Here is a 56404-nt window from a genome sequence, read left to right as displayed (position 1 = left end):
ATCCGGCATGCGACCTGGACTACTGCGCGAACACCGCGCGGGACATGAAGATCGACGTCGCGCTGAAGAACTCGTTCGGGTTCGGCGGCACGAACGGCACGCTCGTCTTCAAGCGTCACGCTTGATCCCGCACGACGAGACAGCGGCCGTGCCGAATGCTTCGGCCGGCCGCGTCCCTCCTGCTTTCCCCTCGCGGCGCGCGGGCGCGCCGCTTCTTTCCCTGCGTCCATCGCTTGCGCTGCAATTGCTCGTTGCCGCGGGTCTGGGCGTGGCCGCGGCCGCCGTCTACACGGCGCTCGCACCCTGGCTCGGCGTCTGGCAAGCGTTGCCGGTCACGCTGGCGTTCCTCGCGACCGGCGGCCTCGCGGCTGCGGCGTGGCGCCGCAAGCAACCGGCCTTCCTCGAAATCGGGTCGGATTTTCTCGCGGCCTGGTCGTGCGATGGCGCCTGCCTCGCGGCCGGGCGGCTTGCCGGCGCGTCGCAATGGGGCGCGTGGCTGCTCGCGCTCGTCGTGGAGCAGGGCGCACGCCGCACGACGATTCTCGTCGCCGCCGACGCCGTTCCCGCAGAAACCTTCCGCACACTCGCCGTGCGCGCGCGCAGCGCGGCCGGTCGCTGAGCCTCCTTTCGCTGTAAAGCTTGTAACCGCTGTTACTCGCGTAACGTGAGACCGTGGCGAGGACGCTACAATGGTGCCCCCACGTCTACTTCATGTGCTAACGGATTTTTCAGGTGAGCGAAAAAGAAATTGATCAGGTTCTGGTCGAGCGCGTGCAAAAAGGCGACAAGGCCGCGTTCGAGCTCCTGGTCTCGAAATACCACCGCAAGATCATCCGGCTGATCTCGCGCCTCGTGCGGGACCCCGCCGAGGTCGAGGACGTGGCCCAGGACGCCTTTATCAAGGCTTACCGCGCACTACCGCAATTTCGTGGCGAATCGGCTTTCTATACGTGGTTGTACCGAATTGCTGTCAATACGGCAAAGAACTACCTTGCGACGCAGGGAAGACGCGCGCCGACTTCTACCGAGGCAGATGCTGAAGAAGCGGAAACTTTCTCGGACGCCGATCAACTAAGGGATATCAATACGCCCGAGTCGATGTTGATGAGCAAGCAGATCGCACAGACGGTCAATGCTGCGATGGCGGTTTTACCGGAAGAGCTGCGCACCGCCATTACGCTTCGGGAAATAGAAGGCCTAAGCTACGAAGAAATCGCCGAGATGATGGGGTGCCCGATCGGCACCGTCAGATCGAGAATTTTCCGCGCTCGGGAAGCCATTGCGGCAAAATTGCGTCCGCTGCTGGACACTCCGGAAGGTAAGCGCTGGTAAGAAGAACCAGCTTCGCCCCGGGCGGCGACGCGATTCACCAGAATGAGTTGGTGTCACAGGGACGTCTGTTAGGGAATGGGGAGCATCATGGGTTCGGTCTCGATGCAATCGGTATCAAGCTCGCGCAGCGAGCGTCTGTCCGCCTTCGTCGACGGTGAAGCGTCGGCGCAGGAGCATCTGAACGGAAATTTTCTGGAACTCGACGGCGAAGGGCGCGCAGCCTGGTCGGAGTACCATCTGATCGGCGACGTACTGCGTTCCGACGATCTGGCCCTCAGCCAGGCGGCAAGCCGCGCCTTCATGACGGGTTTCGCGGCGCGCTTCGAAGCACAGCCGCATCTGCTCGCACCGGCTGCGCTGCCGCAGGTGCAGGCCGGCCGCAATGAGCGCGTTGGCCGCATTCTGGCGCTGCGCCGCCGCGTGATGCCGTCGTTGGCCGTGGCGGCTGCGGCCGCCACGCTCACGTGGATCGTCATGCCGCAGATGCGCGGCGTGGGCATGGCTGGCGCGCCGCAAATCGCTGCTGTGCAGTCGCAGGGCGACGGCGTGCAGCGCGTGGCGATGAACACCACGCCGGCGCCGGTTGCAGGCGGTCAGGACGGCAATATCATCCGCGACGCTCGCCTCGACGAATATCTCCAGGCGCACCAGCAGTTCGCGCAGCAGCCGGTCATTTCGGATTCCATGCCGTACATCCGTTCAGCCGCTCTTACTACGCAAGGCCAATAAGTTTGATGCAGACATTGCGGTTGAATAAAAAGACAATCTGGGGGCGGTTGCCGGCATTCCTTTGCTGCGCAGCCGCGATGTTCACCGCTCTGTCTGTCGCCCCGCGTGCCCACGCGCAAGGCGCGTCCGCGGCCGATGCCGCCACGCGCCAGAGCGCGGCACAGCTGCTCGACCGCATCCAGCAGGCCGCTCAGCAGCAAAGTTACGAAGGCACCTTCGTCTATCAGCGCGGCGAGTTCGTGCAATCTTCGCGCATCACGCACTACGCCTCGAAGCAGGACGGCGAGTTCGAAAAGCTCGAAAGCCTCGACGGCAAGCCGCGCACAATGCTGCGCCACAACGACGATCTCTATACCTTCGTGCCCGAGCGCAAGCTGCTCGTCGTCGAAAAGCGCCAGAACAAGGACGCTTTCCCGGCGCTGCTTTCCACGAGCGGGGACCAGGTGCTGGGCGTCTACGAGCCGAAGATGCTCGCCAACGACCGCGTGGCCGGCCTCGACAGCCAGGTGATCCAGCTCGACCCGAAGGACAATTTCCGCTTCGCCTACAAGCTGTGGGCGGACGCGAAAACCGGTCTCCTGCTGCGCTCGCAGATGCTCGACCCGTCGAACGGCCAGGTGCTCCAGCAGCTCGCGTTCACGCAGGTGCGCATCGGCGGACCCGTCGACAAGACGCCTATCGTCAATGGCATGCGCAATATCGAGGGTTGGAACGTGGTGCGCCCGCCGCTCCAGCCGGTCGACATCGAAGCGCAGGGCTGGTCGTTCGGCCAGGCTGCGCCGGGATTTCAGAAGATTCGCGAAGTGCGCCGGCCGATGGCGGCGCGCGATGCGAGCGATCCGCCCATCCCGGTCGATCAGGCTGTATTCTCTGACGGACTGTCCACGCTTTCCGTCTTTATCGAGCCGGTGAAGAACAACAGTCGCAAGGAAGGCTCGGGCAGCAGTGGCGCGACCCACGTGCTCGTGAAGCGCAACGGCGATTACTTCATCACGTTGCTTGGCGAAGTGCCCCAGACCACGTTGCAGCAGTTCGCGTCTGCCATAGAATACAAGGCTCCCAGGTAACTCCTTCCTTCGGCTGACTTCGATATGACGATTCTCCCGCTGCGCAAATTCTTCGCGGCCGCGGTCGTGGCGGCGTGCCTGCCGTTGGCACCGCACGTGGCAGCGGCGGCGCCGGCTGCCAACCTGCCCGACTTCGCCGACCTCGTGGACAAAGTGGGGCCGTCGGTCGTCAATATCCGCACCACCACACGCGTCTCCTCAGCTCAGCGCGGCCTGCCGCCGGGCATGGATCAGGGCGACATGTCGGAATTCTTCCGCCGCTTCTTTGGCATCCCGCTCCCGCAAGGGCCGCAGGGTGGGCAGGGCGGCGGCCAGGGGGGCAGTCAGGGCGGAAGCCCGGGCGGCGGTTCGGACTCCGGCCCGGACAGCGGCAACGACACCGAACAGAACAGCGGCGTCGGCTCCGGTTTCATCCTCTCGGGCGACGGCTACGTGATGACCAACGCGCACGTGGTCGACGACGCGGACAGCATCTACGTGACGCTCACCGACAAGCGCGAATTCAAGGCGAAGCTGATCGGCGTGGACGACCGCACGGACGTCGCCGTGGTGAAGATCCAAGCCGCGAATCTGCCGGCCGTGACGATGGGCGATTCGAACAAGGTGCGCGTGGGCGAGTGGGTCGTGGCGATCGGTTCGCCGTTCGGCCTCGAGAATACCGTGACGGCGGGCATCGTGAGCGCGAAGGGTCGCGACACGGGCGATTATTTGCCGTTCATCCAGACCGACGTGGCCGTGAATCCCGGCAACTCGGGCGGTCCGCTCATCAACATGCAGGGCGAGGTGATCGGCATCAACTCGCAGATCTATAGCCGCACCGGCGGCTTCATGGGCATCTCGTTCGCGATTCCGATCGACGAGGCGATGCGCGTGGCGGACCAGCTCAAGTCCACGGGCAAGGTCACGCGCGGCCGCATTGCCGTCGCAATCGGCGAGGTGACGAAGGACGTCGCCGACTCGCTCGGTCTGCCCAAGGCGCAAGGCGCGCTGGTCTCCAGCGTCGAGCCGGGCGGCCCGGCCGACAAGGCGGGCATCCAGCCGGGCGACATCATCCTGAAGTTCAACGGCACGACCGTCGACGCCGCGACCGACCTGCCGCGCATGGTCGGCGACACGAAGCCGGGCACCAAGGCGACCGTGACGATCTGGCGCAAGGGCGCAACGCGCGATCTACCGATCACGATCGCCGAGATGCAGACCGACAAGAGCGCGAAGGCCGACCAGAAAAAGGCGCCCGAGCCCAAGCCGCGCGCGATGAACGCGCTCGGTATCGCGGTGGTCGATATTCCCGCCGACCAGCTCGCCCAGCTCAAGATCAAGGGCGGCGCGATGGTGGACTCGGTCGATGGCCCCGCACAGCGCGCCGGCCTGCAGAAGGGCGACATCATCCTGCGCGTGGGCGACACGGATATCACCAGCGCGAAGCAGTTCCAGGAGGTGACGGCGCATCTCGACTCGCAGAAGACGGTCGCGGTGCTCGTGCGTCGCGGCGACAACACGCAATTCGTGCCGCTGCGCCCGCGCGCGCCGGGGCAGAAGTAACGCCGATGCGCACGCCCATGCGGTCTTCGTCGGCGGCGCCGGGCGCGCTCGAACGCACGAGCGCGCACCTCGTGCTGTATGGGCGCGCGTGGTGTCATCTGTGCGAAGAGATGCGCGTGGCGCTCGCGCCGCTCGCCGCCGCGGCGGGTGCGCGTCTCGACGTCGTCGATGTCGATTCCGACCCCGCGATCCAGGCGCGTTACGACGAGCTCGTGCCGGTGCTCCTTTGCGACGGCATCGAGCTGTGTCACTACCGTCTCGACGAAGCACGCGTGCGCGCTACGCTGGGCCTGAGCGCCGACGCGCCGAACATACCGCCGGCGCCGCCGGGCGGTGTGTGAAACGCGGGCGCGGGGGCGGCGCAAGACATGCCCCCGCGCCATCACACATCCGTTACATCAGCGGACGGTTAGCCTGTGGGACCCCTTTTCGGCTAAAATAGTCCGGTTTTTCATCTGTTTACGAGGCGTGTCCAGCTATCGTTGGGGCGCGCCTTTTTCGCTTGATCGGCACTGAATGGATCATATTCGTAACTTCTCGATCATTGCGCACATCGACCATGGCAAGTCGACGCTCGCCGATCGCATCATCCAGCTGTGCGGCGGCTTGTCCGACCGCGAAATGGAATCGCAGGTGCTCGACTCGATGGATCTCGAGCGCGAGCGCGGCATCACCATCAAGGCGCAGACCGCTGCGCTCTCGTACAAGGCGCGTGACGGGAAGGTCTACAACCTGAACCTGATCGACACGCCGGGGCACGTCGACTTCTCCTACGAGGTGAGCCGCTCGCTCTCCGCGTGCGAGGGCGCGCTGCTCGTGGTGGACGCGAGCCAGGGCGTCGAGGCGCAGACGGTGGCGAACTGCTACACCGCGATCGAACTCGGCGTGGAAGTCGTGCCGGTGCTCAACAAGATCGACCTGCCCGCCGCCAACCCCGAAAACGCCATCGAAGAGATCGAGGACGTGATCGGCATCGACGCCACCGACGCCACGCGCTGCAGCGCGAAGACCGGCCTCGGCGTGGAAGACGTGCTCGAAGCGCTCATCGCCAAGGTGCCGCCGCCCAAGGGCGATCCGCAAGCGCCGCTGCAGGCGCTCATCATCGACTCGTGGTTCGACAACTACGTCGGCGTGGTGATGCTCGTGCGTATCGTCAACGGTACGCTGCGTCCGAAGGACAAGATCAAGCTGATGGCTACCGGCGCGCAGTATCCGGTCGAGCACGTCGGCGTGTTCTCGCCGAAGTCGCGCAACCTCGAGCAGCTTTCGGCGGGGCAGGTGGGCTTCATCATCGCCGGCATCAAGGAACTCGCCGCGACCAAGGTGGGCGACACCGTCACGCTCGCGACGAAGCCGGCGGCCGAGCCGCTGCCGGGCTTCAAGGAAGTGAAGCCGCAGGTGTTCGCGGGCCTCTATCCGGTCGAGGCGAACCAGTACGACGCGCTGCGCGAATCGCTCGAAAAGCTCAAGCTCAACGACGCCTCGCTGCAATACGAGCCGGAAGTTTCGCAGGCGCTGGGCTTCGGCTTCCGCTGCGGCTTCCTGGGTCTTCTGCACATGGAAATCGTGCAGGAGCGTCTCGAGCGCGAGTTCGACATGGACCTCATCACCACGGCGCCGACCGTGGTGTACGAAGTCGTGCAGGCGGACGGCAGCACGATCAAGGTCGAGAACCCGGCGAAGATGCCGGAGCCCTCGAAGATTGCCGAGGTCCGCGAGCCGATCGTGACGGTGAACCTGTACATGCCGCAAGAGTACGTGGGTTCGGTCATCACGCTCTGTACGCAAAAGCGCGGCAACCAGATCAACATGCAGTACCACGGCCGCCAGGTGCAGCTCACGTACGAAATTCCGATGGCGGAAATCGTGCTCGACTTCTTCGACCGTCTGAAGTCGGTGTCGCGCGGTTATGCGTCGATGGACTACGAGTTCAAGGAATACCGCACCTCCGACGTCGTGAAGGTCGACATGCTGATCAACGGCGACAAGGTCGATGCGCTGTCCATCATCGTCCACCGCTCGCAGTCGCAGTACCGCGGCCGCGAAGTGGCGGCGAAGATGCGCGAGATCATCCCGCGCCAGATGTACGACGTGGCCATTCAGGCCGCGATCGGCGCGCACATCATCGCGCGCGAGAACATCAAGGCGCTGCGCAAGAACGTGCTGGCCAAGTGCTACGGCGGCGACATCACGCGTAAGAAGAAGCTGCTCGAAAAGCAGAAGGAAGGCAAGAAGCGGATGAAGCAGGTCGGCTCGGTCGAGATTCCGCAAGAGGCCTTCCTCGCCATCCTTCGTGTCGAAGATAAATAAGTAACGCAAATAAGCCGGACAACGGATCTCTACATGAATTTCGCGCTGATACTCTTTGTGCTCGTCATCTTGACGGGCGTCGCGTGGGTTGCAGACAAACTGGTGTTCATGCCGCGCCGGCGCCTCGCCGCCGATGCGGCGGTCGCGGAGTTCGACCGTCAGCAGGAGCGTGTGGGCGAGCGCTTCGCCGATGAAAACGCGCCTGTCACGCGTCAGAACCTGCGCAACGACAAGCTGCGCCAGCCGTGGTGGCTCGAGTACACGGCGAGCTTCTTCCCCGTCATCCTGATCGTGTTCCTCGTACGGTCGTTCGTCGTCGAGCCGTTCAAGATTCCGTCGGGTTCGATGGTGCCCACGCTGCTCGTGGGCGACTTCATCCTCGTGAACAAGTTCGACTACGGCATCCGCCTGCCGATCACGAACACGAAGATCACGCAGGGCCGGCCGCTCGAGCGCGGCGACGTGGTCGTGTTCCGCTATCCGAAGGATGAGTCGGTCGACTACATCAAGCGCGTGATCGGCCTGCCGGGCGACGTGGTCTCGTATCAGGACAAGCAGCTCACGATCAACGGCAAGCCGGTGCCGGAAGTGCCGCAGGGCGACTTCTTCGATGAAGAGCGCATCGGCTATGCGAAGCAGTTCACCGAGGACCTCGGCAGCGGCCGCAAGAACAACATCCTCAACAACCCCGCGGTGCCGCCGTTCATCGTAGGCGCAGAGGATTATCCGTATCGCGACAACTGCCAGTACAACGCGCGCGGCGTGATCTGCAAGGTGCCGGCGGGCCATTACTTCATGATGGGCGACAATCGCGACAACAGCGCGGACAGCCGCTACTGGGGCTTCGTGCCCGACGCGAACATCGTGGGCCGCGCGTTCTTCATCTGGATGAACTTCAGCAACCTGCGTCGCATCGGTTCGTTCGAGTAATTCGTGTTGCCTCGACGTGCAATGCATGTAGAGCATGCGCGCGAAGGAGCCATCGAAGCAGCAACAAAAAGCGTATGCGCGAGCACGAGTCTCACTCGCAACGCATCTTCGCGCGCTACTTGAAGAATCCCCGGTAACGTCGCTTCGTCACGGTTTTTCGCCCGCCGCCCCCTGTTTTCGCCGGGGGCGGCGGGCGCGTTATACTCTCCCCATGCCCCAATCTCCGTTGGAAAGCCGTCTGCGCTACGAATTTCGCAATGCGGAATTGCTGCGCCAGGCTTTAACCCACCGCAGTCACAGTGCCACGCATAACGAACGCCTCGAATTCCTCGGTGATTCGGTTCTGAATTGCGCGGTGGCTGCCCTATTGTTCCAACGTTTTGGCAAGCTGGACGAGGGCGACCTCTCGCGCGTGCGCGCGAACCTGGTCAAGCAACAGTCGCTCTACGAGATTGCTCAGGCCCTCAATATCGCCGACGGCCTGCGCCTCGGCGAAGGCGAGTTGCGCAGCGGCGGTTTCCGCCGCCCGTCGATCCTCGCCGACGCGCTGGAAGCGATCTTCGGGGCGATTTTCCTCGACGGCGGCTTCGATGCCGCCCAGACGGTCATCAAGCGCCTCTACGTGCCGATCCTCGATCACATCGATCCGCGCACGCTTGGCAAGGATTCCAAAACGCTGCTGCAGGAGTACCTGCAGGGTCATAAGATCGCGCTGCCGACCTACACGGTCGTCGCGACGCATGGTGCGGCGCACAATCAGCAGTTCGAAGTCGAATGCACGGTGCCGAAGCTCGACGTGAAGGTGTCGGGTTCGGGCGCGAGCCGTCGCGCGGCGGAGCAGGCCGCAGCGAAGAAGGCACTCGACGAGGTCATGGCTGCGGCGCCCGCGCTGGTTGCGAAGCCGCGCCGCTCAAAGGGCGCGCGTGCGCCCAAAGCGGAACCCGAGGTCGTCCCCGGCGTGACCGGCGTGCAGGGCGCGCTCGATCTGCGCTCGCCGGAACGCCGCGAGCGTGCCTCGGCGCGCGCCGAGCGTCCGTCGCAAACCGCGGCAGCCGAAGGCGCGCCGCTCGCGGTGATCCGCGCGGCGCACGTCCAGGAGCGTCCGGCGGAGAAGGACAAACCGGCTGAAAAGCCCGCAGAGAAGGCCGAACGCGGTGCAGAGAAGGCCAGCGACAAGCCCGTCGACAAGGTCACTGGCTTCGACGCCGTGCCGAGCGCCGGCGCCATCGGCCACCGTTCGGCCGCGGTGAAGGCCGAAGCGGCGTTGCGCACTGTCGAGCGCGCGCAAACCGCAACGGCCGGCGGCACCAGCGCCGACGCCCAGACCCATGCCGAAGCCACGACGGCCATTCCCGTGCGCGCGGCCGATGCCGGCCACTGATTCCACCGAGGCGCGCCGCGAGCGCGCCTCCCGTTTTTCTATTCCGGTCCGATCATGAACGCTCCCACTTCCACTCCTGCCGGTTTCCGTTGCGGCATGGTCGCGATCGTCGGCCGTCCGAACGTTGGCAAATCGACGCTGATGAACGCGCTGGTCGGCCAGAAGATCAGCATCACGTCGCGCAAGGCGCAGACTACGCGCCATCGCATCACCGGCATCAACACGATCGACGACGCGCAGTACATCTTCGTCGACACGCCCGGTTTCCAGACGCGCCACAGCACGGCGCTCAACCGCTCGCTGAACCGCGCGGTGACCTCCACGCTCAGCTCGGTCGATGCCGTGCTGTTCGTGATCGAGGCCGGCAAGTTCGGTCCCGACGACCAGAAAGTGCTCGACCTGATTCCCCCGAGTGCGCCCACGATCCTGATCGCCAACAAGATCGACCGCGTGACCGACAAGGGCACGCTGTATCCGTTCATCCAGCAGGTGCAGGGTCTGCGCGAATTCCGCGAGATCGTGCCGCTTTCGGCAAATAATCCGGACGACATCAAGCGCCTGCTCGCGACGCTCAAGCCGTATCTGCCCGAAGGCGAGCCGATCTACGGCGAAGACGACCTCACCGATCGCAGCGAGCGCTTCCTCGCAGCCGAAATCCTGCGCGAGAAAGTGTTCCGCTGGACCGGCGACGAACTGCCGTACACGAGCACGGTGCTGATCGACAAGTTCGAGCAGGAAGGGCGGCTGCGCCGCGTCTTCGCGACGATTCTCGTCGAGCGAGACACGCAGAAGGCGATGGTGATCGGCCAGAAGGGCGCGAAGCTCAAGCAGATCAGCACCGAGGCGCGACTCGATATGGAGAAGCTGTTCGACGGTCCCGTCTACCTCGAAACCTTCGTGAAGGTGAAGAGCGGCTGGGCCGATAACGAAGCCGGGCTGCGCGCCTACGGTTACGAGTAAGCACGACGGGCACCGCGTATGAGTGACGGCGCAGCCGGAACCCTGCACGACGACTGGCCCGCGCACGATGACGCGCAGGCCGACGAGGCAATCGCTGCGGACGAACCGACCGGTTCCCGCAGCGCGCGTCGCTCGCCCGCGAAAGGCACCCAAAGTGCGACGAGCACGCGCAGCACGAAGGCGACGAAAGGCGCCGCCACGCGCAACGCGATGACCGAAGGCGCCGACGCCACGCTCGAAGGCCGCGCCGAACCGCGCAACGGCCGCAAGACCACCGCGCGCTCGCAATTGCCGCGCGCTTCACGCAGCACGACCCCCGATTACCGCATCGCCGAGCAGCCGGCTTTCGTGCTGCACAGCTATCCGTACCGCGAGACGAGCCTCATCATCGATGTGCTCTCGCGCGATCACGGCCGCGTGGCGCTCGTCGCGAAGGGCGCGAAGCGTCCGCATTCGGCGTTGCGCGGCGTGCTGCAAACCTTCCAGCCGCTCGCGCTTTCGTGGACCGGCAAGGGCGAGGTGCGCACACTCACGGGCGCCGAGTGGGTCGGCGGCATGTTGCCGCTGACCGGCGACGCGCTCCTGTGCGGCTTCTACGTGAACGAGCTGCTCGTGAAGTTCATCGCGCGCGAAGACCCGCACCCCGAACTCTTTCGCCACTACGTCGTGACGCTCACGCGCCTCGCGCACGACGAGCCGCCCGTGCAGGTGCTGCGCTCGTTCGAGCGCGTGCTGCTGCGCGAGGCCGGCTACGCGCTCGCGCTCAGCCGCACCGTGAACCGCAAGACCGTCGCGGCCGAAGGGCGCTACGTGTTCGATCCGGAACGCGGCGTGCGCGAAGCATCGGATGAATGGCCTTCTCAATGGCCCCGGCTTTCGGGTCAGACGTTGCTCGACATGGAAGAGGACGATTACCATCGACCCCAGACGGTTGCGCAGAGCAAGGCGCTCATGCGCTTCCTGCTGAACACGTACCTTGGCGGCACGCCGCTCGCGACGCGCCAGATTCTGATCGACTTGCAGAACCTATGAGCTTCTTTCTCACTTCGCCCAACGTGATCGACCTCGGTGTGAACATCGATCACGTCGCCACGCTGCGCAACGCGCGCGGCACCGCTTATCCCGATCCGATCCGCGCGGCGCTTCTCGCCGAAGAGGCGGGCGCCGACGCGATCACGCTGCATCTGCGCGAGGATCGCCGCCATATCGTCGACGCCGACGTGCGCGCGCTGCGTCCGCAGCTGAAAACGCGCATGAATCTCGAATGCGCGGTGACGCCCGAGATGCTCGACATTGCGTGCGAGATCAAGCCGCATGACGTTTGCCTCGTGCCCGAAAAGCGCGCGGAACTGACGACCGAAGGCGGCCTCGACGTCGCGGGCCACTTCGACGCCGTTGCCGCCGCCTGCCGTCAACTTGCCGATGCGGGCTGCCGCGTCTCGCTTTTCATCGACCCGGACGAAACGCAGATTCGCGCGGCGCACGAAACGGGCGCGCCCGTGATCGAGTTGCATACGGGCCGCTACGCCGAGGCGCACGACGCCGGCGAGCAGGAGCGCGAATACGAGCGCGTGGTCACCGGCGTGAGCTGCGGCAACAGCCTCGGACTGAAGGTGAATGCCGGCCACGGTCTGCACTATACGAACGTGCAGCAGATCGCGGCCATCGACGGCATCGTCGAGCTGAACATCGGCCACGCGATCGTTGCGCACGCAATTTTTGCGGGCTGGGAGAACGCGGTGCGCGAAATGAAGGCGATCATGGTTGCGGCGCGCCTCGGCACGCGCGGCTGACTGCTACCCCGCGCCATCGCGTCAGGCGCAATCGACAGACATCGACGGGAGTCTCATGGCGATCTACGGTATCGGCACCGACATCATCCAGGTGAGCCGAGTGGCGGCGGTCATGGAGCGCACCAACGGGCGCTTCGCGCCGCGCGTGCTCGGCCCGGACGAACTCGCCGTCTACGAGGCGCGCAAGGCGCGCTCGGCGGCGCGGGGCCTCGCGTATCTATGCACGCGGTTCTCCGCGAAAGAGGCGTTCTCGAAAGCGATCGGCCTCGGCATGCGTATGCCGATGACCTGGCGCGCCATGCAGACCCTCAACGAGCCGGGCGGCCGTCCGGTGATCGTCGCTTCGGGCGAACTCGCGCGGTGGCTCGACGAACGCGGTATCACGGCGCGCGTGAGCATCACCGACGAGCATGACTACGCGGTGTCGTTCGTGGTTGCGGAAATCAACGGTTGATATCTTTCGCCGTGCGTTGCGCGGCATCTACGCAAAACTCATCGATGAAGAATAATCCCGGGCCAGTCATGCTCGACGTGGTCGGCACCACGCTGAACGACGACGACGTGCGTCGCCTCGCACACCCGATGACGGGCGGCGTGATCCTGTTCGCGCGTCACTACGAGAACCGCGCGCAGCTCGTTGCGCTGACCGACGCCATCCGCTCGGTGCGCGAGGACCTGCTGATCGCCGTCGACCACGAAGGCGGCCGCGTGCAGCGCTTTCGCACCGACGGCTTCACCGTGCTGCCCGCCATGGGGCGCCTCGGCGCCTTGTGGGACAAGGATGTGCTGCTCGCCACCAAGCTCGCGACGGCGGTGGGCTATATCCTCGCGAGCGAGTTGCGCGCGTGCGGCATCGATCTCTCGTTCACGCCGGTGCTCGATCTCGGCTACGGCCAGTCGAAGGTGGTCGGCGATCGCGCGTTCCATCGCGATCCGCGTGTCGTCACGCTGCTCGCCAAGAGTCTCAATCACGGGCTATCCCTTGCGGGCATGGCCAATTGCGGCAAGCATTTCCCGGGGCATGGCTTCGCGACGGCGGACTCGCACGTCGCGGTGCCCGTCGACGAGCGTCCGCTCGAAGCGATCCTCGGCGAAGACGCACAGCCTTACGACTGGCTCGGTCTCTCGCTCACGGCGGTGATGCCGGGGCACGTGATTTATCCGAAGGTCGATGCGAAGCCCGCGGGCTTCTCGCGCATCTGGGTCGAGGAAGTGCTGCGCAAGCGCTTGCGCTTCACGGGCGCGATCTTCAGCGACGACCTCTCGATGGAGGCCGCGCGCCAGGGCGGTACGCTCACCGAGGGCGCGCGCGCCGCGCTCGAAGCGGGTTGCGACATGGTGCTGATCTGCAACCAACCGCACGAAGCCGGGAAGGTGCTCGACGCGTTGCGTACGATGGAGCCGCGCCGCGCGCCCAAGGCTTCGGGGCTGCGCATCAAGCGCATGCGCGCGCGCGGCAAGGCGCAGCGCTGGGACAGGATGGTAGCGGACCCGGGGTACATCGAGGCGCAGGCGTTACTGCGCAGCGTGCTGCCTTGATGTGCTGATTGCTGCATCGGTGGAATGAAAAAGGCTGTCCTTCGGAAACGAAGGACAGCCTTTTTACAACATGCGTGGGTTTTGCCGATTCAGTTGAGCCGCATGCGCTGGAGCTTGTTATAGAGCGTCTTGGGGCTGATGCCGAGCAGCGACGCGGCGCGGTGCCGCGTGCCGCCCACGGCGTCGAGCGTCGCGCGGATCAGCATTTCCTCCACGTCGGCGAGCGGCGTGCCCACGGTGACCTGCACGCGGCCGCCGTTCATCTCGCGCGGGCCCGCGCCGCTGCTTTCCTCGGCCTGCAGCGTCTCGAGCACCTCGCCCGAGGCGTGCCACGCGCGCCTCACGCGTTCGTGCAGTTCGCGGACGTTGCCGGGCCAGTCGTACGCGAGGCACTCGCGGATAAACGAGGGCGCGACGAGCCGCGTCGCGCCGGCCAGACCGTGCGCCTGGGCCTCCTGATTGAGTTCGTCGATGCAGGCGAGCGCGAGCAGGGCGGCGTCGTCGTCGCGCTCTCGCAGCGGCGGCAGCTGGATCGCCGCCGCATCGAGGCGCAGCCAGAGATCCTCGTGCAGTGCACCCTGCTGGACGGCTTCGCGCGGGTTCGCATGGGTGGCCGCGATCAGGCGGAAATCGGTGCCTACCTCGCTGTTGCCGCCCACGCGCATGAAGGTCTGAGAATCGAGCGCGCGCAGCAGTGTTTCCTGCTGCTCACGCGGCAGGTCGGTCAGCTCGTCGATGAAAAGCGTACCGCCGCTCGCCTGATCGACGAGACCCGGCTCGCGCTGTTCCGCGCCCGTGAACGCGCCGCGCTCGTGGCCGAACAGCACGCTCGCCAGCGGCCGGCCCGCGGCCGCTTCGGCCACGAGCGAGCGGGCGTCGCACACGATGAACGGCCCCTTGCGGCGGCGGCTCAGCTGGTGCAGCGTGCGCGCCGCGACTTCCTTGCCGGTGCCGGCTTCGCCGTGCACGAGCAGCGCCGCTTCGGTGGGCGCGAGCTGTTCGAGCGTGTCGTAGACATGCTGGATCGCGCTGCTGCGGCCGAGCATCGGCCCGAAGTGGCCCATCTTGCGCAGTGTCGCGCGCAGCGCGCTGACCTCCTCGGTTAGCTCGTAGGGACGCGGAATGCGTGCGAGCAGGCTGCGCAGGCGCGGAATGTTGACGGGCTTGAGCAGATAGTCCCAGATGCCGTGGCGCAGGCCTTCGATCGCGCTTTCGACCGTGGCGTTGCCGGTCATCACGATCACCGGCAGGGCGCCGCCTGGCGGCTGCGCCGGCAAATGCGGCAGCAACTCGAGGCCGCCGCCGTCGGGCAGGTTCAGGTCGACGAGTACGACGTCGGGGATGAAGCGCGCAAGGGCGGCACGCGCTTCGGCGAGGGTGGCAGCGGTGTCGACGGAGAACCCGTCGGCCGACAGGATCGCAGACAGACCTGACAGGCTATTGGGATCGTCTTCGACAATCAGGGCGTGTGGCATGGCGGTAGCGGCTTACGGATGAGCGCAGTCGCGCCGGTGCTGCGCGCGCGGGTAGCGCGTGCGCCCCGGCAGGCAGCCGCGCGGCGCGCGGGAGCGCGGCACGATGCGAAAGAATTCACCGAGATCACGGAGATGTCTCGTAGCAGGGTGTTCAGTTCCGGTCCTCCCAGTTGTGCTGCGCCAGAACGGGGGCGCGACGGCGTTGCCGGGCAGTGAACTGCCGGCGGGGCCGAGCAGCAGCGCAAGCCCGAAGCGCCAGGCGCTTTGGCATGCGTGCAACCCCCTGTTTGCCTGCAAGTGGGCGACGTCCGTACCGGCCATGCCGTGGACGGTGCGTCAGTCGCGTGGCCGGTGCGCGTCGAACCAGCGGCGCACTTCCAGTTCCGCCTCGTCACGCGTCTTGCCGTAACGTTCCTGGATAAGCCCGGCGAGCCGATCCGCACGGCCTTCGGCTTTTGCGAGTTCGTCGTCCGTCAGCTCGCCCCATGCCGCTTTGGCCTTGCCGATCAACTGCTTCCACTTGCCTTCGGCAATGTCGTTGTTCATTGTGTTTCTCCTGAAAAGGGGAAAGAGCGTGGTACGCATGCTCTCTCACCCCACAGCAGAAATCGTGCCGCGGGAGTCACTTTGACCGGTGCGCGCTGCCCTTGCTCGCCGCTTGTCTGCTAAAGGCGGCAAGCACGTAATCCATCGCGCATAACCGGTAAGGTTTTCCGTAGCACTCTCAAACATACACGTTCGGCAAAAAAAGAAAAAGCGCCCCGGGGGGCGCTTTCATAGCGGTGTCCGCCTTTTGCCGCTGGGGCAGCGGGCGGGCGCCTTTTCGGCCTGAGGCTGTCGTCAGCCCGCCGTTAGGCGCGGCTGCGGTACTCGTTCGTACGCGTGTCGATTTCGATCTTGTCGCCGATGTTGCAGAAGAGCGGCACTTGCAGCTCGAAACCGGTGTTCAGCTTGGCGGTCTTCAGGACCTTGCCCGACGACGTGTCGCCCTTGACGGCCGGTTCCGTGTAGATGATCTCGCGCACCAGCACGGTCGGCAGTTCGACCGAGATGGCCTTCTCGTTGTAGAACACGACTTCGCAAGCCATGCCGTCTTCGAGGTAGTTCAGGGCGTCGCCCATCATCTCGCCTTCGACTTCGAACTGGTTGTAGTCGGCGTCCATGAACACGTACATCGGGTCGGCGAAGTACGAGTACGTCACTTCCTTGCGATCCAGCACGACGACGTCGAACTTGTCGTCCGCCTTGTACACGGTTTCCATGCCCGCGCCGGTCAGCAGGTTCTTGAACTTCATCTTGACGACGGCGGCGTTGCGGCCCGACTTGTTGTATTCGGCCTTCTGCACGACCATCGCGTCGTTACCGATCATCACGACGTTGCCGACGCGGAGTTCCTGTGCGGTCTTCATAGTAAAAAACTGTCCTGTCCAGATTAAGTAGCTTCGAGTGTGCTCGACGGCAAACGTCGCAAGCGGATTCGGTTGCTGCAGCAGGTGCAGTTGCTGCGACCCTCTTTCATGCGTGCACGATGGGGGCCGCGGAACTCGAAGCGCTTGAGACGGTTGCCGTCGGATAACCGCTTATTTTAACTGACTTTTTGCGAACTCGGCGAGATTTCCGGCGAGATCGCCAACCTGCCCGAGTTCGGCCGCCCAGGCGTTGGCGCGCGCCGCGTAGGCGGGCAGATGCTGCGCAAAATCGGCCCAGTCCGGCGTGCCGCGGCCGTTCCACGCATGCCAAAAGCGTTCGAGCGCGGCGCGCGGTGCCTTCGGCAGCGTGCGGCCGTAGTGCGCGAGCGCGGCGTCGAGCTTGGGCAGATGGGCGTCGTCGGCTTGCGGGTAGATGTGCCACACGAACGGTCGCGCGGCCCATTGGGCGCGCACGAACGAGTCCTCGCCGCGCACGAAGTTGAGGTCGCTCGCCCAGAGCAGGGGGTCGTAACCGCGCTGCTCGGTGAACGCCAGCGCGTGCGCGCGAAGCGCGCCGCGCGTGGCCTGCGAACCTGCACCGAACGCCGGCTCTCCGAAAAAGCGCGCGAGCGCGCCAGAGATGCGGCCCTCCGGCACGAGCAGGACCACCGGCTTCGCGCCGTCGCGCCATTGCTCGAGCAGCGCGTCGACGGCGGGATTCTCATAGGCGAAGAGCGAGATCACGGTGGCTTCCGGCCCGGGCGGTGGGCCGCCCGTGGCGCGCTGCCACCATGCGGCGCGCTCGTCCGGTGAGCGCTCGAAGTCCGCGCGCGCGGCGTCGAGCGTGCGCTCCTTGAGCACGCCCCCCGTGCCGGGTCCGAGGCCGGGAAAGAAGAAGTGCTTGGCGAGCGCGTAACGCGGGTGCGGCGACGGCCGCAGATGAAAGTCGGCGACCCAGTCCTCGCCGCTCAGATATTCGAGGTTGAGCCAGACGGGCTTGCGCGCACGCTCGGCCATCGCCGCGACGTAGACGCCCGGCAGCTCGCACGCGAACGCCTCGATCACGACATCGGCGATTTGCAGCGTGTCGCCCGCATGCTCCGGCGCGTGCCAGTGCTCGACGAGCACGCCTTCGACCGATTGCGTGGCGCGGCTCGGGTCGAGCGCGGGGCAGAGCTTGCGAAACGCGTGCAAGTCGTCGACGAAGAGGCGCACCTGCCAGCCGTGCTCGTGCGCGAGCTGGCGTGCGAGCCGCCAGCACACGCCGATGTCACCGAAATTGTCGATGACGGCGCAAAAGAGGTCGCAGGCAATGGCGCTAGCGCTGACGGCGGTGGGTGTGGGGGCTTCTGTCATAGGTAGCGGGTGACGCGGAGAATCGGGACCGCCATGCAGCAAGCGGGTGCAGAACGCCCGGCCGGCAAGTTCGGCGCAGGTTCCGTGCGGCATGGAATGATCTAAACTTGCGATTCTAGGACACAGCCATGAATGCGTCGCGACGGCGGCGCTGGGCCAGGTCTCATCTCTCTCGACGCACCGCCCGTCCCCGAAACTGGATGACCGACACCGACGTTTTCGACCCGAAAAAGGCGCTCGCGCAGTTGCCGCATCTGCCGGGCGTGTATCGCTACTACGACGCGCAAGGCGCGGTGCTCTACGTCGGCAAGGCGCGCGACCTGAAAAAGCGCGTATCGAGCTACTTCACCAAGACGCAGCTTTCGCCGCGCATCGCGATGATGATCACGCGTATCGCGCGCATCGAAACCACGGTCACGCGTTCCGAGGCCGAGGCGCTGCTGCTCGAGAACAACCTCATCAAGGCGCTCACACCGCGCTACAACATCCTTTTTCGCGACGACAAGTCGTATCCGTTTCTCAAGATCACCGGGCACAAGTTCCCGCGCATGGCGTACTACCGCGGCGCGGTGGATCGCAACAACCAGTACTTCGGGCCGTTTCCGAGTGCGTCGGCGGTGCGCGAGAGCATCCAGATCCTGCAGCGCGTATTCCAGTTGCGAACCTGCGAGGACTCGGTGTTCAACAACCGCACGCGGCCTTGCCTGCTGCATCAGATCGGTCGCTGCACGGCGCCTTGCGTGGGCGCCATCAGCGAAGAGGATTACGCGCGCGACGTGAACAACGCATCGCGTTTTTTGCTGGGCCGTCAGAACGAGGTGATGAAGGAACTCGAGACGAAGATGCACGCGTTCGCCTCGGAGCTTAAGTTCGAGCAGGCGGCCTCCGTGCGCAATCAGATGAGTTCGCTTTCGACGGTGCTGCATCAACAGGCCATCGAAACGGGCAGCGAGAGCGACGTCGACATTCTTGCCGTGGTGGCGCTGGGCGGGCGCGTTTGCGTGAATCTCGCGATGGTGCGCGGCGGCCGGCATCTGGGCGACAAGGCTTATTTCCCCGCGCACGTGGAGCGTGCGCTGACCGACGAGGAGGGCGGCGTCGCCGAGGAAATCGACAGCGAGACCGTGGTCGCGGCAAGCGCGCTGAAGTCGCTGCCCACGCTCGCGCGCAAGACGGTGGAGGACTACGTCGAGGAAGCGCAGGCGGAAGACGCACAGGACGATGCGGCGCTCGAAGCGGACCCGCTCGCCATCGCGGCCGATCTCGCCGACGATGACGACGCGGCAAGCGATGCCGAAACCGCCACGTCCGCACTCGAGCCGCAGGCGGATGCGCGCAGAAAGCGCGAGATCGGCATCGAATCCGAAGTGCTCGACGCCTTCATCGCGCAGCATTACTTCGGCAACCGTGTGCCGCCCGTGCTGGTGGTGAGCCATCCGCCCGCGAACCGCGAACTCGTGGACGTGCTGAGCGAGCAGGCCGGACACAAGGTCACGGTGCTGCGTCAGCCGCAAGGTCAGAAGCGCGCATGGCTTGCCATGGCCGAACAGAATGCGCGGCTCGCGCTCGCGCGTCTGCTCTCCGAGCAGGGCTCGCAGCAGGCCCGCACGCGCACGCTCGCGCAACTGCTCGGGCTCGAGCTGGACGATCTCGCGCACCTGCGCATCGAGTGCTTCGACATCAGCCACACGATGGGCGAGGCGACCCAGGCCTCATGCGTGGTGTATCACCATCACAAGATGCAGTCGGCCGAATACCGGCGCTACAACATCACCGGCATCACGCCCGGCGACGACTACGCCGCCATGCGCCAGGTGCTCACGCGGCGCTACGAAAAGATGGTCGCGCAAGCGGCGCGCGCCGAAGCCGGCGAGGCGCCTGGGCTGTCCGTGCCTGCGCCCGATCCGGCCGACCCGGATGCAGCGTCGCAAGCCGTGGAGGCCAGCGAGGCAGTCGAAGCCCCGCCGCCCGGCGGCACGCTGCCCAACATCGTCCTGATCGACGGCGGCAAGGGGCAGGTCGAGATCGCGCGCCAGGTGTTCACCGAACTGGGTCTCGATCCGGCGATGCTGGTGGGCGTGGCGAAGGGCGAGGGCCGCAAGGTCGGCCTCGAAACGCTCGTGTTCGCCGACGGCCGTGCGCCGCTCGAACTCGGCAAGGAGAGCGCCGCACTCATGCTCGTCGCGCAGATCCGCGACGAAGCGCACCGCTTCGCCATCACGGGCATGCGCGCGAAGCGCGGCAAAACGCGCCAGACTTCGCGTCTCGAAGAGCTGGAGGGCGTGGGGGCGAAGCGTCGCCAGCGCCTGCTCGCGCGCTTTGGCGGCCTGCGCGGCGTCATGGCGGCGAGCGTGGAGGATCTGGCGAGCGTGGAGGGCATCTCGCGCTCGCTCGCCGAGCAGATCTACCAGCAGCTTCACTGATGCGGCGGCGTCGCTGGCCGGGTCCGGTTGGGCCTTTCCTTACGGTTGCTTGTGGCACGTGCGGCGACGCGGCACAATTGCATCTCCCATCATTGCATCTCCCCGACAGATAGCGCCAGCCGATGCCGTTCAATATCCCGATTCTCCTGACCTGGCTGCGGATCCTGGCGATTCCGCTCGTGGTTGGCGTGTTCTATCTGCCGCAGACGATGCTTTCCCCGATGCAGCAGAACGTGCTGGCGATGCTGCTCTTTGTGCTGGCGGCGCTCACCGACTGGTTCGACGGTTTTCTCGCGCGCAAGTGGAATCAGACCTCGTCGTTCGGCGCATTCCTCGATCCCGTCGCGGACAAGCTCATGGTGACCGCGGCTCTGCTCGTGCTCGTGCATCTGCAGCGTCTCGACGCCGTGATCGCGCTCGTGATCGTCGGGCGCGAAATCGCGATCTCGGCGCTGCGCGAGTGGATGGCGCAAATCGGCGCGTCGAAGAGCGTGGCCGTGAATTCGCTCGGCAAGTTCAAGACCGCGTGCCAGATGGTCGCGATTCCCATGCTGCTGTTCTACGCCCCGCTCACGCTCGGTGGCGTAACGCTGTTCGACTCGCGCGTGTGGGGTGCGTGGCTCATCTACGTGGCAGCGTTCCTCACGATCTGGTCGATGCTTTACTACATGAAGCTCGCGTGGCCCCAGATCCGCGAACGGGGGAGCTTGTGACCCCTGTGCTGTGAATCCCTTATGTCTTTTTCCAAAAAGATCATGCGAAGGGGTTGACACGATTCTGCGGGTTATACATAATCTCACTTCTCCGCTGCACGACGCAGTAGCAAGCAAGAAGATGCGGTGGAGATAGCAGAAGATAGGCCGATGTTAGTTGAAAATTCGGCGAAATCTGAAGCCAATATGCGGGAGTAGCTCAGTTGGTAGAGCGCAACCTTGCCAAGGTTGAGGTCGCGAGTTCGAGACTCGTCTCCCGCTCCAGAATTTCAGGTGCGGCGTTTTTGCAGTAACGAAAAACGAAGTGCCGAAGCAGTAAAAGTCGCAGTAAAGCAGGATATTTGCGGGAGTAGCTCAGTTGGTAGAGCGCAACCTTGCCAAGGTTGAGGTCGCGAGTTCGAGACTCGTCTCCCGCTCCAAATGCCAAGGGGAAGCAGCGCTTCCCTTTTTGTTTGGCAGGTTTTGGTCAGCGTATCAAGCCATCAAACAAATCTGTCCGGTCGTTGCGAGCGCAAGCAGTTTCCGCACCCCGGTCAGTCCGCTTCTGGCGCGATAGCAAAGCGGTTATGCAGCGGCCTGCAAAGCCGTGTAGGCCGGTTCGACTCCGGCTCGCGCCTCCAGATGCAAAACAAAAGCCACCTTCGGGTGGCTTTTGTTTTTTGCGCCCGCCTTGCTGCGTTTTTCGCGACACGCCAACGCGCCTGGCGCAAAATAACCGCAACCTTTCCTCCGCGGTTTGCCGACATGTCCATCGAACTCCCCGAAGACGCGCGCACCGAAGCGATCGCCTCCATCCAGCGCTATTTCGACGCGAACATGGAAGAGCCGATCGGCAACGTCGCAGCGGGCGCGCTGCTGGGCTTCTTTCTCGAAGAGATCGCGCCGGCGGTCTACAACAAGGCCATTGCCGACGCGCAGGAGAGCATGCAGGCGCGCATCGTCGATCTCGACATCGATCTGCACGAGGAGCCATTCCAGTACTGGCGCAAATACGAGCAACCGCGCCGGCGAAAGTGAGCGCTGCGCGAGTCGCGGGTTTGTGGCGCTCGCGGCGCGCGGCATAATCGTGGTCATTCACGACGCCTTGATGGAAATCACCGACCATGACCGTGCAGTCCACCGCCTTGCCGCTGCCCCAATTCGACTGGCAATGGAAAGCCTTTGATGTGCTCGACGCGCGCGAAGTCTACGCCATGCTCAAACTGCGCTCGGACGCGTTCGTCGTCGAGCAGAACTGCGTGTATGGCGATATCGACGGTCTCGACTTCGGCGCATGGCATCTGTTCGCATGGAGCGAGCAGGGCGGCGCGCGAGAGCTTGCGGGCTATTTGCGCGTGCTGCTGCCTGACGCGCAGGACCCCGACGTGCGCATCGGCCGCGTGGTGACGTCGCAAAACCACCGCGGCATCAAGCTCGGCAACGCGCTGCTCGAACGCGCCATCGCGCAGATCGAGCGTCAATGGCCGGAGGTCGCGATGCGTCTGCATGCCCAGGCGCATCTGCAGAAGTTCTACGGTGCGTTCGGCTTCTCGCCCGTTGGCGAGATTCACGACGAGGACGGCATTGCGCACGTATGGATGCGCTCGGCCTGATTCGACGTTGATCGCATCTTGCGCCGGCACTCGAGTGCTTTACGTGCGCAGGGTGCGCCCTTCCTCGTGACGCTGGCCGTCCGCCGGACGCATGCCGGGCCGCCGGTCCCGCTGCAATCGTCCGCGTGCGGATAGCCGCATCCAGTGGCGCAGCGCGACCAGCGCGCCGACCACGCTCATCATCGACCCCGGAATCCACAGCAGCAGCCCGCCGATCTGCTGGTCGCGAATGGGCGAGAGCCAGGTGAACGCGCGGCCGCAGATCGAATAGACCGGGTAAAGCTCGTGCGGCGTGAAAAAGATGAACGCGCCGAGCACGATCTGCGGCGGAATCGCCGCGATCACGACGAGCACACGCTTGCCCGGCGAGAGGCGCGCGGGCGGCGCGGGGCGCGAGTCGAGCACGAGCCACCAGAACAACAGCCCGTCGATCACCATGCTCCAGTTCATGACGCGGTAGAGACGCCAGTCGAGCATCGCGATGAGGTGGATCGGCGAAAAGAGCCAGAAATAGATGAGCCCGACGAAGAGTCCGACCGCAACGACGGGATGCATGACGATGTCGAGCGCCACGCGCACGGGTCGAGCGGCGAGCGCGGGACGCACGAAGCGCTGCCGCCACCTGAACGGAATGCCCGCGCGCAGCGCCGCACCCGGGTAGGCGAGCGCGATAAAGAACGGCCCCAGATGGTGCAGCACCAGGTGCTGCGCGCGATGCATGAAGAACTCGTGCTCGAAGTAGTAGTCGAGGCGCGTATGCAGCACGACGTAGAGCGCGCCAAGCCCGAACCAGAACGAGAGCTGGCGTGCGAGCGACACCCGCGCGTGCCGCTTGCCGCGCACGAACAACACCGCCGCGAGCATCGTACAGATCATCACGGTCGGCGAAGGCTCCCAGGGCTGGAGCCAGTAGAGCAGGGTCATCGCGAGCATGGCGGCGGCTTCATCGCGGGTTCAACATGCTTGCGCGCGCAACCAGTCTTGAATGCGCGCGCGGTGGTGTTAGCGCGGCCTTACTGCCCCGAGGGCGGCTTGACCGCGAACGGCGTGTCGAGCGTTTCGCCGTCCGAGAACTGCAGCTTCACGTTCACGGTGTCGCCCGGCGCGACCTTGTGCTTCGCTTTCTCCAGCATCAGGTGGTAGCCACCCGGCGCGATGGCGAGCGTGCCGTGCGCAGGCACCGTCGCCTTGTGCACCATGACCATCTTCTGCGTCGAGCCATTCGAGACTGTCTGATGCAGCATGACCATGCCGTAAGCGTCGCTCGAGACACCCACGAGGTCGACCGGCTGGTCGCCATCGTTCTTGAGCGTCACGTAGCCCGCGGCCGGCAGGTCGTTGGGCAGCCAGCGCACCCATGCGTCCTGCGCGGTCAGCGTGCCGGCGGCGGCGTGTGCGCCGGGCGCGAAGGCGGCGAGCGCACCGAAGGTGCTCAGCGCGCAGCCGAGCGAGACGGTGAGTGACTTGAGGTTCTTCGTCATAACGTTTCCTGTTGCGATTGCTGTTGCGTCAAAACCCGATGATTGGACCGGCGAGGCCGCATGCGTTCACGCCGTGTCGTTGATGACGCGGCGCAGGTCATGCGCGATCGCGTCCGCAGAGTCGTGGTCGGTGGCGAGCAGGCGCGCATGACCTTGCGCGTCGAACACATAGACGGCCGAACTGTGCGTGACTTCGTAGTCGCCGTCGGGGTCGCGCTTTTCCATCTGATAGGCCACGCGGTAGCGCCGCGCGAGCGACTCGATCTGGGCATCGGTGCCGGTCAGGCCGCGCGCATGCCGGGCGTCGAACGCGCCGACGTAGGCGTGAAGTGCCTGCGGCGTATCGCGCGCCGGATCGACGCTGATGAAGAGTATCCGCACTTTGTCCGCGTCGGGGCCGAGCTTCGCGATAACCTGCATCAGGCGCGCCATGGTTTCCGGACAGACGTCCGGGCAATGCGTGTAGCCGAAATAGACGAGCGTCGTGTCCCCGCGAAAACTGGTGCCGGTCACGGGTCGGCCGTTGTCGGCCGTGAGCGCGAAGTCCAGGTCGGGCAGATGACCGCTCACGTTCGTGAGCTGCCACGCCTCGCCCGGGTGCGAACACGCGGCGAGCAGCACCGCGCCGGCCACCACCGCCGCGTGCCGCAGGCTACGCATGCCGCCGCGAAGGTGGCCGCGAAGGTGGGTGCGGAACGTGCGCAGCGTGCGCTCGAAGGTGGCAAACAAAGGCAATCTCGTCGACTCGATTGGATCACGTTGGCCGCGCCCGCTCAGACCATGAGGCTCGGCTTGTCGCTGCGACTGTAGCAAAATTGGGTCCGCGCGGTCGCGAGTGGCCCGGTCGTGCCGATCGCTCGCGTCGATATGCCGCATCTTCGAGCCCGGGAATGCCTGCACAGGCGGTCAGCCCTCACTTTCTCGATAATCGGCCCAAGGCGCGGTAAGATTCGCACACTTTCCCTGGGCGCAGCCCGGGGCCATACCCGGCCAGCGAGGCCGATGGGTGAAAAGAACGCAATGCAAGCACTTCCGGCAGTCCTGCCGCCTGAACAGACGGCATTTTTCTTCGATTTCGACGGCACGCTCGTCGAGCTCGCGCCCACGCCCGATGGCGTGCTCGTCCGACCGGAGATGCTCGCGCTGCTGCGCGAGTTGCGCCGCGCGACGCACGGCGCGGTGGCGATCGTCTCCGGTCGCGGCATCGAGAGCATCGACGGTTTCCTCGGCATGCCCGATCTGCCCGTGGCCGGCCTGCACGGCGCCGAGCGGCGCGACGCCAACGGCGACACGCAGCGTGTCGGCTTCAACGACCAGCGTCTGCTGCACATGGAGCAGGTGCTCGCGGAGGTCGTGCGCACGCATGCGGGTATGCTGCTCGAGATCAAGGGCGCGTCGCTCGCGCTGCACTACCGCAACGCGCCGGAGCGAGAAGCCGAAGCGCGCGCCGCGACCGAGCGCCTCGCCGCCGACTACGCCGACGCCTACGTCCTGCAGCCCGGCAAGATGGTCTACGAAATCAAGCCGAAGGACGTCGACAAGGGCCGCGCGCTGCGCGCGTTCCTCGACGAGCCGCCGTTCGCGGGCCGTAGCCCGGTGTTCGCCGGCGACGACTTGACCGACGAAAAGGGCTTCGCCGTCGTCAACGCGCTCGGCGGGCTGTCAATCAAGGTCGGCGGCGGCGACACCATCGCGCAGACGCGCGTGGACTCGGTCGAAGCGCTGATCGGCTGGCTCGCATCGCTCGTCGCCGCCATGCCAGGCGCCCGATGACCGCGCGCATGCCTCACTTCATTGCCCAAGTAGACTGCCTGACCCGGCCGAGCCGAAGCCCCGCCTCGCGCGCGCCACGCCTTCCCGATTTCCTGCACGGACCCCGCCCCTCATGAGCCGATTGATCATCGTGTCGAACCGCGTCGCGCCGATTTCCGAAGGCGGTCCGGCCGCGGGCGGCCTCGCGGTGGGCGTGTACGACGCACTCAAGGAAACCGGCGGCATGTGGTTCGGCTGGAGCGGGGACGTGCTCACCTCCGGCCAGCCGCAGATCGCCCTCGAAGAGCGCGGTCCCGTGACCTTCGCCACCATCGGCCTGCTGCGGCGCGACTACGACCAGTACTACCGCGGTTTCTCGAACGCGACGCTCTGGCCCGCCTTCCACTACCGCGCCGATCTCGTCCAGTACGACCGACACGACTACGAGGGCTATAGCCGCGTGAACGCGTGGCTCGCGCAGCAGCTCGTGCCGCTGCTGCGCGAAGACGACGTGATCTGGGTCCACGACTATCACCTCATCCCGTTCGCCCAGGCATTGCGCGCGGCGGGCGTGACGAACCGCATCGGCTTCTTCCTGCACATTCCGTTTCCGGCCTCGCAGGTGTTGCTGGCGGTGCCGCCGCATCGCGAGCTGGTTGAGGCGCTGTGCGCGTTCGACCTGCTCGGCTTCCAGACCAAGCCCGATCTGCGCGCCTTCTGCGACTACATCGTGAACGAGGCGGGAGGCACGACGGCGATGCAGCCGGACGGCCTCACGCGCATCGAGGCGTTCGGGCAGACGCTCTGCGCGGGCGATTACCCGATCGGCGTCTATCCCGACGAGATCGCGGAACTCGCCAAGGCCGGCGAGCGCGGCAAGCCGGTGCGTACGCTCAAGTCCACGCTGCACGGGCGCAAGGTCATCATGAGCGTGGACCGGCTCGACTACTCGAAGGGGCTCGTGGAGCGCTTCCGTGCTTTCGAACGCCTGCTCGACCACACGCCGGCGCAGCGCAACAAGGTCTCGTTCGTGCAGATCGCGCCGCCCACGCGCGCCGACCTGCATGCCTATCAGGACATCCGGCTGCGCCTCGAGGCGGAGTCGGGGCGTATCAACGGCCGTTACGCGGAACTCGACTGGACGCCGATCTGGTACATCCACCGCCAGTACGAACGGGCGGTGCTGGCCGCGCTGTTCCGGGCGTCGAACGTCGGCTACGTCACGCCGCTGCGCGACGGCATGAACCTCGTCGCCAAGGAATACGTGTCGGCGCAGGACCCCGAGGACCCGGGCGTGCTCGTGCTCTCGCGCTTTGCCGGCGCGGCGCAGGAGCTTTCCGGCGCGCTGATCGTCAATCCGCTCGATATCGACGGCATGGCCGATGCGCTGGGCGCCGCGCTCTCCATGCCGCTTGCCGAGCGCCTCGCGCGCTATCAGGACATGATGGCCCAGTTGCGCGAGAACAATGTCTCGGTCTGGCGCGACCGCTTCATGCGCGATCTCGGCCGGGTCTGCGTGCGGCAAGGGGTGAGCTTGCCGCCGCTCGAGCGCGCGCAGGGCTGAGCACCCGCGCCTCGCTCCCATTCGAGAGCGAAAAAAAGCCGCTTCAGTCGATGCACTGAAGCGGCTTTTTTGCGTCCGGGAGTCTGGGGCAAGACCAGCGGGCGATGCGCCCGCATGCGGGGTGGCGTCAGGCCACGTGCTTTTCGTCGGTCTTCTTGCTGCCCAGATGGAGCGTGGCCTGCTTGCCGTACTGCTTGGCGAGGAGGTCGCGGTAGAGACCCGGACGGTTGCGCAGTTCTTCCGGACTGCCGTCGTCGATCACCTTGCCCGCACTCATCACGATGATGCGGTCGAAGTTGTTGAGCGTGGAGAGGCGGTGCGCGATCGCGATCACCGTGCGGCCCACCATCAGCCGGTCGAGCGCCTGCTGGATGGCCTCTTCGGACGCGCTGTCGAGCGCCGAGGTGGCCTCGTCGAGCAGCAGGATCGGCGAATTCTTGAGAATGGCGCGCGCGATCGCGATGCGCTGGCGCTGGCCGCCCGACAGCTTCACGCCGCGGTCGCCCACGATCGTGTCGTAACCCTCGGGCATCGCCTCGATGAATTCGGCGCAGCGCGCCTCGCGGGCCGCGGCGAGCACTTCCTCGCGGCTCGCCTCGGGGCGGCCGTAGGCGATGTTTTCGTAGATCGAGCGGTGCAGCAGCGAGATGTCCTGCGGCACGAGCGCGATGGCGTGGCGCAGGGTGTCCTGCGTAACGTGCGCAATGTCCTGGCCGTCGATCTTGATGGCGCCGCCCTGGGTGTCGTAGAAGTGCTGCAGCAGCGCGAGCACCGTCGTCTTGCCTGCGCCCGATTTGCCGATCAGCCCCACGCGCTGGCCGGCCTCGATGCGCAGGTCGAAATGGTCGAGGATCGGCTTGCGGTGCGGATACGCGAAGGTCACGCCCTCGAATTCGACGCGGCCGCCCTGGGCCACGAGCTCCTTGGCGTCGTCCCGGTCGGGCATGCCGTGCGGCTCCAGCAGCGTCTGCACGGCCTCGGCGAGGCGTGCCACGTGCTGGGTCACGTCCACGAGCGCCACGGCCAGATCGCGCGTGCCGTGCAGGATCGTGAAGCCGAGCGAGCTGACCAGCACGATGTCGCCCGACGTCGCCTTGCCCTGATCCCACAGCCACAGCGCCCAGCCGAGCAGGCCGGCGGACAGCATGGCCGTGATCACGGCGTGCAGCAGACGCAGCTTTTCGAGATAGAGCAGGCTCGAGCGTCGCGCGTCGAGTTCGGCCTTGACGGTCGAGCCGAAGCGCTTTTGCTCGCGGAACGTCATACCGAAGGCGCGCACGAGCGCCATGTTGCCGATCACGTCGACGAGCTCGCCATCCACCGCGGCCGCTTTCGAGGCGAAGGTGTGGTGGCGCGACGAGCCGCGCCCAGCCAGCTTGAAGAGGATCACCGAAAGGATCGCAGAGCAGAGCAGGAGGCCCGCCGCCATCAGCGGGTTCACGACGATGATCATGACGATCGCGCCGGCCACGGCGATGCAGGGCGGCAGCACGTTCCAGGCGGTGGTGTTCTCGGCCGTGTAGACGGCGTTCGACGTCGCCGTGATGCGGCTGGCGAGCGTGCCGGGCTGTTTTTCGGCGTAGTAAGTGGGCGAGTGCCCGCTCAGATACTGAAAGAGATCGCGCCGCAGGTCGCCCGTCACGGCGACGAAGGTGTGCGCTGCGAACCAGCCGCCGACCCGCCAGAGCAGGTTATCGGCGGCGATCAGGCCGACGAGGATGGCGAACGCGGTCCACAGCGGGCCCGGATGGTGGCGTCCCGCTCCGAGCACGTCGATCAGATGCTTGATGGCGTACTGCGACGCAAGCGCGCAGCCGACGGCCGCGAACACGCTCGCGAGCACGACAGTATGGGCGAACGGATGGCGCTTGATGTAGCGGAAAAGGAACGCGAGCGGGCGCCGCGCATAGCTCGCGAGCTTGGCGTTGTGGGCGTTACGCTGAGCGGGAGTCAGATGTTCCAATTGATCGGGTGGTCGGTCTGACGGAATTTCGTCCGTGCAAGTTCAAGGAAGATAGCGGGCGCTCCGGCGATGAACGGCTTCCGGCGCGCGGCAACGAAGGCGGACTTACCGCATTGTAAACACCCCATGGGCCTGGCGCACCGCCTGTGCCCGGCGGACGCGCATCATATCGCGACACGATAGCGCGGGATACAGATTGGGGACACGTTGTTGCAGTGGAGGTTCAACAGGAATCGTGGATCGTTTTAGAGATAGGTGTTTTAGAGATAGAATTACCGATTGCATTCGGAAAAGCGGTGTGCTTGCTCGCAACACGCTGTCGGCCGGTTGCGAACCCGGAAACGAGCAGGATCGATTCATGCGAACAAGAGCCGCGACAATCGCGCGCAGTTGCTTCCCGCAGCGCAGCACCCAATCTAGAACTCTCTTGGAAAACAATGGGTTGCGGAGTGTTTCCGGTGTGTAACAACGTAAAGACTTTGAAATGATCTAGCCGGTATTTACCCTGGACCGGGATAATGCCGACTCGGACAGCGTAGGGAATTTGACAGCTTCTGTGTCAACGGCCGCGAACCCTGCGCGTTTACCGCCTGAACCGCCGCGTGTGCGCTCTCTTGCCGCTTCACAACTGCGTCGGGTCTGTGTCCGGATTTCCGGCGCGGTTAGCGGTATGGAACGCCTGTAAGGCGCGTGGCGACAAGGAAGCCGCAGCCTGCATAGGTCGATTGTCAAACTTGCAGTCTATTGCCCGATTTATTACGAGGAAGGAGTTCACCACTATGCGAATCGCTCAAATCGCTCCGTTGCACGAGGCGGTTCCTCCCAAGCTGTACGGCGGCACGGAACGGGTGGTCTCCTACCTGACCGAAGCGCTGGTCGAACAGGGCCACGATGTCACGCTGTTCGCCAGCGGCGATTCGATCACCTCGGCAAAGCTCGAAGCGTTCTGGCCGCAGGCACTGCGCCTCGACCCCACGATTCGCGACGTGATGGCTCCGCACATGCTGCTGCTCGAAGAAGTTCGCCGCCGCGCGGACGAGTTCGACGTGCTGCACTTCCACATCGACTACTACCCGTTCTCGCTGTTCCAGCGCCAGCCGGTGCCGTTCGTCACGACCATGCACGGCCGTCTGGACCTGCCGGAACTGCAGCCGGTGTTCAATGCGTTCAACGACGTGCCGGTGGTGTCGATCTCGGACAACCAGCGTATTCCGCTGCAGCAGGCCAACTGGCAGCAGACCGTGTACCACGGCCTGCCGGAAGACGTGCTCACGCCGATTCCGAACGTCGAGCCCGGCTACCTCGCATTCCTCGGCCGCGTTTCGCCGGAGAAGGGTCTTGACCGGGCGATCCGCATCGCCGGCCAGGCGGGCATGAAGCTCAAGGTCGCCGCCAAGATCGACAAGGCCGACCGCGCCTACTACGAAGAAGTCATCAAGCCGCTGATGGCGTTGCCGCATGTCGAGTACATCGGCGAAATCGGCGAGCACGAAAAGCGCGAGTTCCTCGGCAATGCGCATGCCCTGGTGTTCCCGATCGACTGGCCGGAGCCCTTCGGTCTCGTCATGATCGAAGCCATGGCCTGCGGTACGCCGGTCATCGCGTTCAAGCGCGGCTCGGTGCCGGAAGTCATCGAGAACGGCGTGTCGGGCTTCGTCGTCGAGGACGAAATCAGCGCAGTCGCGGCGGTCAAGCGCCTGTCGACGCTGCCGCGCGAGAAGGTGCGCGCCGCGTTCGAGGCACGCTTCTCGTCGAAGGTGATGGCACGCAATTACGTGGCCGTGTACGAAGAACTGCTGCGCCAGAAGCATCGCACCGTGCTGCGCGAAGTCAACGCCGGCTAAGCTACGTACCGAAACTGGACGCGCTGCGGCGCGCCCGGTTTTCCCGCTGTTCCCCAACGCCCCGGTGCAATGCGCCGGGGCGTTGTCACATTCGCGGCGGCGGCGGGTGAGGCGCACGCTTAATGTCCCTATAATGGCCGTGCCGTAAAATCCGCGGCGCCCACGAAAGCGTGCCTTGTATGGGACCGGAGTAAGACGCTAAAGCGCCAACTCCGGTCGACAGCTTTGCATGGGACCAGAGTAAGACGCTAAAGCGTCAACTCTGGTCGACAGCTTTGCATGGGACCAGAGTAAGACGCTAAAGCGTCAACTCTGGTCGACAGCTATGCATGGGACCAGAGTAAGACGCTAAAGCGTCAACTCTGGTCGACAGAGGAGAATACCCTTGGCCAGAACCCGACCGACGCCCACGGCCACCGTACCCGGTGCCGGGACGCTTTTCGCGCTGCGCGCGATCGGGCTCGTAATCCTCGCGCGCTGGTTGCACTCCATGGCGCAAATGAACTTCGTCGCCGCGCTCGAAGGCATGGCGTCGTCGCCGGCGGCAAGCCTGAATCTCGTCTTCCTGTTTTTGCTGATCGTGCTGCCGGGCGCCAAGGCGCGCGTCGAGCGGCCGTTTCACCCGCTGCCCCAGTGGCTGCGTCAGGCGCTGCGATTTTTCGGCGTGCTCGGCCTCTTGTTCGCAATCGGCTCGATCGGCGTGTTCGTCTGGACCGCCGGCTGGCGTCGCACCTTCCACGCCGTGGCCGACACCAACGGCTGGCTGGTTGCCGCCCCCGCGCTCTATGCCGCCGTGGTCTGGATCTGCCGGCCGCGCGCGCTCTGGCGCAGCAACTTCGCCGCGCGGCGCTTCGCGATCGGGCGCTTCGCCGTTTCGATCGATGCTGCGACGCGCACGACGGTCGTCTGGCGGGAGAGCCGTAAGGTAGGCCAGTACGATGCCCGCGAGTTGTCGGTGCGCTGGCTCTGCGGTGCGGCGCAGGGCGGGGCCGTTGCGTCCGGGCCCGCGCTCTTGCCCGCGCCGCCGCAGACCGGCGATCCTGCGCCCGCGGGTGGCGTCGCCGAACCGGCTGCTGTTTCGGATGCTGCGCATGCCGCGGATACCACGGATACCACTGCAACGCTGGGGGCCGGCCAGTCTGCGGCCACGCCTGACCCGGGCGCGCCCGCTGCGCAGCGGGCGGCATCGGCATCCTCTGCTGCAGCGCCTGCGGGCAAGCCCGCGCGCCGCGCGAAGATCGAGTTGCTCTGGGATTCGCCCGCTGCGGCGGGCCATAACCGTCAGGCTGTGTTTCGCGTGGGGCTCGCCTCCGAAGGCGACCGCACCGCTGCACGTGCCCTCGACACCGCGCTCAAGCAGGTCTGACGGCCCGTGGCCCGGCCGCGTTGCGCGACGTCCGCGTTCTCGCCGCTTTACCATTGCTTGCCGTTCCTGTCGTCCACCGGAAGGAGTTGCAATGCTGATACGCTGGTTGCTCGCCGCCGTTCATTTGCTCGCCTTCGGCTTTGCGCTCGCTTCGATCCTGCGGCGCACGCGCGGCCTGCGCCGCTGCACGTCGACCGAAGACCTGCCGATGATCTTCAGCGCCGACAACGGCTGGGGCGGCTCGGCGGTCGTCCTGATCGTGACTGGCGCAATGCGTGCGTTCGGCGGTTTCGAGAAAGGCGCTGAGTACTACATCCACGAGCCGCTCTTTCTCGTAAAGATGGCCGCGCTCGTGCTGATCCTTCTGCTCGAAATCGCACCCATGATGGCGCTGCTGCGCTGGAGGCTCGCCGTGCGGCGCGGCGACGTGCCGGATCTCACCGGCGCGGCGAAATACGCACTCATCGGCAGATGGCAGACGCTCATGCTTGTCGTGATGGTATTCGCGGCCACGGGCATGGCGCGCGGCATCGGTCTAGATCCTTCGATTGTTTGATTCGGATTGCTGACAGTGAAACGCGCCGACCGGATGTTTCGCGCAATGCCGAAGCCAAAGCAAAAGGCCTCGTTGCTTTCGCAACGAGGCCTTTTATTCTTCGGTGCTTGTCGTTACCAACACCAGGAATTCTGGTGGGTAGTACTGGGATCGAACCAGTGACCCCTGCCGTGTGAAGGCAGTGCTCTACCGCTGAGCTAACCACCCGAAGAGATTGAGATTATGCAGGGTGTTTTCGATTTTGTAAAGCCCTTTTTAAGCATTTTGCGCATCGGCCGCATTGGCTTCGGCGGGAGCCGGCTCGGTGCGCCAAACCGACGTCCCCTTGATCGCCGTGTCGAGACCGTCGAGCACGGCGTTGTGTTCGGCGATTTCTTCGTCGCTCGCCATGATCACCGGCAGATCGATCGACTCGAGCTGGATGCGCGGCGCGGCGGCCGCACCGGGCGCGGCGTGCTCGCCCAGCATGTCGATGACGAGGCTTTCCTGGCCGCGCGTCATCGCGAGGTACACCTCGGCGAGCAGTTCCGAGTCGAGCAGCGCGCCGTGCAGCGTGCGGTGCGCGTTGCTGATGCCGAAGCGGTCGCACAGGGCGTCGAGCGAGTTGCGCTTGCCCGGGAAGATCTGCTTGGCCTGCACGAGCGTGTCGATCACCTCGCCACAGTGCTCCTTGAATCCCGGCTTGCCGAGTAGCGCGAGTTCGGCGTCGAGAAAGCCGATGTCGAACGGCGCGTTGTGGATGATGATGTCCGCGCCGCGAATGAAGTCGAGGATCTCGTCCGCGACTTCGGCGAACTTCGGCTTGTCGGAGAGGAACTCGGTCGTGAGGCCGTGCACGGCGAGTGCGCCCGGGTCGCTGTCACGCTCCGGGTTCACGTAGAAGTGCAGGTTGTTGCCGGTGAGCCGGCGGTTCACCAGCTCGACGCAGCCGATTTCGATGATGCGGTCGCCCGTGCGGGCGTTCAGGCCGGTGGTTTCGGTATCGAGAATGATCTGGCGCATGTCTTGTAAGGCGTGAAAGCGTGAGGCCGCCGCGAAGCGGTCCTGGAAAGCAGCGGTCTCAGAGTTCCGCGAGGGTGGCGACGCCGCGGTTCGCGAGCGCGTCGGCGCGCTCGTTCTCCGGGTGGCCGGCGTGACCCTTCACCCAGCGCCATTCGATCTCGTGCTGGGCGACGAGCGAGTCCAGACGCTTCCAGAGGTCGTCGTTCTTGACCGGCGTTTTAGCGGCCGTCATCCAGTTCTTCTTCTTCCAGCCGTGAATCCACTCGCTGATGCCTTTTTGCACGTACTGCGAGTCGGTATGCACGATCACCTTGCACGGGCGCTTGAGCGCGTCGAGTGCGGCGATCACCGCCATCAGCTCCATGCGGTTGTTGGTCGTGCCGGCCTCGCCGCCGAACAGTTCCTTTTCCTGCGCGCCGAAGCGCAGCAGCGCGCCCCAGCCGCCGGGGCCGGGGTTGCCCTTGCAGGCGCCGTCCGTGAAGATTTCGACGAAGTCGGGTGTGCTCATGAGTCCTTGTTGCGTGTTGGGGAGGGGGTGGTCGCCGCGGGCTTCAGGCTCGCGGCCAGCACCGGCTTCTTGACCTTCAATGGGCCGACGAGGCGCATGCCGCGCACGCGCTTGATCGCCGTCACCATATAGATAGCGCCGAAAATCGGCCACCAGCGGTCGCCGGCGGCTTCCATGAAGCCGTAGCGGCCGAGCCACTGGTCCGTCGCGAGCGGCGGACGATAGCAGCCGAAGCGCCCGCGTTCAAGCTCGAAGCCCAGCAGCTTGATCCAGTCTTTCAGACGCGTGAACGCGATCAGGTCCTGGCGCGCGGGCAGGAACGGATGGCCGGTCAGCTTGCCGACCGACTGGCGCGCACCCCACAGTGAAAGCGAGTTGAACCCGACGATCAGCAGCTGCCCTTCGGGCATCAGCACACGTTCGGCTTCGCGCAGCAGACGGTGCGGGTCGCTCGTGAATTCGAGCGTGTGCGGCATCACGATGAGGTCGACGCTCTGCGCCTCGAACGGCAGATCGAGAAAGTCGCACCAGACAGTGCTGCGGCCCGCGGGCGCGTGAAGCAACGAACCGCCGCCCGCAGCCGGCGTGCGGTCCGCTGTTGCGCCGCCTGCCTCGGGCGGAGTTTGCCCGCCGTTCGGGTGGGAATGGGCCGACGCGCCGGGTACGGAGTAGGGTGCGCTTGCAGCACTGGCGGCATCGAGCACGAGGCCGCGGCACGACATGCGGTTCTCGCGCAGGGCGTCGAGCTGCGGCAGGCCGAGCTGCAGCGCATGGTAGCCGAATATGTTCGACACCACGCGGTCGAGCTGCTCCTGCTCCCAGCCGAGCACATACCTGCCAGCGGGCGAGGCGGTCCAGGCGGGCCAGTCTATAATCAATCGGTCAGACATGTCGAAGAATACGTCGCCCCATGAAGAATCCGCTTGAGTACGCGCGTTCGAGCGATGCGTGCGCCTACGAGTACGTACCGGTTCCGGCTTTTGAAGACAATTACATCTGGGTCGTTTCGGACGGCCGGAATGCCGTTGCCGTCGATCCGGGCGACGCCGCTCCGGTTCGCGCGTACCTCGCGAAGCGCGGCTGGCGGCTCGTCGCTATTTTACTCACCCATCACCACAACGACCATGTCGGCGGTGTGGCCGACCTGCTCGCCGACGCACGCGTGCCCGTCTACGGCCCGGCCGGCGAGGCGCTCGGCTCGCTCGATGGATTCGTCACGCGCGTGAAGGGTGGCGACGCCGTCCATCTGGATGCACCCGCGCTCGACCTGACGGTGATCGATGTGCCTGGCCATACGCGTGGCCATATTGCGTATTTCCAGGCGGCCGATGCCACCGGCACACCTCACGTGTTCTGCGGCGACACGCTCTTTGCCTGCGGCTGCGGCCGCCTCTTCGAGGGTACGCCCGCGCAGATGCTCGACTCGCTCGACGCACTCGCGGCGCTGCCCGGCAATACCCATGTGCATTGCGCACACGAGTACACGTTGTCGAACATTCGCTTCGCGCTCGCCTGCGATCCCGAAAACGGCGATCTGCGCGACTGGAGCCGCGAGGCGGCGGCGCTGCGCGAGCGCGGCGTGCCGACTCTGCCTACGACGATCGCGCACGAGCGCGCCGTCAATCCTTTCCTGCGCGCGGGCGATGCGGCGGTGCAAGCCGCGCTCTCAGAGGCGCTGCACGAATCGGTGCCGGACCGGCTGGCGGCTTTCGCAATGATGCGTGAATGGAAGAATCGGTTCCGCTGACCCAGCCGGGTCAGGGGGCATGCTCAACCCAATCGTATGGAATCACGCCCAAGCTGCGGATTTCATGGCTTTTTTTCCATTAATTCCGATTGACGGAAACCGGCACGTTCCGTACTATCGGCTGCAAATTCCAGCCATGCGGATGTAGATTTTCATGCGATTCATAATCAGTGCGCTGCTGGTCCTCATGCTCGCCGCCTGTGCGAGCGGGGGACCGTCTGCGAGTTCTCAAGCACCAGCCAACGCCCAGGCCAACGCCGACCTCATTCGTAAGACCTCCGCTGCCAAAGAAACCATTAACGTCGATCAAGGCTCCGTCGATCAACTCACGAGCCCTGACGCCGACCTCTGGGGACGCATTCGCCGCGGCTTCCAGATGCCCGACCTGCAGAGCGACCTCGTCGACATGAACGCCAACTGGTACGCCCAGCGGCCGGACTACGTCGCGCGCATGACCGAGCGTTCGCAGAAGTACCTCTATCACATCGTCGAAGAGCTCGAGGCGCGTCACATGCCTACCGAGCTCGCGCTGCTACCGTTCATCGAGTCCGCCTATAACCCGCAGGCGCTGTCGGTCGCGAAGGCCGCCGGCATGTGGCAGTTCGTGCCGGGCACGGGGCGCACCTACAACCTCAAGCAGAACATGTGGCAGGACGAGCGCCGCGACGTGCTGGCCTCCACCAGCGCCGCGCTCGACTATCTCTCGCGCCTGCACGACATGTTCGGCGACTGGTATCTCGCGCTGGCCGCCTACAACTGGGGCGAGGGCAACGTGCAGCGCGCCATCGCGCGCAACGAGGCGGCGGGCCTGCCGACCGACTATCAAAGCTTGCGCATGCCCAGCGAAACACGTAACTACGTGCCGAAGCTTCAGGCGGTCAAGAACATCGTGATGAACCCGCAGCAGTACGGGCTCACGCTGCCATCCATTCCGAACCACCCGTATTTCGTCACGGTCACGACCTCGCACGACATCGACGTGGACGTCGCCGCCAAGCTCGCGAACATGACGACCGACGAGTTCCGCTCGCTCAACCCGTCGTTCAAGAAGCCCGTGATTCTTGGCGCGACCGACCCGCAGATCCTGCTGCCGTTCGACAACGCGAGCGCGTTCGAGCGCAACCTGAAGGCCTATTCCGGTCAGCTTTCGTCGTGGACCGTCTACACGACCGACTCGCGCACCACGCCTGCGGCGATTGCGCAGAAGATCGGCGTGGACGCCGATACGCTGATGTCTGTGAACAAGATTCCGGCGGGCATGCGCCTGAAGGCGGGCTCGACGCTCGTGGTGCCGCGCACCGACGACGGCGACGACGAGGACATCAGCGCCGACGTGGCGGAAAGCGCCGTGCTGGCCATGGAGCCGGACGTACCCGACACGCGCAAGATGCTGATCCGCGTACGCCGCAAGCAGTCGATGGAAGCCGTGGCGAGCCGCTATGGCGTGTCGCTCGGCCAGTTGAAGGCGTGGAACAAGACCCGCCGCGACTACGTCGCGCCCGGCCAGGTGCTGGTTTTGCACGTACCGGTCAACAAGGCGATGCCGAGCGAGCCGGGACCGGAGCGTCTGGCAACGAACGTTTCTGGTGGTGGAGTGCAGCGAATTGGCACCCGCGTTGCAGACACCGGGTCGAAGTCGCGATACGATAAGAAGCACGGTCGCGCGCGCACCGAGGTCGTCAAGGTTTCCGAACCTGTCAAGGCCAGGACGGTCAGCGCTGCGCCCAGCAAGGCGTCGAAGGGTACGGCGAGCCGCCCGAAGGCCGACACCCACACGCAGAAACACCATACAAAATAGCGGCTGGCGAAGGGTGCTCAAACATGCGTTGCGGGGGCAGCGCATGGTATTTCGCTCCGATCACTTTTCCGTTTTTGTTGTGTTTGACGCCGTCACCCCGCCAGGTGGCGGCGTTTTCATTGGCGGGTCCCAAACATAAAGGGCGTGATTCGGTGCGGCGCCGTGCGGGCAACGCTTGCCGCTGCGCCCCCGCCCGCTATAGTGGAAAGGGCCATGCACCGGGCCGCGAGCACGCTCCCCGTCGCCAGCGTCATCCTGAAATTTGAAGGAAAGGTGACTTTCGCGCTATAATTTCAAGGTTTGAGCTTATCAACCCGCACCCTAGCGCCTACCTCCTCCCATCCGTTCATCCGCCGCCCGCGCTTCATCGTCAACTGGCCGGCTGCCGCCCGATCCTGCGTCACAAACGCGCGCTCGTGGCCCGGCGCCACAACGGTCGACCGCACGAAGAGTCGCGCAAGCGAGCGAGCCGCGCGCGCATCCTGATCCTCACGGAAAGGGGTGCCGACGCCGCAGCCGCTCCCACAGGTCGCAAGATCGCAACGTCGGATAACAGGTCGGCACAGGGTGCTCCCCCAAGGAGTCTCCCGTGTTGCCGTCATTCTCTCCCGCTCTGCTCGCGCTCGCCGACGGCACGGTCTTTCGTGGTTACTCGATCGGCGCGCCGGGTCATACGATCGGTGAAGTCGTGTTTAACACGGCCATCACCGGTTATCAGGAAATCCTGACTGACCCGAGCTACGCTCGCCAGATCGTCACCCTCACGTATCCGCATATCGGCAACGTCGGCGTCAACGCCGAAGACGTCGAAGCCACGAAAGTCCATGCCGCCGGTCTGATCATCCGCGACCTGCCTGTGCTCGCCTCGAACTTCCGCATGGAGCGCACGCTCGGCCAGTATCTGAAGGACGAAGGCGTAGTCGCCATCGCCGGCATCGATACGCGCAAGCTCACGCGTATCCTGCGCGACAAGGGCGCGCAGAACGGCGCGATCCTCGCAGGCTCCGACGACGAAGCGAAGGCCATCGAACTCGCGCGCTCGTTCCCGGGCCTCGCGGGCATGGACCTCGCGAAGGTCGTCTCGACCGACGAGCCGTACAAGTGGAACACCACCGAATGGCGTCTGGGTGAAGGCTACCGCACGCAATCGGCGCCGAAGTACAAGGTCGTGGCGTTCGATTACGGCGTGAAGCAGAACATCCTGCGCATGCTGGCCGAGCGCGGCTGCGACGTCACGGTGCTGCCGGCGCAAGCGACGGCTGAAGATGCCTTCGCACTGAACCCGGACGGCGTGTTCCTTTCGAACGGCCCCGGCGACCCGGAACCCTGCGACTACGCGATCAAGGCGACGCAAGCCTTCATCGAGCGCGGCATCCCGACCTTCGGCATCTGCCTCGGCCACCAGATCATGGGCCTCGCCGTGGGCGCGAAGACCATGAAGATGAAAACGGGCCACCACGGCGCGAACCATCCGGTGAAGGATCTGGCCGACGGTCGTGTCGTCATCACGTCGCAGAACCACGGCTTCGCGGTGGATGCCGCCACGCTGCCGGCCAACACGCGCGTCACGCACGTTTCGCTGTTCGACGGCACGCTGCAAGGCTTCGAGCTGACCGACAAGCCCGCGTTCTGCTTCCAGGGCCACCCGGAAGCGTCGCCGGGCCCGCAGGACATCGGCTATCTGTTCGACCGCTTCACGGCGCTGATGGACAAGGCCAAGGCGGCGTAAGCGCCGCATCGAGCGCAAAAGCAGAGCAGGGTGCGCAGCGAGCCGGTTCGAAGAACGACGGCCCACGCGCGCACCCGGGCGGCAAGCTGAGTCACCCGCGAGCCGCCAGACGTAAAAGACACAGGAATATTTAGCGAGAGCGTTATGCCCAAGCGGACAGACATCAAGAGCATTCTCATCATCGGCGCGGGTCCGATCATCATCGGCCAGGCGTGCGAGTTCGACTATTCGGGCGCGCAGGCATGCAAGGCGCTGCGTGAAGAAGGCTACAAGGTCATCCTCGTCAACAGCAATCCGGCGACGATCATGACCGACCCGAACACGGCCGACGTCACGTACATCGAGCCGATCACGTGGGAAGTGGTGGAGCGCATCATCGAGAAGGAGCGCCCGGACGCGATCCTGCCGACGATGGGCGGCCAGACCGCGCTGAACTGCGCGCTCGACCTGCATCACCACGGCGTGCTTGCGAAGTACAACGTCGAGCTGATCGGCGCGTCGCCGGAAGCCATCGACAAGGCCGAAGACCGCCAGAAGTTCAAGGACGCGATGACGAAGATCGGCCTTGGTTCGGCGAAGTCGGGCGTCGCGCACTCGATGGAAGAGGCGATCAAGGTGCAAGGCGAAATCGCCGAAGCCACCGGCTCGGGCGGCTACCCCGTCGTGATCCGTCCGTCGTTCACGCTCGGCGGTTCCGGCGGCGGCATTGCCTACAACCGTGAAGAGTTCGAAGAGATCTGCAAGCGCGGCCTCGACCTCTCGCCCACGCGCGAACTGCTGATCGAAGAATCGCTGCTCGGCTGGAAGGAATACGAGATGGAAGTGGTCCGCGACAAGGCGGACAACTGCATCATCGTCTGCTCGATCGAAAACCTCGACCCGATGGGCATCCACACCGGCGACTCGATCACGGTCGCGCCGGCGCAGACGCTCACCGACAAGGAATACCAGATCCTGCGCGACGCCTCGCTGGCGGTGCTGCGCGAGATCGGCGTGGATACGGGCGGCTCGAACGTCCAGTTCTCGATCGACCCGCGCACGGGCCGCATGATCGTGATCGAAATGAACCCGCGCGTGTCGCGTTCGTCGGCGCTGGCTTCGAAGGCCACGGGCTTCCCGATCGCCAAGGTCGCGGCCAAGCTGGCCGTGGGCTATACGCTCGACGAGCTCAAGAACGAAATCACGGGCGGTCAGACGCCGGCTTCGTTCGAGCCGACCATCGACTACGTCGTCACGAAGATTCCGCGTTTCGCGTTCGAGAAGTTCCGCGAAGCCGACCCGCGCCTCACCACGCAGATGAAGTCGGTGGGCGAAGTCATGGCGATCGGCCGCACGTTCCAGGAGTCGTTCCAGAAGGCGCTGCGCGGCCTCGAAGTCGGCGTCGACGGTCTGGACGAAAAGACCACGAGCCGCGACGAGATCATCCGCGAGATCGGCGAAGCCGGTCCGGACCGCATCTGGTACGTGGGCGACGCGTTCCGCGTGGGCATGACGCGCGAAGAGATCTTCGAAGAGACCGCGATCGACCCATGGTTCCTCGCGCAGATCGAAGAGATCGTCAAGAAGGAAGAGGCATGCAAGGGCCGCACGCTCGAAAGTCTCTCGAAGGACGAGCTGCGTTACCTCAAGCAAAGCGGTTTCTCGGATCGCCGTCTCGCGAAGCTGCTGGGCAGCAACGCCACGGACGTGCGCAAGCGTCGTATCGAGCTGAACGTGCGGCCGGTCTACAAGCGCGTTGACACCTGCGCGGCCGAGTTCGCCACGAAAACCGCCTACATGTACTCGACCTATGAGGAAGAGTGCGAGGCCAACCCGACGACCAGCAAGAAGATCATGGTGCTGGGCGGCGGCCCGAACCGGATCGGCCAGGGTATCGAGTTCGACTACTGCTGCGTGCACGCCGCGCTCGCGATGCGCGAAGACGGCTACGAAACGATCATGGTCAACTGCAACCCCGAGACCGTCTCGACCGACTACGACACGTCCGACCGTCTGTACTTCGAGCCGCTCACGCTCGAAGACGTGCTCGAAGTCGTGGACCTGGAAAAGCCGGTTGGCGTGATCGTGCAGTACGGCGGCCAGACGCCGCTGAAGCTCGCGCTCGACCTCGAGGCGAACGGCGTGCCCATCGTCGGCACGTCGCCGGACATGATCGACGCCGCGGAGGACCGCGAGCGCTTCCAGAAGCTGCTGCAGGACCTGAACCTGCGCCAGCCGCCGAACCGCACGGCACGCGCCGAAGACGAAGCGCTCAAGCTCGCCGACGAAATCGGCTACCCGCTCGTCGTGCGTCCGTCGTACGTGCTGGGCGGCCGCGCCATGGAAATCGTCCACGAGCCGCGCGACCTCGAGCGCTACATGCGCGAGGCCGTGAAGGTGTCGAACGACTCGCCGGTGCTGCTCGACCGCTTCCTGAACGACGCGATCGAATGCGATGTGGATTGCATCTCCGATGGCACGGACGTGTTCATCGGCGGCGTCATGGAACACATCGAACAGGCAGGCGTGCACTCGGGCGACTCGGCCTGCTCGCTGCCGCCGTACTCGCTGTCGCAGGAAACGGTCGCCGAACTGAAGCGTCAAACTGCCGCGATGGCCAAGGCGCTGAACGTGGTCGGCCTGATGAACGTGCAGTTCGCAATCCAGCAAGTGCCGCAGGATGACGGTTCGAAGAAGGACATCATCTACGTGCTGGAAGTGAACCCCCGCGCTTCGCGTACCGTGCCATACGTCTCGAAGGCGACCAGCCTGCCGCTCGCGAAGATCGCGGCGCGCGCGATGGTCGGCCAGAAGCTGGCGGAGCAGGGCGTGACGAAGGAAGTCGTGCCGCCGTACTTCAGCGTGAAGGAAGCGGTGTTCCCGTTCATCAAGTTCCCGACCGTCGACCCGGTGCTCGGACCGGAAATGCGTTCCACGGGCGAAGTGATGGGCGTGGGCAAGACCTTCGGTGAAGCGCTCTTCAAGTCGCAGCTCGCAGCGGGCTCGCGCCTGCCGGAGTCGGGCACCGTCTTCATCACCGTGATGGACGCCGACAAGCCCAAGGCTGTCGAAGTCGCGCGCATGCTGCACGAACTCGGCTACCCGATCGTCGCCACGCGCGGCACCGCTGCCGCGATCGAGGCGGCCGGTGTGCCGGTGAAGGTCGTGAACAAGGTGAAGGACGGCCGTCCGCACATCGTCGACATGATCAAGAATGGCGAGATTTCGCTCGTGTTCACGACGGTCGACGAAACCCGCTCCGCGATCGCCGATTCGCGTTCGATCCGCATGAGCGCGCAGGCCAACAAGGTCACGTACTACACGACGATGTCGGGCGCCCGTGCGGCCGTCGAGGGTCTGCGCTACCTGAAGAACCTGGAAGTCTATGATTTACAAGGCCTCCATGCTCGCCTAAACTAAGGCTTCCATTGTCTGTCTAACGTTCGACGAGGCAGGCTACAAAAGCTGAATGTGCCGCGGTTAAGCGGCGTCCCGACAGGGTTTCAGGCTGCGCCAGACCGCGCAGCCGCCCTCGCGGGATGCACTTAACCGCGGAATTTTTTTATGGCCGCAACGTGCGCGACAAGCGTGCGTGGCGCGGTCTCCTTTAGGCCCTTTTGGGCCGTACGAGTTGTTTATGAGCACGATTCCCTTGACCAAGCGCGGTGCAGACCAACTCCGCGGAGAGTTGCAGCGCCTCAAGTCCGTCGAGCGTCCGGCGGTCATCAATTCGATCGCGGAAGCGCGCGCGCAGGGCGATCTGTCGGAAAACGCGGAATACGACGCCGCAAAGGAAAAGCAGGGCTTCATCGAAGGCCGCATCGCCGAGATCGAGTCGAAACTGGCGGCCGCGCAGATCATCGACCCGGCCACGCTCGAAGCAGACGGCCGCGTGGTGTTCGGCTCGACCGTGGATCTCGAAGACCTCGATTCGGGCAAGACGGTGACCTACCAGATCGTCGGCGACGACGAAGCCGATCTCGAGCACGGCCTGATCTCGGTCAGCTCGCCCATCGCCCGTGCGCTGATCGGCAAGTCCGAAGGCGACGTCGCCGAAGTGCAGGCCCCCGGCGGCGTGCGCGAATACGAGGTCATCGAGGTCCGCTACGTCTGAGGGCGCGTCGACGTGAGTACTGCAAGCCACGTGGGTTCCGCCACTCCCGTTTCGCTCGTTGCGCACCGCCTCTTCGGGCTGCTCGCCATGCTGTGGGTCGGCAGTCAGCTGACCATCGGCTATGCGGTCGCTCCCGTCCTGTTCGCGTCGCTCGACAGGCCGGTGGCGGGCGAACTCGCCGCGCAGCTGTTTCGCCTCGAAGGTCTGATCGGCGTGGTGTGCGGGCTGCTGCTGCTCGGGCTCTCGAGCGTGCTCGTGCACCGCGGCGCGTTGGGCTATCGCCGGCTGCGCTGGATTCTGGCCGCCATGCTGCTGTGCGTGCTGATCGGCTATTTCGCGCTGCAGCCGTTCATGAACGCGTTGCGCGTTCAGGCGATGAGCGCGGGCATGGACGTGGCCAGTTCGCCGTATGCGAGCCGCTTCGGCTTGCTGCACGGCGTGTCGAGCCTGTTCTATCTCGTGCAGAGCCTGCTGGGTGCGTGGCTCGTTTGGCTGCTGCCTTCGGCACGCGGCACGCTGGGGCAGCGCATGGAAAGCGCGCCGCGCTGAAAGTGGCCTGAAGCCGGTTCAGGCGTAAAAAAAGCGCGGCTCGAAGGCCGCGCTTTTTACTTCGAACCCTGGTGGGCCCGCTTGGAGCTGGTTTGGCGTTTCTTGGCGCGCTTGATGTTGCCGCCTTGCGTGACGCGCTCGTTGCCCTTGACCGTCACCTTTTGCGCCTTCGGCTTGCGCATGGGGTTCTCGCTGGCCTTGACGACCTTGACGGTGCGCGGCGCGGCGCCGCGCTTGCCCGCTTCACGAGCGCTCGGTACGTCGGCGGCCGGGCGCGACACGGTGCCGCGGGCGCCGGCGCGCGCGGTCGTGGCCTTCGCCTTGGCTTCTTCGGGCTTGTAGATGACGAGCAGCTTGCCGATGTGCTGGATCGGGGCGGCGCTCAGGCGGTCGCAGATCTCTTCGTAGATCGCGAGGCGCTCTTCGCGCTCGTCGCCGAACACGCGCACCTTGATGAGCTGGTGCGCAAAAAGGTGAACCTTGATTTCCTTGAGGACGGCGTCGGTCAGTCCCTCGGCGCCGATGAGCACGACCGGTTTGAGCGCGTGAGCCTGGGAGCGCAGCTCGGAGCGCTGTTCGGCGGAAAGAGTGAGGGCGGGCATGGGATGTGGCAGACTCGACTAAAATGACGGCGCCGCGCGGGTCGACAGGCGTGAATTGACAACCTGGGCAGACGTGGATTGCGGTCCGCGAAAAGCGGGCCGCCAGCGGGCAAAGCGCGTCGGAACTACGGAAAACCGTGGGGAACGGCAGGGCGCGGGCAAAAAACGCCGGCGGAGCAACAAACATCCGGCCAGGCGGGCCGCGACGGCCGCACGAATAAAACGCGTATTATCCGCTAAAAGCGCGGAATCACGCAGCAAGAGTTCATCTTTAATGGCAAAAAATCGCTTCAACCAGTCGTGGCTGCACGACCATATCAACGATCCGTACGTGAAAATGGCACAGCGGGAGGGCTATCGTGCCCGCGCTGCCTACAAGCTGAAGGAAATCGACGAGCAGGACAAGCTGATCCGCCCCGGCATGGTGATCGTGGACCTGGGCGCGGCGCCCGGCAGCTGGAGCCAGTACGCTCGCAACAAGCTCGCGCAAGGCACGAAGCGCGACGACCAGCGGCAGGGTGGGATCGACGGCACGATCATTGCGCTCGATCTCCTTCCGATGGAACCCGTCTCCGACGTGCAGTTCCTGCAGGGCGACTTTCGCGACGACGAGGTGCTCGCGCAACTGGAAGAATTGGTGGGCGGCCGCCCGGTCGACCTTGTAATTTCGGACATGGCGCCCAATCTCTCGGGGGTCGCGTCGGCAGACGCGGCACGCATCGAGCACGTGTGCGACCTCGCGCTCGAGTTTTCGCAGAATCATCTGAAACCCGATGGAGCCCTTTTAGTCAAATGCTTCCACGGCAGCGGTTACAGTCAGATCGTCGAGAAGTTCAAGCAGCAGTTCAAGGTCGTGGCGGCACGCAAACCGAAGGCTTCGCGTGATAAATCGTCCGAAACGTTTATTTTGGGTAAACATCTGAAGCGTCCCTGTTAAACGGGGCATGATTGCCGTGCAAATGGCGCATTCTGGTCGCAAAATGACCCCGAGAGGCGGTCAGGACAAGGCGCTCGGGCTATTCCTGCGGTAGCGAAACGTTATGGCAGGGGTCCGTGTACTGGATTAGAATGCTTTGGTGGTGTCGCAGTCGCAAGGCAAATGTAGGCGCCCATCTATGAGTGAAGGAGTGGTGCTTTGAACAACAACATGTTTTCGAAGGCAGCAGTGTGGCTGGTAATCGCACTGGTGCTGTTTACGGTGTTCAAGCAGTTCGACAAGCCCCGTGTCCAGGAAGGCGTTTCCTATTCGCAGTTCATGGACGACGCGAAGAACGGCAAGGTCAAGAGCGTCGTGGTGCAGGGGCGGAACCTCACGGTCACTCCGGCTGATGGCCAGAAATACCAGATCGTCTCCCCAGGCGACATCTGGATGGTCGGCGACCTGATGAAATATGGCGTGCAGGTGAGCGGCAAGGCCGACGAAGAGCCGAACGCGCTCGTTTCCGCGCTGTACTACCTCGGGCCGACCATACTCATCATCGTGTTCTGGTTCTACATGATGAGACAGATGCAGGGGGGCGGCAAAGGCGGGGCGTTCTCCTTTGGTAAATCGCGCGCCCGCCTGATCGACGAGAACAACAATGCGGTCAACTTCTCCGACGTCGCGGGCTGCGACGAAGCGAAGGAAGAAGTGTCCGAACTCGTCGACTTCCTGCGCGATCCGCAAAAATTCCAGAAGCTGGGTGGACGCATTCCGCGCGGCGTGTTGCTCGTTGGCCCTCCGGGTACGGGTAAGACGCTGCTGGCGCGCGCCATTGCCGGCGAAGCGAAGGTGCCGTTCTTCAGCATCTCGGGTTCGGACTTCGTCGAAATGTTCGTCGGCGTGGGCGCGGCCCGCGTGCGCGACATGTTCGAGCAGGCCAAGAAGCATGCGCCGTGTATCGTGTTCATCGACGAAATCGATGCGGTCGGCCGCCATCGTGGCGCCGGCATGGGCGGCGGCAACGACGAGCGTGAGCAGACGCTGAACCAGATGCTGGTCGAGATGGACGGCTTCGAGGCGAACTCGGGCGTCATCGTGATCGCGGCAACCAACCGTTCGGACGTGCTGGACAAGGCGCTGCTGCGTCCGGGCCGTTTCGACCGCCAGGTCTATGTGGGCCTGCCGGACATCCGCGGCCGCGAACAGATCATGAAGGTGCACCTGCGCAAGGTGCCGATCGCCAACGACGTGGATGCAGCGGTCATTGCACGCGGCACGCCGGGCTTCTCGGGCGCCGACCTCGCGAACCTCGTGAACGAAGCCGCGCTGTTCGCGGCGCGCCGCGGCAAGCGCATCGTCGAGATGCAGGACTTCGAAGACGCGAAGGACAAGATCTTCATGGGACCGGAGCGCAAGTCGGCGGTGATCCGCGAAGAAGCGAAGCGCGCCACGGCGTACCACGAGTCGGGTCACGCGGTGATCGCGAAGCTGCTGCCGAAGGCGGACCCGGTGCACAAGGTCACGATCATCCCGCGCGGTCGCGCGCTGGGCGTGACGTGGCAGTTGCCCGAGCACGACAACGAAACGTACTCGAAGGACTATCTGCTGGATCGTCTGGCCATTCTGTTCGGTGGCCGTGTGGCGGAAGAGCTGTTCATGAACCTGATCAGCACGGGCGCCTCGGACGACTTCAACAAGGCCACGCAAACCGCTCGCGCCATGGTCACGCGCTTCGGCATGACCGACGCGCTCGGAACGATGGTCTACGCCGACGACGACAACGACGGTGGCCCGTTCGGCAAGGGCTTCACGCGTGCGATCTCGGAAGCGACGCAGCAGAAAGTCGATGCGGAAATCCGCCGCGTGCTCGACGAGCAGTACAACCTCGCGAAGCGCTTGCTCGACGAGAACCGCGACAAGGTCGAAGCCATGACCGCGGCCCTCATGGAGTGGGAAACGATCGACGCCGACCAGATCAACGACATCATGGCCGGCCGTCCGCCGCGCTCGCCGAAGAGCACGCCGTCGCCGGGCGACGCGTCGTCGGGCGGCAGCACGGGCACTGAGGTCAAGCCCGGTAGCGCCACCGCACCGGCGTGATCCTTATCGAGTAAAGTTGCGGGCCGGTGTGATGTTCACATCGGCCCGTTTTGCATTTCTGGCGTGCCGCTGTGCCGCCGCATCTCGTTACACATCTGACGTTTTCTGACGTGCCCAACATCTCCTCGCAAGGTAGTCTGCCACCTGAACCGCTCGCGTGCGGTCGTTTCACGCTGACGTTCGAGCGTCCGCTCGTCATGGGCATCCTCAACACCACACCCGACTCGTTTTCCGACGGCGGTCGCTATATCGCTTTCGGCGACGCCTTGCGCCGCGCCGAGCAGATGATGCTAGACGGCGCCGATATCATCGACATCGGCGGCGAATCGACGCGCCCGGGTGCGCCGCCTGTGCCGCTCGACGAGGAACTCGAACGCGTGATTCCGCTGGTGGAAAAGCTCAAGGGTGCGAACGTGCCGCTGTCGATCGACACGTACAAGCCCGAGGTCATGCGCGCGGCGCTCGCGGCAGGCGCAGACATGATCAACGATATCTGGGGATTCCGGATGCCCGGCGCAATCGAGGCCGTGCGCGAGAGCAACTGCGGGCTGTGCGTGATGCACATGCTCGGCGAGCCGCAGACGATGCAGCTGGGCGAGCCCGACTACGTGAATGTTGTGCGCGAGGTGCGCGAGTTTCTTGCCCAGCGTTGCGCCGAACTCGAAGCGGCAGGCGTGGCGAAGGCGCGCATCAGCGTGGACCCGGGCTTCGGCTTCGGCAAGTCGGTGGTCGAGCACAATTACGCGCTGCTCGCGCACCTGCCCGAGACGGCGCCAGAGGTTGCGGCAGGCCTCGCACCGTATCCGATCCTGGCCGGCATGTCGCGCAAGTCGATGCTCGGCGCGCTCGTGAACCGGCCCGCGCCCGAACGCGTGGCGGCGAGCGTCGGGGCGGCCGTGTGCGCGGCAGAGCGCGGTGCGGCGATCATTCGCGTGCACGACGTGGCGCCCACCGTGGACGCGCTCAAAGTCTGGGCGGCGATGCGCGACGCGATGTCCGCCGCTACGTCGGCTACACAAGGCTGAGCGTTTGCCCGGCGCAACGCTGACCGGCGCGAAGTGCGCCGGAGCGGCTCCGGGCGCCACAATACAGGACAAAGCAGCACCAAACCGAGGGGTAGAAAGATGGGACGTCGTTATTTCGGAACTGATGGAGTGCGTGGCAAGGTCGGCGAGGCGCCGATCACGCCCGATTTCGTGCTTCGGCTAGGCTATGCCGCGGGCAAGGTGCTCGCGGGGTCGGCAGCGGCATCCGGGCCGCGCCCGTCCGTGCTGATCGGCAAGGACACGCGTATTTCGGGCTATATGCTCGAAGCCTCCCTGGAAGCGGGGCTCTCGGCTGCGGGCATCGACGTGATGCTGGCCGGGCCAATGACGACGCCAGGCATCGCCTATCTCACGCGTGCGCTGCGGCTGGCCGCGGGCGTCGTGATCAGCGCGTCGCACAATCCCTACTACGACAACGGCATCAAGTTCTTCTCCGCCGACGGCAACAAGCTCCCCGACGACGTGGAGACGCTGATCGAGGAGCAGCTCGAGCAGCCGCTCGCCTGCGCGCCGTCCGAACAGCTTGGCCGCGCACGCCGCCTGCACGACGCGGGCGGGCGCTACATCGAGTTCTGCAAGAGCACGTTCCCGCAGGCGTTCAACCTGCGCGGCCTGAAGCTCGTGATCGATTGCGCCAACGGTGCGGCTTATGACATCGCGCCGCACGTGTTCCACGAGCTGGGCGCGGACGTGATTCCGATCGGTGTGTCGCCGAACGGGTTCAACATCAACGACGGCGTGGGCGCGACCGCGCCCGACGCGCTCGTGCGCGCCGTGCGTGCGAATCATGCGGACCTCGGCATCGCGCTCGACGGCGACGCCGACCGTCTGCAGATCGTCGATGCCCAGGGCCGCCTCTACAACGGTGACGAGCTGCTCTATGTGCTCGTGAAGGACCGCATCGCGACCGACGGCAAAGTGGAAGGGGCAGTTGGCACGCTCATGACCAATCTCGCGGTGGAGCAGGCGCTCGAAGGCCTCGGCGTACAGCTGGTGCGCGCGAACGTGGGCGACCGCTACGTGCTGGAGCAACTTCGCGAGCGCGGCTGGCAGCTCGGCGCGGAAGGCTCGGGCCACATTCTTTCGCTCGACCGCCACACCACCGGCGACGGCATCGTCTCGGCGCTGCTCGTGCTCGCGGCGATGAAGCGCAGCGGCAAGACGATCGCGCAGCTGCTCGACGGCGTGAAGCTGTTTCCGCAGAAGCTCATCAACGTGCGCATCGCGCAGGGCGCCGACTGGAAGGGCAACGCCGAGATCCAGCAATCGATCGCTTCCGCCGAGGCCGAATTAAAGGGCAAGGGCCGTGTGTTGATTCGCGCTTCAGGGACGGAGCCGGTCCTGCGTGTGATGGTCGAAGCCCGCGAGGAGCGCGACACGATGCATTACGCCGAGGCGATCGCCAGTGTGGTGAAGCGTTCGATCGCGTGATCGCCGACGATTCAGTCGCGCAAGTCGCGCGACTGAATCACGCTTGCGCCTAACCGATGAGCACGACGTTGCAATCCGCCGTCGTGCTCATTTTTTTGCGATTTATTCGGCGTCACAAGGGAAGCAGGCAAACGTTTAAAACAATCGCATAACGGTTTGCAAACCATTTTCGAGGAAATCCTCGAATTTTTTCATGCGACCCTCAGCATCCGCCAAACTCCCGCGTGGCGGGCTTTTCAGCTATCCAGGCACGTGCAGGCCATGTCGCAACCGCGCCTGCAAAGTCGCCCAAAACGCATATCCACGCGCCTTTCAGCCAGTAATCGAACTGTCACGTTCGCTTCATGAATCGTCACAGTACTGTCACAGAGACCCCCTAAGCTTCGCGGTGTCGTTCATCCGCTCACACACTGGAGGTCTCATGAAATTGATGCAAACCGCGCTCGCTGGCGTTGCTGGCGCGCTCTTCGCGATCGCAGCGCAGGCTGCTGACATCACCGGCGCGGGCAGCACCTTCGCAGCACCGATCTATACGAAATGGGCGGATGCCTACCAAAAGGCGGGCGGCGGCAAGGTGAACTACCAAGGTATTGGTTCGTCGGGCGGCATCAAGCAGATTCAGGCCAAGACCGTTGACTTCGCGGGCTCGGACGCTCCGCTGAAGGACGAGGATCTGGCCAAGGAAGGCCTGTTCCAGTTCCCGACGGTGGTCGGCGGCGTCGTGCCGGCGATCAACGTGCCGGGCGTGAAGCCGGGCGAGATCACCCTGTCGGGCCCGGTGCTCGGCGATATCTACCTCGGCAAGATCAAGAAGTGGAACGATCCGGCCATCGTCGCCCTGAACCCGAAGGTCAAGCTGCCTGACCTCGACATCGCCGTGGTCCGCCGCGCCGATGGTTCGGGCACCAGCTTCATCTGGACGAACTACCTGTCGAAGGTCAACCCCGACTGGAAGAGCAAGGTCGGCGAAGGCACGACCGTGAACTGGCCGACGGGTACGGGCGGCAAGGGCAACGACGGCGTCGCAGCCTTCGTGCAGCGTCTGCCGGGCGCGATCGGCTACGTCGAGTGGGCGTACGCCAAGCAAAATCACATGGTCTACACTGCCATGAAGAACGAGGCGGGCACTGTGGTTCAGCCGGACACCGAAACGTTCAAGGCAGCGGCCGCTGGCGCGGACTGGAAGAAGTCGTTCTACCAGATCCTCACGAACGAGCCGGGCAAGGACGCATGGCCGGTCGTCGGCGCGACCTTCGTGCTGCTGCACACGGCACAGGACAAGCCGGACCAGGGCAAGGAAACGCTCAAGTTCTTCGACTGGGCCTTCAAGAACGGTACGCCGGCTGCTGACAGCCTCGACTACATCTCGCTGCCGCAGTCGGTCGTGAGCGAAATCAAGTCGCAGTGGAAGGAGAAGGTCAAGGACGCGAGCGGCAAGCCGGTCGCCGAGTAAGCAGGGCGTCAGGCAAGTGTAAAAAAAGGCCGCCGCGTGACGCGCGCGGCCTGTTCGCTTGTGGCTTGCCTGAATCCGCGCTGTCCAAGATGTGCCGTCCGCCTTCCGGCTGAGTCGTCAGTATTAACGGCCGGAAGTCGGGCGATCTGCAGTCCCACGGCTGCATCAACGTCGTGAGCCCGCGCTCGCGGCAACTGGAACCCAGGTCACCATGTCCGACGTCCCGCTCGTGTCGAACCCGCCCGGCAACGCCGCGCAGCAAAAAGCGCCCAGCCCGGCAGGGGACATCATTTTTGGCGGCCTCGCACGCCTCGCTGCCATCGTCACGTTGTTGCTGCTCGGCGGCATCATCGTGTCACTGATCGTCGCCTCGTTGCCGACGATCCAGAAATTCGGTTTCGCATTCCTCTGGACTGCCGACTGGGATCCACCCAGCGAGCAGTTCGGCGCGCTCGTGCCCATCTACGGCACGATCGCCACCTCGATCATCGCGCTCATCATCGCCGTGCCTGTGAGCTTCGGCATTGCGCTGTTCCTCACTGAGCTTTCGCCGGCGTGGCTGCGCCGTCCGCTCGGCATCGCCATCGAACTGCTCGCCGCGATCCCGTCGATCGTCTACGGTATGTGGGGTCTGCTCGTCTTTGCGCCGATCTTCGCGCAGTGGTTCGAAAAGCCGCTCGGCTCGCTGCTCGGCGGCATGCCGATCGTCGGCGCGCTGTTCCAGGGCGCGCCCATCGGCATCGGCATTCTGTGCGCCGGCGTGATTCTCGCGATCATGATCATTCCGTATATCGCTTCGGTCATGCGCGACGTGTTCGAAGTCACGCCCGTACTGCTCAAGGAGTCGGCTTACGGCATTGGCTGCACGACATGGGAAGTGATGTGGAAGATCGTGCTGCCGTTCACCAAGACCGGCGTGATCGGCGGCGTGATGCTGGGTCTCGGCCGAGCGCTCGGCGAGACGATGGCCGTCACGTTCGTGATCGGCAATACGAACCTGCTCGACAACGTGTCGCTCTTTTCACCGGGCAACAGCATCACCTCGGCGCTCGCCAACGAGTTCGCGGAAGCGAGCCCGGGCCTGCACACCGCCGCGCTGATGGAACTCGGCCTGATCCTTTTCGTGATCACCTTCATCGTGCTGTCGATCTCGAAGCTCATGTTGCTGCGCCTTGAAAAAGCGGAGGGTGCGCGATGAGCGAACCGATGATGAAAATTCCGGGCGCGATTTACGGCCCCGAACTGGAGCGCATGCGCGACAAGCTGCAGCGTCGCCGCCGCGTGACCAATGCGATCGCGCTCACGTGCTCGCTCGCTGCGATGGTGTTCGGCCTGATCTGGCTCGTGTGGATTCTCTACACGACGCTCTCGCTTGGGATCGGCGGCCTTTCGGTGGAACTGTTCACGCAGTCCACGCCGCCGCCGAACACCGACGGCGGCGGTCTCGCCAACGCCATCATCGGCAGCTTGATGCTCGTTGCGATCGCAACGTTCGTCGGCACGCCGATCGGGATTCTCGCGGGCATCTATCTCGCGGAATATGGCCAGAAGGGCTGGCTCGCGGGCGTCACGCGCTTCATCAACGACATTCTGCTGTCGGCGCCTTCGATCGTCGTGGGCCTGTTCGTGTACGCGCTCGTCGTGGCGAAGATGGGGCACTTCAGCGGCTGGGCCGGCGCGATTGCGCTGGCGCTCCTGCAGGTTCCGATCGTGATTCGCACGACCGAGAACATGCTCAAGCTCGTGCCGAACAACCTGCGTGAAGCGGCATTCGCGCTCGGCACGCCGAAGTGGAAGATGGTGATGTCGATCACGCTGAAGGCTTCGATCGCCGGTATCGTGACGGGCGTGCTGCTGGCGGTTGCGCGTATCGCCGGCGAAACCGCGCCGCTGCTCTTCACCGCGCTGTCGAACCAGTTCTTCACCGCGAACATGAATCAACCGATCGCGAACCTGCCGGTCACGATCTTCAAGTTTGCGATGAGCCCGTTTGCGCAGTGGCAGTCGCTTGCGTGGGCCGGCGTTTTCCTGATCACGCTCGGCGTGCTGGGTCTGAATATCCTCGCGCGCACGATCTTTTCGAACAAGTAAGCAAGGGCGGAGTTCCCGATGAACATGGCTGAGAGTCACCTCAACACCGCTGCGCACGGCAATGCGCCCTCCGCTGGGTTTGGACCTGCGGATCCCGCCCAGAACGCACGCCTGCCGGCGCTGGGCAAGCCGAAGATCGAAGTGAAGGACCTGAACTTCTTCTACGGCAAGTACCACGCGCTGAAGAACATCAACCTGCAGATTCCCGAAGGCAAGGTGACGGCGTTCATCGGCCCGTCGGGCTGCGGCAAGTCCACGCTCCTGCGCACCTTCAACAAGATGTTCGCGCTCTATCCGGAGCAGCGCGCCGAGGGCGAAATCGTCATGGACGGCGAGAACCTGCTCACGACCAGGCGCGACATCTCGCTTTTGCGTGCGCGTATCGGCATGGTGTTCCAGAAGCCGACCCCGTTCCCGATGTCGATTTACGACAACATCGCGTTCGGCGTGAAGATGTTCGAGAAGCTCTCGCGCCCGGAAATGGATGACCGCGTCGAATGGGCGCTCACCAAGGCCGCGCTCTGGAACGAAGTGAAGGACAAGCTCGGCCAGAGCGGCTACGGCCTCTCGGGCGGCCAGCAGCAGCGCCTATGCATCGCGCGCGGCATTGCGATCCGCCCCGAAGTGCTGCTGCTCGACGAGCCGTGCTCGGCGCTCGACCCCATTTCCACCGGCCGCATCGAAGAGCTGATCGCGGAACTCAAGAGCGATTACACGGTGGTGATCGTCACCCATAACATGCAGCAGGCCGCGCGTTGCTCGGACTACACTGCTTACATGTACCTTGGTGAGCTGATCGAATTCGGTGACACCGAAAAGATCTTCATCAAGCCGGTCCGCAAGGAAACGGAAGACTACATCACCGGCCGCTTCGGCTAATCGGAGCAGGGAGCAAATCATGTCCGACAAACACTTGTCCAGCCAGTTCGACGCCGATTTGAACCTCATTTCGTCGAAGGTGCTCGAAATGGGCGGCCTCGTCGAATCGCAGATCATCACGGCAATGCAGGCATTGAACGAGTTCGACGGCGCCGCCGCCGAGCGCGTGATCGCCGCCGAAGACCGCCTCAACACGATGGAAGTCGAGATCGACGAGGAGTGCAGCAACATCATCGCGCGCCGCCAGCCGGCCGCGCGCGACCTGCGCCTCGTGCTCGCCATTTCGAAGACCATCACGAACCTCGAGCGCGCCGGCGACGAAGCCGAGAAGATCGCCAAGCGCACCAAACGCCTGATGGAAGACGGCGCTTCGCGCGCGGTCAACATCGCCGAGATCAAGGTCTCGGGCGAAATGGCCGTGTCGATCCTGCGCCGCGCGCTCGACGCGTTCGCGCGTCTCGACACCGTGGCCGCCGCGCAGATCGTGCGCGACGACAAGGCGATCGACGAGGAATTCCGCGCGTTCGTGCGCAAACTCGTGAGCTACATGATGGAAGATCCGCGCACGATTTCGGTGGGCCTCGACTATCTGTTCATCGCCAAGGCGATCGAGCGGATCGGCGACCACGCGAAGAACATCGCGGAATTCATCATCTACATCGTGAAGGGCACCGACGTGCGCCACAAGTCGCGCGACGCGCTCGAACGCGAAGCGCTCAGCTAATTCACTCCATAGGTAACAAGGTCAAGAGGTGCCGATGCCTAGCAGCATTCTCGTCATCGAAGATGAGCCCGCCATTTCCGAGCTGATTTCGGTGAACCTGCAGCACGCAGGCCACTGCCCGATCCGCGCCTACAACGCGGAGCAGGCGCAAAACCTGATCAGCGACGTGCTGCCCGATCTCATCCTGCTGGACTGGATGTTGCCGGGCAAGTCGGGTGTGAACTTCGCGCGCGACTTGCGCAACAACGAACGCACGAAGCATATTCCGATCATCATGCTGACCGCGCGCGGCGACGAGCAGGATAAGGTGCTCGGCCTCGAAATCGGCGCTGACGATTACGTGACGAAGCCGTTTTCGCCCAAGGAGCTGATGGCGCGCATCAAGGCGGTGCTGCGCCGCCGTGCGCCGCAGCTCACGGAAGACGTGGTGGCGATCAACGGTCTGAAGCTGGACCCGGCCACGCACCGCGTGGCGGCCGCCGCCGAAGGCTCGGAAATCAAGCTCGATCTCGGCCCGACCGAATTCCGCCTGCTGCACTTCTTCATGACGCATCCGGAGCGCGTGCATAGCCGTACGCAACTTCTCGACCAGGTATGGGGCGATCACGTGTTCGTAGAAGAGCGCACGGTGGACGTGCATATCAAGCGTCTGC

At 64.7% G+C, this 56404-nt stretch carries 52 protein-coding genes and 4 tRNA genes (2 of these 56 cut by a window edge); 43 read left to right on the top strand and 13 right to left on the bottom strand.

Annotated elements, in window-relative coordinates:
* The 15 genes from fabF to nagZ form a co-directional block, all read left to right on the top strand.
* A protein-coding gene (gene fabF / locus BFD71_RS07020; RefSeq protein ID WP_069262570.1) for a beta-ketoacyl-ACP synthase II crosses the window boundary here: on the top strand, positions 1 to 125 show its final stretch. It extends 1117 nt beyond the left edge of the window; the window shows 125 of its 1242 coding nt (coding positions 1118-1242); its start codon lies beyond the left edge, outside the window; its stop codon occupies positions 123 to 125.
* Positions 126 to 148: 23 nt separating this feature from the next.
* The gene (locus BFD71_RS07015) at positions 149 to 619 is read left to right on the top strand and encodes a protein YgfX (protein WP_256094520.1); all 471 of its coding nucleotides are present in this window, start codon (positions 149 to 151) and stop codon (positions 617 to 619) included.
* 113 nt (positions 620 to 732) lie between these two features.
* A complete protein-coding gene (gene rpoE, locus BFD71_RS07010) occupies positions 733 to 1332 on the top strand; it encodes an RNA polymerase sigma factor RpoE (RefSeq protein ID WP_027795258.1) in 600 nt (199 codons plus the stop codon).
* 87 nt (positions 1333 to 1419) lie between these two features.
* The gene (locus BFD71_RS07005; RefSeq protein WP_069262933.1) at positions 1420 to 2061 is read left to right on the top strand and encodes a sigma-E factor negative regulatory protein; all 642 of its coding nucleotides are present in this window, start codon (positions 1420 to 1422) and stop codon (positions 2059 to 2061) included.
* A gap of 5 nt (positions 2062 to 2066) precedes the next feature.
* Positions 2067 to 3128: a MucB/RseB C-terminal domain-containing protein gene (locus tag BFD71_RS07000; protein WP_069262932.1), complete on the top strand. Its 1062-nt coding sequence runs from the start codon at positions 2067 to 2069 to the stop codon at positions 3126 to 3128.
* Positions 3129 to 3152: 24 nt separating this feature from the next.
* Positions 3153 to 4670: a DegQ family serine endoprotease gene (locus tag BFD71_RS06995; RefSeq protein ID WP_069262569.1), complete on the top strand. Its 1518-nt coding sequence runs from the start codon at positions 3153 to 3155 to the stop codon at positions 4668 to 4670.
* 5 nt (positions 4671 to 4675) lie between these two features.
* A complete protein-coding gene (locus tag BFD71_RS06990) occupies positions 4676 to 5011 on the top strand; it encodes a glutaredoxin family protein (RefSeq protein ID WP_256094519.1) in 336 nt (111 codons plus the stop codon).
* Between the two features lie 175 nt (positions 5012 to 5186).
* Complete coding sequence (lepA, locus tag BFD71_RS06985) at positions 5187 to 6980, top strand: translation elongation factor 4 (protein WP_069262568.1); 1794 nt, start codon at positions 5187 to 5189, stop codon at positions 6978 to 6980.
* Between the two features lie 33 nt (positions 6981 to 7013).
* Positions 7014 to 7910 (top strand): signal peptidase I, encoded by an 897-nt coding sequence (gene lepB / locus BFD71_RS06980; protein ID WP_069262567.1) that lies wholly within the window; start codon positions 7014 to 7016, stop codon positions 7908 to 7910.
* 211 nt (positions 7911 to 8121) lie between these two features.
* Positions 8122 to 9291 (top strand): ribonuclease III, encoded by a 1170-nt coding sequence (gene rnc, locus BFD71_RS06975; protein ID WP_083245114.1) that lies wholly within the window; start codon positions 8122 to 8124, stop codon positions 9289 to 9291.
* Between the two features lie 54 nt (positions 9292 to 9345).
* Positions 9346 to 10251 carry a GTPase Era gene (gene era / locus BFD71_RS06970; RefSeq protein ID WP_069262565.1) on the top strand — a complete coding sequence of 302 codons (906 nt, stop codon included), beginning with the start codon at positions 9346 to 9348 and terminating at the stop codon, positions 10249 to 10251.
* 18 nt (positions 10252 to 10269) lie between these two features.
* On the top strand, positions 10270 to 11283 hold the full coding sequence (recO, locus tag BFD71_RS06965; RefSeq protein WP_069262564.1) for a DNA repair protein RecO: 1014 nt from the start codon (positions 10270 to 10272) through the stop codon (positions 11281 to 11283).
* Positions 11280 to 12044, top strand: a complete 765-nt coding sequence (pdxJ, locus tag BFD71_RS06960) for a pyridoxine 5'-phosphate synthase (RefSeq protein ID WP_069262563.1) — start codon at positions 11280 to 11282, stop codon at positions 12042 to 12044. Before recO ends, pdxJ begins: the two co-directional genes overlap by 4 nt.
* Positions 12045 to 12099: 55 nt before the next feature.
* The gene (gene acpS / locus BFD71_RS06955) at positions 12100 to 12498 is read left to right on the top strand and encodes a holo-ACP synthase (protein WP_069262930.1); all 399 of its coding nucleotides are present in this window, start codon (positions 12100 to 12102) and stop codon (positions 12496 to 12498) included.
* Positions 12499 to 12542: 44 nt separating this feature from the next.
* A complete protein-coding gene (gene nagZ / locus BFD71_RS06950) occupies positions 12543 to 13583 on the top strand; it encodes a beta-N-acetylhexosaminidase (RefSeq protein ID WP_069262562.1) in 1041 nt (346 codons plus the stop codon).
* A gap of 89 nt (positions 13584 to 13672) precedes the next feature.
* On the opposite strand, the gene BFD71_RS06945 is transcribed toward nagZ, so the two are convergent.
* The 4 genes from BFD71_RS06945 to earP form a co-directional block, all read right to left on the bottom strand.
* On the bottom strand, positions 13673 to 15058 hold the full coding sequence (locus BFD71_RS06945; protein WP_069262561.1) for a sigma-54-dependent transcriptional regulator: 1386 nt from the start codon (positions 15056 to 15058) through the stop codon (positions 13673 to 13675).
* A gap of 336 nt (positions 15059 to 15394) precedes the next feature.
* The gene (locus BFD71_RS06940) at positions 15395 to 15604 is read right to left on the bottom strand and encodes a CsbD family protein (RefSeq protein WP_028206671.1); all 210 of its coding nucleotides are present in this window, start codon (positions 15602 to 15604) and stop codon (positions 15395 to 15397) included.
* 305 nt (positions 15605 to 15909) lie between these two features.
* Entirely contained in the window at positions 15910 to 16467 is a 558-nt protein-coding gene (efp, locus tag BFD71_RS06935; protein WP_069262560.1) for an elongation factor P, read from the bottom strand.
* A 171-nt stretch (positions 16468 to 16638) separates the two neighbouring features.
* A complete protein-coding gene (gene earP / locus BFD71_RS06930) occupies positions 16639 to 17823 on the bottom strand; it encodes an elongation factor P maturation arginine rhamnosyltransferase EarP (RefSeq protein ID WP_069262559.1) in 1185 nt (394 codons plus the stop codon).
* Between the two features lie 200 nt (positions 17824 to 18023).
* Between earP and uvrC the strand changes: the two genes are divergently transcribed.
* From uvrC to BFD71_RS06895, 7 genes are all read left to right on the top strand, one after another.
* Positions 18024 to 20246: an excinuclease ABC subunit UvrC gene (gene uvrC / locus BFD71_RS06925; RefSeq protein WP_069262558.1), complete on the top strand. Its 2223-nt coding sequence runs from the start codon at positions 18024 to 18026 to the stop codon at positions 20244 to 20246.
* A 122-nt stretch (positions 20247 to 20368) separates the two neighbouring features.
* Positions 20369 to 20959 carry a CDP-diacylglycerol--glycerol-3-phosphate 3-phosphatidyltransferase gene (gene pgsA / locus BFD71_RS06920; RefSeq protein WP_042261239.1) on the top strand — a complete coding sequence of 197 codons (591 nt, stop codon included), beginning with the start codon at positions 20369 to 20371 and terminating at the stop codon, positions 20957 to 20959.
* Between the two features lie 188 nt (positions 20960 to 21147).
* Positions 21148 to 21223 (top strand) — tRNA-Gly (locus BFD71_RS06915).
* Between the two features lie 79 nt (positions 21224 to 21302).
* Positions 21303 to 21378 (top strand) — tRNA-Gly (locus BFD71_RS06910).
* Positions 21379 to 21505: 127 nt separating this feature from the next.
* A tRNA-Cys gene (locus tag BFD71_RS06905) sits at positions 21506 to 21579 on the top strand.
* 124 nt (positions 21580 to 21703) lie between these two features.
* Positions 21704 to 21976: a DUF2164 domain-containing protein gene (locus tag BFD71_RS06900; protein ID WP_069262557.1), complete on the top strand. Its 273-nt coding sequence runs from the start codon at positions 21704 to 21706 to the stop codon at positions 21974 to 21976.
* Positions 21977 to 22062: 86 nt separating this feature from the next.
* Complete coding sequence (locus BFD71_RS06895) at positions 22063 to 22551, top strand: GNAT family N-acetyltransferase (RefSeq protein ID WP_069262556.1); 489 nt, start codon at positions 22063 to 22065, stop codon at positions 22549 to 22551.
* A gap of 39 nt (positions 22552 to 22590) precedes the next feature.
* Here the strand turns inward: BFD71_RS06895 and BFD71_RS06890 are convergent, their stop codons facing one another.
* The 3 genes from BFD71_RS06890 to BFD71_RS06880 all read right to left on the bottom strand — a co-directional run bounded on the left by BFD71_RS06890 (position 22591) and on the right by BFD71_RS06880 (position 24692).
* Positions 22591 to 23475, bottom strand: a complete 885-nt coding sequence (locus BFD71_RS06890) for a cytochrome c oxidase assembly protein (protein WP_069262929.1) — start codon at positions 23473 to 23475, stop codon at positions 22591 to 22593.
* A gap of 89 nt (positions 23476 to 23564) precedes the next feature.
* Entirely contained in the window at positions 23565 to 24032 is a 468-nt protein-coding gene (locus BFD71_RS06885) for a copper chaperone PCu(A)C (RefSeq protein ID WP_069262555.1), read from the bottom strand.
* 66 nt (positions 24033 to 24098) lie between these two features.
* The gene (locus tag BFD71_RS06880; protein WP_069262928.1) at positions 24099 to 24692 is read right to left on the bottom strand and encodes an SCO family protein; all 594 of its coding nucleotides are present in this window, start codon (positions 24690 to 24692) and stop codon (positions 24099 to 24101) included.
* Positions 24693 to 25052: 360 nt separating this feature from the next.
* On the opposite strand from BFD71_RS06880, the gene otsB reads away from it, so the two are divergent.
* Positions 25053 to 25805 (top strand): trehalose-phosphatase, encoded by a 753-nt coding sequence (otsB, locus tag BFD71_RS06875; protein WP_069262927.1) that lies wholly within the window; start codon positions 25053 to 25055, stop codon positions 25803 to 25805.
* A gap of 112 nt (positions 25806 to 25917) precedes the next feature.
* A complete protein-coding gene (gene otsA / locus BFD71_RS06870; RefSeq protein WP_069262554.1) occupies positions 25918 to 27348 on the top strand; it encodes an alpha,alpha-trehalose-phosphate synthase (UDP-forming) in 1431 nt (476 codons plus the stop codon).
* Between the two features lie 127 nt (positions 27349 to 27475).
* On the opposite strand, the gene BFD71_RS06865 is transcribed toward otsA, so the two are convergent.
* Complete coding sequence (locus BFD71_RS06865) at positions 27476 to 29311, bottom strand: ABC transporter ATP-binding protein (RefSeq protein WP_069262553.1); 1836 nt, start codon at positions 29309 to 29311, stop codon at positions 27476 to 27478.
* Between the two features lie 779 nt (positions 29312 to 30090).
* On the opposite strand from BFD71_RS06865, the gene BFD71_RS06860 reads away from it, so the two are divergent.
* The 3 genes from BFD71_RS06860 (at position 30091) to BFD71_RS06850 (ending at position 33077) form a co-directional block, all read left to right on the top strand.
* On the top strand, positions 30091 to 31155 hold the full coding sequence (locus BFD71_RS06860) for a glycosyltransferase family 4 protein (protein ID WP_069262552.1): 1065 nt from the start codon (positions 30091 to 30093) through the stop codon (positions 31153 to 31155).
* A gap of 385 nt (positions 31156 to 31540) precedes the next feature.
* A complete protein-coding gene (locus tag BFD71_RS06855; RefSeq protein WP_069262551.1) occupies positions 31541 to 32521 on the top strand; it encodes a hypothetical protein in 981 nt (326 codons plus the stop codon).
* A gap of 91 nt (positions 32522 to 32612) precedes the next feature.
* Complete coding sequence (locus BFD71_RS06850) at positions 32613 to 33077, top strand: DUF2214 family protein (RefSeq protein ID WP_069262550.1); 465 nt, start codon at positions 32613 to 32615, stop codon at positions 33075 to 33077.
* A 132-nt stretch (positions 33078 to 33209) separates the two neighbouring features.
* Here BFD71_RS06850 and BFD71_RS06845 read toward each other — a convergent pair.
* From BFD71_RS06845 to BFD71_RS06830, 4 genes are all read right to left on the bottom strand, one after another.
* Positions 33210 to 33284: transfer RNA gene (locus BFD71_RS06845), tRNA-Val, on the bottom strand.
* Between the two features lie 48 nt (positions 33285 to 33332).
* Positions 33333 to 34079, bottom strand: a complete 747-nt coding sequence (dnaQ, locus tag BFD71_RS06840) for a DNA polymerase III subunit epsilon (RefSeq protein ID WP_069262549.1) — start codon at positions 34077 to 34079, stop codon at positions 33333 to 33335.
* Between the two features lie 58 nt (positions 34080 to 34137).
* Entirely contained in the window at positions 34138 to 34587 is a 450-nt protein-coding gene (gene rnhA, locus BFD71_RS06835; RefSeq protein WP_069262548.1) for a ribonuclease HI, read from the bottom strand.
* Positions 34584 to 35477 (bottom strand): class I SAM-dependent methyltransferase, encoded by an 894-nt coding sequence (locus tag BFD71_RS06830; RefSeq protein ID WP_069262547.1) that lies wholly within the window; start codon positions 35475 to 35477, stop codon positions 34584 to 34586. The genes rnhA and BFD71_RS06830 overlap by 4 nt, the downstream gene beginning before the upstream one ends.
* A gap of 20 nt (positions 35478 to 35497) precedes the next feature.
* Between BFD71_RS06830 and gloB the strand changes: the two genes are divergently transcribed.
* From gloB to BFD71_RS06800, 6 genes are all read left to right on the top strand, one after another.
* The gene (gloB, locus tag BFD71_RS06825) at positions 35498 to 36334 is read left to right on the top strand and encodes a hydroxyacylglutathione hydrolase (RefSeq protein WP_069262546.1); all 837 of its coding nucleotides are present in this window, start codon (positions 35498 to 35500) and stop codon (positions 36332 to 36334) included.
* 154 nt (positions 36335 to 36488) lie between these two features.
* Entirely contained in the window at positions 36489 to 38132 is a 1644-nt protein-coding gene (locus BFD71_RS06820; RefSeq protein WP_069262545.1) for a transglycosylase SLT domain-containing protein, read from the top strand.
* 589 nt (positions 38133 to 38721) lie between these two features.
* Positions 38722 to 39861, top strand: a complete 1140-nt coding sequence (carA, locus tag BFD71_RS06815) for a glutamine-hydrolyzing carbamoyl-phosphate synthase small subunit (protein ID WP_069262544.1) — start codon at positions 38722 to 38724, stop codon at positions 39859 to 39861.
* A 144-nt stretch (positions 39862 to 40005) separates the two neighbouring features.
* Positions 40006 to 43260 (top strand): carbamoyl-phosphate synthase large subunit, encoded by a 3255-nt coding sequence (gene carB, locus BFD71_RS06810; RefSeq protein WP_069262543.1) that lies wholly within the window; start codon positions 40006 to 40008, stop codon positions 43258 to 43260.
* A 217-nt stretch (positions 43261 to 43477) separates the two neighbouring features.
* Positions 43478 to 43954, top strand: coding sequence for a transcription elongation factor GreA (gene greA, locus BFD71_RS06805; protein ID WP_042261359.1), 477 nt, complete (start codon positions 43478 to 43480; stop codon positions 43952 to 43954).
* A gap of 87 nt (positions 43955 to 44041) precedes the next feature.
* Positions 44042 to 44503 (top strand): DUF4149 domain-containing protein, encoded by a 462-nt coding sequence (locus tag BFD71_RS06800; protein ID WP_069262926.1) that lies wholly within the window; start codon positions 44042 to 44044, stop codon positions 44501 to 44503.
* Between the two features lie 56 nt (positions 44504 to 44559).
* On the opposite strand, the gene BFD71_RS06795 is transcribed toward BFD71_RS06800, so the two are convergent.
* Entirely contained in the window at positions 44560 to 45105 is a 546-nt protein-coding gene (locus tag BFD71_RS06795) for a YhbY family RNA-binding protein (protein WP_069262542.1), read from the bottom strand.
* Between the two features lie 274 nt (positions 45106 to 45379).
* Between BFD71_RS06795 and BFD71_RS06790 the strand changes: the two genes are divergently transcribed.
* The 10 genes from BFD71_RS06790 to phoB all read left to right on the top strand — a co-directional run.
* Positions 45380 to 46042 (top strand): RlmE family RNA methyltransferase, encoded by a 663-nt coding sequence (locus BFD71_RS06790; RefSeq protein ID WP_069262541.1) that lies wholly within the window; start codon positions 45380 to 45382, stop codon positions 46040 to 46042.
* A gap of 198 nt (positions 46043 to 46240) precedes the next feature.
* Positions 46241 to 48127 carry an ATP-dependent zinc metalloprotease FtsH gene (gene ftsH, locus BFD71_RS06785; RefSeq protein ID WP_069262540.1) on the top strand — a complete coding sequence of 629 codons (1887 nt, stop codon included), beginning with the start codon at positions 46241 to 46243 and terminating at the stop codon, positions 48125 to 48127.
* Positions 48128 to 48246: 119 nt separating this feature from the next.
* Positions 48247 to 49152, top strand: coding sequence for a dihydropteroate synthase (folP, locus tag BFD71_RS06780; protein ID WP_141710609.1), 906 nt, complete (start codon positions 48247 to 48249; stop codon positions 49150 to 49152).
* Between the two features lie 99 nt (positions 49153 to 49251).
* Positions 49252 to 50604, top strand: a complete 1353-nt coding sequence (gene glmM / locus BFD71_RS06775) for a phosphoglucosamine mutase (RefSeq protein ID WP_069262539.1) — start codon at positions 49252 to 49254, stop codon at positions 50602 to 50604.
* A 421-nt stretch (positions 50605 to 51025) separates the two neighbouring features.
* Entirely contained in the window at positions 51026 to 52057 is a 1032-nt protein-coding gene (gene pstS / locus BFD71_RS06770) for a phosphate ABC transporter substrate-binding protein PstS (protein WP_069262538.1), read from the top strand.
* Between the two features lie 211 nt (positions 52058 to 52268).
* Positions 52269 to 53255 carry a phosphate ABC transporter permease PstC gene (pstC, locus tag BFD71_RS06765; RefSeq protein ID WP_069262537.1) on the top strand — a complete coding sequence of 329 codons (987 nt, stop codon included), beginning with the start codon at positions 52269 to 52271 and terminating at the stop codon, positions 53253 to 53255.
* An 8-nt stretch (positions 53256 to 53263) separates the two neighbouring features.
* Positions 53264 to 54148: a phosphate ABC transporter permease PstA gene (gene pstA, locus BFD71_RS06760; protein WP_370684256.1), complete on the top strand. Its 885-nt coding sequence runs from the start codon at positions 53264 to 53266 to the stop codon at positions 54146 to 54148.
* Between the two features lie 18 nt (positions 54149 to 54166).
* Positions 54167 to 55027, top strand: coding sequence for a phosphate ABC transporter ATP-binding protein PstB (gene pstB / locus BFD71_RS06755; RefSeq protein WP_069262535.1), 861 nt, complete (start codon positions 54167 to 54169; stop codon positions 55025 to 55027).
* Positions 55028 to 55046: 19 nt separating this feature from the next.
* Positions 55047 to 55751 carry a phosphate signaling complex protein PhoU gene (phoU, locus tag BFD71_RS06750; protein ID WP_069262534.1) on the top strand — a complete coding sequence of 235 codons (705 nt, stop codon included), beginning with the start codon at positions 55047 to 55049 and terminating at the stop codon, positions 55749 to 55751.
* Positions 55752 to 55785: 34 nt separating this feature from the next.
* Positions 55786 to 56404, top strand: the 5' portion of a protein-coding gene (gene phoB, locus BFD71_RS06745) for a phosphate regulon transcriptional regulator PhoB (protein ID WP_042261377.1). It continues 83 nt past the right edge of the window; only the first 619 of its 702 coding nucleotides appear in the window; its start codon is at positions 55786 to 55788; the stop codon falls past the right edge of the window.

The sequence above is a fragment of the Paraburkholderia nodosa genome (assembly GCF_001718195.1).
GTDB lineage: Bacteria > Pseudomonadota > Gammaproteobacteria > Burkholderiales > Burkholderiaceae > Paraburkholderia > Paraburkholderia nodosa_A.
This window is presented reverse-complemented; position numbering and strand designations above follow the sequence as displayed.

What these genes read in the sequence shown, in the direction of transcription:
- pstC (WP_069262537.1), top strand. Translation starts at nt 52,269, where the DNA reads ATGTCCGACGTCCCGCTCGTGTCGAACCCGCCCGGCAACGCCGCGCAG.
- era (WP_069262565.1), top strand. Translation starts at nt 9,346, where the DNA reads ATGAACGCTCCCACTTCCACTCCTGCCGGTTTCCGTTGCGGCATGGTC.
- BFD71_RS06860 (WP_069262552.1), top strand. Translation starts at nt 30,091, where the DNA reads ATGCGAATCGCTCAAATCGCTCCGTTGCACGAGGCGGTTCCTCCCAAG.
- BFD71_RS06850 (WP_069262550.1), top strand. Translation starts at nt 32,613, where the DNA reads ATGCTGATACGCTGGTTGCTCGCCGCCGTTCATTTGCTCGCCTTCGGC.
- pstA (WP_370684256.1), top strand. Translation starts at nt 53,264, where the DNA reads ATGATGAAAATTCCGGGCGCGATTTACGGCCCCGAACTGGAGCGCATG.
- BFD71_RS07005 (WP_069262933.1), top strand. Translation starts at nt 1,420, where the DNA reads ATGGGTTCGGTCTCGATGCAATCGGTATCAAGCTCGCGCAGCGAGCGT.
- rnhA (WP_069262548.1), bottom strand. Translation starts at nt 34,587, where the DNA reads ATGAGCACACCCGACTTCGTCGAAATCTTCACGGACGGCGCCTGCAAG.
- BFD71_RS06995 (WP_069262569.1), top strand. Translation starts at nt 3,153, where the DNA reads ATGACGATTCTCCCGCTGCGCAAATTCTTCGCGGCCGCGGTCGTGGCG.
- BFD71_RS06820 (WP_069262545.1), top strand. Translation starts at nt 36,489, where the DNA reads ATGCGATTCATAATCAGTGCGCTGCTGGTCCTCATGCTCGCCGCCTGT.
- earP (WP_069262559.1), bottom strand. Translation starts at nt 17,823, where the DNA reads ATGACAGAAGCCCCCACACCCACCGCCGTCAGCGCTAGCGCCATTGCC.
- acpS (WP_069262930.1), top strand. Translation starts at nt 12,100, where the DNA reads ATGGCGATCTACGGTATCGGCACCGACATCATCCAGGTGAGCCGAGTG.
- BFD71_RS06800 (WP_069262926.1), top strand. Translation starts at nt 44,042, where the DNA reads ATGCTGTGGGTCGGCAGTCAGCTGACCATCGGCTATGCGGTCGCTCCC.
- dnaQ (WP_069262549.1), bottom strand. Translation starts at nt 34,079, where the DNA reads ATGCGCCAGATCATTCTCGATACCGAAACCACCGGCCTGAACGCCCGC.
- BFD71_RS06945 (WP_069262561.1), bottom strand. Translation starts at nt 15,058, where the DNA reads ATGCCACACGCCCTGATTGTCGAAGACGATCCCAATAGCCTGTCAGGT.
- rnc (WP_083245114.1), top strand. Translation starts at nt 8,122, where the DNA reads ATGCCCCAATCTCCGTTGGAAAGCCGTCTGCGCTACGAATTTCGCAAT.
- BFD71_RS06900 (WP_069262557.1), top strand. Translation starts at nt 21,704, where the DNA reads ATGTCCATCGAACTCCCCGAAGACGCGCGCACCGAAGCGATCGCCTCC.
- pgsA (WP_042261239.1), top strand. Translation starts at nt 20,369, where the DNA reads ATGCCGTTCAATATCCCGATTCTCCTGACCTGGCTGCGGATCCTGGCG.
- BFD71_RS06990 (WP_256094519.1), top strand. Translation starts at nt 4,676, where the DNA reads ATGCGCACGCCCATGCGGTCTTCGTCGGCGGCGCCGGGCGCGCTCGAA.
- BFD71_RS06895 (WP_069262556.1), top strand. Translation starts at nt 22,063, where the DNA reads ATGACCGTGCAGTCCACCGCCTTGCCGCTGCCCCAATTCGACTGGCAA.
- lepA (WP_069262568.1), top strand. Translation starts at nt 5,187, where the DNA reads ATGGATCATATTCGTAACTTCTCGATCATTGCGCACATCGACCATGGC.
- BFD71_RS06795 (WP_069262542.1), bottom strand. Translation starts at nt 45,105, where the DNA reads ATGCCCGCCCTCACTCTTTCCGCCGAACAGCGCTCCGAGCTGCGCTCC.
- nagZ (WP_069262562.1), top strand. Translation starts at nt 12,543, where the DNA reads ATGAAGAATAATCCCGGGCCAGTCATGCTCGACGTGGTCGGCACCACG.
- efp (WP_069262560.1), bottom strand. Translation starts at nt 16,467, where the DNA reads ATGAAGACCGCACAGGAACTCCGCGTCGGCAACGTCGTGATGATCGGT.
- uvrC (WP_069262558.1), top strand. Translation starts at nt 18,024, where the DNA reads ATGACCGACACCGACGTTTTCGACCCGAAAAAGGCGCTCGCGCAGTTG.
- greA (WP_042261359.1), top strand. Translation starts at nt 43,478, where the DNA reads ATGAGCACGATTCCCTTGACCAAGCGCGGTGCAGACCAACTCCGCGGA.
- BFD71_RS06885 (WP_069262555.1), bottom strand. Translation starts at nt 24,032, where the DNA reads ATGACGAAGAACCTCAAGTCACTCACCGTCTCGCTCGGCTGCGCGCTG.
- BFD71_RS06790 (WP_069262541.1), top strand. Translation starts at nt 45,380, where the DNA reads ATGGCAAAAAATCGCTTCAACCAGTCGTGGCTGCACGACCATATCAAC.
- otsA (WP_069262554.1), top strand. Translation starts at nt 25,918, where the DNA reads ATGAGCCGATTGATCATCGTGTCGAACCGCGTCGCGCCGATTTCCGAA.
- pstS (WP_069262538.1), top strand. Translation starts at nt 51,026, where the DNA reads ATGAAATTGATGCAAACCGCGCTCGCTGGCGTTGCTGGCGCGCTCTTC.
- glmM (WP_069262539.1), top strand. Translation starts at nt 49,252, where the DNA reads ATGGGACGTCGTTATTTCGGAACTGATGGAGTGCGTGGCAAGGTCGGC.
- BFD71_RS06880 (WP_069262928.1), bottom strand. Translation starts at nt 24,692, where the DNA reads ATGCGTAGCCTGCGGCACGCGGCGGTGGTGGCCGGCGCGGTGCTGCTC.
- BFD71_RS07000 (WP_069262932.1), top strand. Translation starts at nt 2,067, where the DNA reads ATGCAGACATTGCGGTTGAATAAAAAGACAATCTGGGGGCGGTTGCCG.
- BFD71_RS06830 (WP_069262547.1), bottom strand. Translation starts at nt 35,477, where the DNA reads ATGTCTGACCGATTGATTATAGACTGGCCCGCCTGGACCGCCTCGCCC.
- lepB (WP_069262567.1), top strand. Translation starts at nt 7,014, where the DNA reads ATGAATTTCGCGCTGATACTCTTTGTGCTCGTCATCTTGACGGGCGTC.
- pstB (WP_069262535.1), top strand. Translation starts at nt 54,167, where the DNA reads ATGAACATGGCTGAGAGTCACCTCAACACCGCTGCGCACGGCAATGCG.
- phoU (WP_069262534.1), top strand. Translation starts at nt 55,047, where the DNA reads ATGTCCGACAAACACTTGTCCAGCCAGTTCGACGCCGATTTGAACCTC.
- pdxJ (WP_069262563.1), top strand. Translation starts at nt 11,280, where the DNA reads ATGAGCTTCTTTCTCACTTCGCCCAACGTGATCGACCTCGGTGTGAAC.
- otsB (WP_069262927.1), top strand. Translation starts at nt 25,053, where the DNA reads ATGCAAGCACTTCCGGCAGTCCTGCCGCCTGAACAGACGGCATTTTTC.
- carB (WP_069262543.1), top strand. Translation starts at nt 40,006, where the DNA reads ATGCCCAAGCGGACAGACATCAAGAGCATTCTCATCATCGGCGCGGGT.
- BFD71_RS06890 (WP_069262929.1), bottom strand. Translation starts at nt 23,475, where the DNA reads ATGACCCTGCTCTACTGGCTCCAGCCCTGGGAGCCTTCGCCGACCGTG.
- gloB (WP_069262546.1), top strand. Translation starts at nt 35,498, where the DNA reads ATGAAGAATCCGCTTGAGTACGCGCGTTCGAGCGATGCGTGCGCCTAC.
- recO (WP_069262564.1), top strand. Translation starts at nt 10,270, where the DNA reads ATGAGTGACGGCGCAGCCGGAACCCTGCACGACGACTGGCCCGCGCAC.
- BFD71_RS06940 (WP_028206671.1), bottom strand. Translation starts at nt 15,604, where the DNA reads ATGAACAACGACATTGCCGAAGGCAAGTGGAAGCAGTTGATCGGCAAG.